The following is a 41,676-nucleotide window of genomic DNA, read 5'->3' on the forward strand; positions in this document are numbered from 1 at the left end:
AGTTTACATAGGTATCTGCTGGCTTACCTGTGATTTCACAATGTGCAATTGGGGCTAAATCTTTTGGGTTCACGGGAACCACTAAGCGATCGTCGAACACAAAACATTTACCTTCAAAATGTGCTCCTTCTTCCTCTTTGGCATAGTTTAGAATTCCCCCATGAAGCTGATTCACATCATCCCAGCCCTTATCCTTCATGAGTACCGAAAACTTTTCACACCGGATTCCGCCTGTGCAGTACATCAGTACTTTTTTGTCTTTGGGGATATTTGCTTCATCTAACCATTGTGGGAAATCATAGAAGTTTTCTAAGTCGGGTTTGAGTGCTCCCTTAAAGTGCCCAATCTTAGACTCATAATTGTTACGCACATCAATCATTACGTAATCCTCGCCCGACTCCATTACGTTTCTCCACTCTGCGGGAGATAAGTGATTTCCACCCTCTTTAGGATCTACCCCATCTACATGAAGGGCCACGATTTCTTCCCTTACTTTGCAAATCAATTTGGCAAAAGGAATATAATCGGCTTCGTCACTTTTAAATTCTGTGTCTTCAAAACCAGGGAGGGAACGAAGATGATCTTTATACTGCTGTATTTGTTCCTTTGTGCCACCTGCGGTACCATTTATACCCTCTGAGGAAACATAAATTCTTCCTTTGAGTCCAAGTTCTTTACAGAATTTTTTGTGCTGCTTGGCAAATTTTTCTGGTTCGCTTACTGGAGAAAAATTGTAATATAGGATGACTTCGTACATCTTATCTTCAAATGATTTTAGCTGATACTATTATCTTTGCTAGTCAGTTTTCTTGTAGGGGGCAAATTTACGAAATATCCTTATTAAATAATGTACAGTTCTACTATGCGGCTTTCATCACTATTCTCATTACTCAGTATATTTTTACTGTGCTTTACGGTAGCTGATATAAAAGCTCAACATGGCCATTCACATGATATTCGCAGTATTTTGGCCAACCATCAGAAAGGCAAACTCAATTCCAACACAGCATATCAACAGCTAGTGGATGTCTTTGAAGACGGCTCACTTCATAAGTGTGCTACTCCCTTAACCGCATTCTATTCAAAACATAAATTAGGCATTTCTGAACCCGCACCATTTTCAATGGATCAGAAAAGGCGCTCACCCACAAAAGTGTACATCACCCCGTCTGATAAATTTGAAATATCCTACGACACCACCGGGGTAAATGCTGTTCCCTTAGCTGATGATGATTTCTCAGGCGTACCCGATTATGTTGAAGCCGTTGGCGAAGCCGCTGATTCTTCCTACCGCCACTTGGTACAAAGGCTGGGTTATGCAGACCCAATACCCATTGGCTTTAGGTACGAAGTATCCTTTAGAGATTTGGGGTTTTATGGATTTACCGCACCATCCAATAACCCGGTTGGGCCAAGTACTTATATAGTTCTAGAAAACGATTTTGTTGGTTTTCCCGACAATGATGATCCTGATGGTATCCAGGCTGGGGCTATCAAAGTAACCATGGCGCATGAGTTTAAACACGCTATTCAATATGTTCAAAACAATTGGAATGGTGATTCGGATCGATGGGCAGAAATGGATGCTACGCTTGTTGAAGAAACCGTGTATGATCCTGTTAATGACTACTATAATTACTTAGACGGATTTGGCAGTACTATTTTTAGTAACTCTGCAGTAACCATTGCACCTGGTTCCTATGAAGATGTAACATGGGCTTTATACTTTGAAGAAAAATACGGAACTGACTTTTGGCCTGCCGCTTGGAATCGCATTGAAACTAGCTTATTCGAAGTCCCCTTATTAACGGCTGTGGAGCAAGAACTTGAAAGTCGCTCTTTATCCTATAATCAGAGTTTAAGTGAGCTTTATCTATGGCATCTAGGTGCCGGGGCAAACAGTGTACCCTCGTTTGGTTTCGACGAACGCTTAGCTTACCCCGAAGCCAGAATTCGGAGCCGACTCACTCAACTAAACGACACATTATCTTCTGCGAATTCACTTGGTAGTTTATCCGCTCATTTTTATGAAATTGATTTAGCCGATGAGCGAAATGGCGATGTAGTTATTCAAACTACTTACACCATGCCAAATATTGAGACTGCATTCATTGTTTATTTGAACAATGGAACATCAACCCAGTTTATTGGTGAGGCCAATGAATCGGGCACTACAACTTTTACCACAAGTATTCCTTGGAAAGAAGTCGAGTCTATATTTGTGTCCATCACAAACAGCCATGCTGAGCAAGACATTGCGTATCGATACCGATTTACATCTGATATCCCAAAAGAAATAGGGCTTGCGCAAAATTATCCGAACCCGTTCAACCCGTCAACAACCATCCCTGTTGATATACCCAGAGACCAGAAAGTGAGATTGAGTATATATGACTACACCGGAAGGCTTATCGCCGTGTTATTGGACGGTAATATTGAAGCGGGGGCTTATCAAATTCCTTTTGATGCTTACAATCTAGCATCGGGTGTGTACTTATACCGTTTGGTAACCGAAGAAGGCACGCTGTACAATAAAATGACCTTGATTAAATAAGTTTCAGAGCCTTTAGGTCTTCAATAGGCTCTTCGAAACTGCAACTTCCATAGGAAATTACAGCCAGCATACGGAGCATTTTTACTTCGAGATTTGGAGCCGCTAGATCTCTCCAACTAAAATAAGAATCGGTAAAATGGAAGGCTTTGGGGTCTTCTTCATTCAAGATATCCATGAGCTCTTTTTCCGAGAGGTCTTGAGTATAACTCAAGATCGAACCCCCAAATACATTGATAAATCCATGCATTTTTGTATCCACAGATTCATTGAAGTGTCTGATAGGATGATGGAGACCAGCCGTAAATTTAACGGGTAAGTTTTGATCTCTAGCATCCATTATTACTTTGGCCAAATAACTAGAACGCGGAAATTGATAAGCTTCTACGCCGCCACAACGTATTTTAAAGCCAGAGAATATATAATGTGGCAGTTCTTGTTCCTGAATTTTGATGTTATGAGCGGCAATTACTTTAATAACCTTTTCCGCTAGTTTGGCATCAAAATCGAAACCAGGAATTTCGAAATATACACGATGTGGTAGAGCAGGTGACTTACTCATAATTTTCACCACATAGTCGATTGCTTGAATCAGCTCAAGTTGTGTTTCTGAGTAAAGAGCATCTACCGGTAATTTCACCTCTAAGGCCGTTGCTCTAATCTTTGAAGGGGCTTTCTTATATAAGCTCGCTATTTCCTTTACCGTATCAGAAATCGTGGTTTTAAACTCACCTAAATCGGAGGTAGCAGCCCCAACAATAGAAAGTGAAACGGGAGTTTTTAACGACGAGCTTTCGTTTAGAATAGGTGCTAATTCATTTAGCTTTTGCGCGCCTAATACAAAGCTTGAAAGCATCCAAGATTCTTCACTTTGTCGATGTTCAAGATATTGACTAAATGCATCCTTTAACGATAACGATGCAGGTGGATATAAACCGGCATAGTCAATAATATCTTGTAAAAATGGTCTTAAGCTTTGTTTCACTCTGTAAATCCCAGATACTCTCTGAATATTTTCAATTTAGCAACTCCATAACGGGTAAAGACTTATTTTTAATACCTCAATAATACCTAAACCCAAGCGCCTAAACTAGTAAGTATTTCCCAACTTTTAAAGATATCATTTCAAAAGTTGGGATTATTTTACTTAACAGTTAGCAAATCTAAGGTAATTGCATCAGCAATTCTAAGCCCTTTAGATGTGAGTCGAATATTTTTGCCCAGCACTGCTTTCCCTTCTTTTTGCATACGCTCTAAATATTGGCTTTGAGCTTCCGACAAGGAATACTCGTAGTGCACTATTAGCTCCTCTAGTTGCACCCCTTTAATGGTACGAAGCCCTAGCATAATTCGCTCTTCAGCAAGTTCTTTGAGGTTCATTTCTTCCCCATCAACCGGTCGAGTCTTAAAGTCTTGTTCTAGGTACTTTTTTAAATCTGCTTCATTACTCCAACGCTTTGCCGACCTCCCATCAGTATCCCACCAAAAAGAATGCGCGCCTGGTCCCAAGCCGAGGTAATTTTCATGCTCCCAGTAATTAGAATTATGCCGCGCTTCTGAACCTTTTTTCCCGAAGTTACTTACCTCGTATCGATGAATGCCCATTTCAGATAATGCCTTTTCCACCAACTCGAAATGCTTTTCTACTTGTTCATCTTCTTGAGGTAATAATCGACCTAATGCAACTTGTTTTCCTAGGCGTGTATTTGGCTCAATGGTAAGCGAGTATGCCGAAATATGAGGTGGGTCGAATTGCTTCAGTTGCTCTAAATCTGCTTCCAGCATCTCAACAGTCTGGCCCGGATTCCCATAAATCAAATCTACCGAATACACATCAATGCCAGAGTCTTTGAGTAGATGCATGCAACGAAGGGCTTCTTCAGCAGTATGGGTTCTATTCATAAACTGAAGCAGGTTTGCATCAAAAGATTGCACCCCCATACTAACTCGATTAACCCCTACTTTCTTTAAATCAGCTAAATATTCGGCAGTTACATCATCTGGGTTTAACTCAAAAGTGACTTCTTCTGTACGTAGCTTAAAAGTGGAAGCCAAAGCATCCATGATGCGTGATACTTCGCTTGCTTCCAAGAGTGAGGGAGTTCCTCCACCAAAGTAAAGGGTGTTTACGGCTTCTTGAGTGAAAACCGAGCCTTTCTTCGACTGTATTTCCTGAATCAAGGCTTCCACGTAATTCCCTTTTTGTTGCGGCCTTGTTACGAAATAGAAATCGCAGTAGGAGCAAGCCTGCTTACAAAAAGGTACGTGAATATATATTCCACTCATTCAGCTTGGGACATCTTAATAGGATTGGTCAGCGCTAGTCTTCTGGGGTATAAAACGGGTTTTCATCATATGTATCCTTTTGTTGATACGCTCGAATGTACTTCACATAATTAGAAGCATACCCTTTGATAGAATCTATTTCTTCTTCACTCAATTTACGTACTTGCTTAGCCGGTGATCCCATATACATATACCCGCTTTCTAGGGTTTTTCCTGGAGGCACTAAAGAACCTGCTGCAATAATTACATCTTCCTCAATTACTGCTTTATCTAAAACGATCGCGTTTATTCCTACCAGCACTCGATCTTTGATGGTACAACCGTGAATCATTGCCCCGTGCCCGATAGTAACATCATTGCCAATATGGGTAGGTCCAGTTTGGTTCATCACGTGAATGCACACATTGTCTTGCACATTTGTTCGGTCTCCGATACGAATAGCGTTTACGTCACCTCGAACTGTTACATTGAACCAAACACTCGCTTCTTTGCCTAATTTGACGTCTCCAATGATGTCTGCACTTGGAGCCACAAAAGCTGTTTCGTCAAACTCTGGGCTTCTTTTCAAAAACTCGTAAATCATAACTTATCTTTCAGAACTTAAATTTTCTAGAGGGCGTAAAATAAGGCTTTATCGTACAAGGTTCGCCCATTTATAAAAAAAGGTTCCGACCAATAAGACCGGAACCTTTACAACTGGATTGAAATAGCTTTTACTTCAATCTTGCTTCTAATATGGCTTTAAAGCCATCATAGGTTCTTGGAAGGCGTTCAATTTTTTCCCCATTAATATAAATGGTAGGAGTCGAATTCACGCCTAATGAAATACCTTCTCTTTTATCCGCTAAAACAATACGGTTCATTTGTGCGGAATTCAGGTCTTGCTTAAACATCTCCATGTCTAGTTTCAGCTGCTGAGCATAACCTATAAATATACCTTGTGCATTTCCACGGCTCCATTGTTCTTGTCCTGTAAAAATCATCTCGTGCATTTCATCGAACTTGCCTTGTTTCTTTGCAGCTTCAGCCGCTCTTGCTGCTAACTCAGCAAACTGGTGCATTCTAAGTGGGAAGTTTTTGTATACCACTTTGATATCGTCGCCAAAATCTTGTTTTGCCAACTCGATAATGCCTTTGTAATATTTACAAGCTGGGCATTGGTAGTCACTAAATTTTACGATGGTGAGTTTGGGCTCTGAATCTTGAGCGAATGTAGTTCCCACTAACAGTACGCTGAACAGCAAAGTTAAAAATAATCCTCTTTTCATGTAGATAACCTATTTATTGTTGTGGAGCACTAACGGTTTACTCCATTCAAAATTTTACTTTCGCAAAATGTCGTTCCAAGATAGTAGCTATTTTTTCAATTATCACAGGAATTTGTTCGGGCGAGTTTTCTTTTCCCAATGAGATCCGAATGAACTCTCGTGCTTCATCGTCTGACCTCCCAAATGCCTTCATTGTTTGATTAGGAGCATCTTCGCCTACTTTACAGGCACTACCCGTTGAAAGGGCTAACCCCGCTTGGCTACATTCTAGCATCAAGTATTGCCCCTCAATACCACGAAAGCGCAAGCCAAGTATGTGCGGTAATTTTTGATCATTCTTTCCTTCATCTGTGAATGAAATCCCTGCTTTTGTTAGTCCCTCCAAAAGTCGCTGTCTTAGATCCGTGTACTTGATGAACTCTTCGTTTCGTTGCCCAAACAATTGCTTTGATGCGGCCGCAAATGCCGCCACAGCAGGGACATTTTCAGTTCCCGCTCGAAGTCCTTTTTCTTGAGTGGTATTCTTTATAGATGGATTAGCAGTATGCTTTTTAGACAAGAAAAAAGCACCCACCCCTTTTGGGCCGTACACTTTATGCGACGAAACCGACAACGCATCCACCCATTCGGCTTCAACTCCTATTTTGCAGAAGGTTTGAACACAATCAGAATGGAATAAAATGCCTTTTTCTGTCAGAAACATCCCAATTTCTTCTACATGTTGAATCACTCCTGTTTCAGAATTAGCATGCTGTATTGATACCAAAACAGTTTGTTCGGTAATCAGTTCTTTTATCGATTCAATAGATACCAGCCCATGCTCATCAACGGCTACTTCAGAGACCTCATAGCCTTTATCTTTTAGCGAATTCACAAAGTTTCGAACCGATGAATGTTCCGTATTTGAAATTATAACATGAGGATTTTCAACCTGCACAGAACTCAATAGCGACTGAATGGCCAATTGATTGGCTTCTGTACCCGAACCTGTGAAATAGATCTCATCTGATTCACAATGCAGCAAATTAGCAATGGTTTTACGGCTAGCATCTAAAATCTGCTTAGCTTCTGAACCGATATCATGTAAACTACTTGGGTTACCAAAATAATGTTGAGAAACGTTTACATACACCTCTAAAGCTGTTTTACTTATAGGTGTTGTAGCCGCATGGTCGAGATAAATCATTAATCGTTCTTTTATAAGAAATCGTGTATCTTTACGGTCTTTAAAATAGCCAAAATATTAGGGCTTTTATAGCCATGATAACGATTCACCTGAAAGAAATTATAGCTCGTGCGCTTCAAGAAGACCTTGGCATGGGCGACCTTACATCTACCTCTATTTTCACTCCTGCACAGAAAGCCAAAGGTACTTTTTCTGCAAAAGCTGAGGGTGTTTTAGCAGGCTTAGATGCATTAAATATTGCCTATCAATTTTTCGATGAACACACCAAGGTTCATCTATTAAAATCGGATGGAGACCACGTTAAACAAGGCGAAGTAATTGCGGAAGTTGAAGGCACCGTTTCTACTCTTCTTAGTGCCGAACGTGTAATTCTGAATATCACTCAACATTTAAGTGGAATTGCTACTTCAACAGCCGAAGTTGTGAAGTTGTTGGACGATGAAAGCATTAAAGTTACCGACACTCGAAAAACACTTCCGGGGCTCCGAGCAGTACAAAAGTATGCCGTAAAATGTGGGGGCGGACAAAACCATCGCTTCCGTTTAGATGATGGCGTTATGATTAAAGATAACCACATCAAAGCAGCTGGCAGTATCACCAAAGCAATTGAGTTAGTTCGTTCGAACATTGGGCATATGGTGAAAATTGAAGTTGAGACTGAGCGCATTGATCAGGTACTGGAAGCGGTTGAAGCACAGGCTGATGTAATCATGCTCGACAATCGAACTCCATCAGAAGTAAAAGAATTAGCACAATTGATACCTGATTCGATTACCATCGAAGTATCAGGAGGAATTACCCCGGATAATATCGCATCTTACAACGGATGCGGAGCAAACGTAATTTCACTAGGGTGGCTTACCCATTCGGTAAAAGCATTAGATATAAGTTTTAATTTGATCACCAAATAGATCCCCATGGATGTTTTAGACATTTTAGAGATTGAATCGGAAGTTTCATTACCAAAACGGTATAGCGAACTTTCTACCCAAGAAATGGAAGCACGAATTCGTGAAATCAAAGAGAAGTTTGGTGATCGATTGTTCCTTCCAGGGCATCATTATCAGAAAGACGAAGTCATTCAATTTGCGGATGCTCGTGGCGACTCATTAAAGCTGGCTCAGATTTGTGCTTCAATGGATAAGGCAGAATTTATCGCTTTTTGCGGGGTTCACTTCATGGCCGAAACCGCTGATATGCTTACTCGCCCCGATCAAAAAGTTATCTTACCTGATATGCGTGCGGGTTGCTCTATGGCCGACATGGCAGATATTGAGCAAACGGAACGTGGTTGGACCAAAATGCAGGAGATTTGGGGAGATACCATTCTTCCTCTTACTTATGTGAATAGTACCGCCGCCATCAAATCATTTGTAGGCAAACACGGTGGTGCTTGCGTGACCTCAGGTAATGCGAAGAAAATGCTTGAATGGGCCTTCACTCAAAATGAGCGCATTTTATTTTTACCCGACCAACATTTAGGCCGTAACACTGCTTTTGATATTGGTGTACAGCTACACGAAATGGCTGTTTACGCCCCTCTCACCAATAGCTTCGAATACACGGGTAATTTCGAGGATGTAAAAGTAATTCTTTGGAAAGGGCACTGCTCCGTTCACGAAAAATTCAATATTAATCATATTGAAAACCTTCGAAAAAATAAGCCTGAAACGAAAATCATTGTACATCCAGAATGTACGTATGATGTAGTACAAGCTTCCGATTATGCCGGCTCAACTAATTACATCATTGAGATGCTTGAAGCTGCAGAACCCGGTTCAAAGTGGGCTATTGGTACTGAAATGAACTTAGTTAACCGTTTAGCCAGCGAACATCCGGATAAAGAGATTGAATCTCTAAACCCGTTTATGTGCCCCTGCTTAACCATGAATCGCATTGATCTAGCTCATCTGCTTTGGAGTTTAGAAAAGTTGGAAGAAGGCGAAGTGGTGAATCAAATCAAAGTTCCTGATGAAGTTGCCAATTATGCCGTTCTTTCTTTAGAGCGCATGTTAGAACGCAGCTAACCAAACTAAATAGCTCCATTTTATTCTGAACGATAGCTACTCTAATCAAGTTATATAAACGAACAATCGTTTAACATTAAACTAATTTTAGTAATGAGCTATTTAGAAAGAATACAAGATATTTATACACACATCGGACAGGGTAAGGCAATGGATGCTTTTGAAAAGTACTACCATTCTAACTGCGACATGATTTTAGAAGACGGCACTAAAGTTGAAGGTAAAGATGCTAATCGCGAGCGTGAGATTGAATTTTTCTCAAGTGTGGAAGAGTTTCATGGCCTTGATATAAAAGCTATCAACTCAAACGAAGACGATGCTACTACTGCCGTTGAATGTGTAATGGACGTGACATTTAAAGGCGGTGATAGAATGCAAATTCAACAAGTGGCCACCCAACAATGGGAAGACGGTCATATTGTGAAAGAGCGTTTTTACGGCACTCAATGAGCCTAATATCTCCCTCTCTCCCAAAGCCTCGTTTCAATTGAAGCGAGGCTTTTTTTATTGCCTGCAATTCCCGTTTTTTGAACATGCAGAAAATCACATTCCTCCTCTCACTATTTTTACTTATTGGTTGTAGCCAAAATGAACCCATCCAACCAACTTCCCCTACAAATGGAGTAGAGCTTGTAATTCTGGGTGTTGCCCAAGATGCAGGATTTCCTCAAGCCGGTTGCGTGAAAGAGCAGTGTGAAAAATATTGGGAGGGCTCTGTAGAAAAAAGACATGTAGTGAGTCTTGGGCTTATTGATCATGACACCAATCAGACTTGGATTTTTGAAGCTACTCCGGATTTCCCAACTCAACTGCACAACCTACAGGGCATGGCTCCCAAAGCTGAACTCTCAGGTCTTTTTCTAACGCATGCTCATATCGGACATTACACTGGGCTTATGCATTTAGGCCGAGAAGCTATGGGAGGGCAAGGAGTACCTGTATATGCTATGCCACAAATGGGGAACTACCTAAGCAATAATGGTCCGTGGAGCCAGCTAGTGGAACTAGGAAACATACAGCTCCATCCAATTATTGCGGATAGTGCTGTTCAACTAACCCCTAATATTTTGGTTACTCCATTTCGAGTTCCCCACAGAGATGAATTCTCAGAAACCGTGGGTTATACTATTTCAACTCCCCACAAGAACGTGCTCTTTATCCCCGATATCGACAAATGGGAAAAATGGGAGCGCTCAATTGCTGAAGAGATAAATAAGGTGGACCTCGCTTTAGTGGACGCTACGTTTTACGATGGCGATGAACTCCCAAATCGAAATATGAGTGAGATTCCTCATCCGTTCGTTGTTGAAAGCATGGATCTATTTGATGCACTTCCTGATTCAGAGCGCGAAAAAGTGATGTTTATTCACTTTAATCATACCAACCCACTTTTGTTGAATACCCCTCAAAAGCAAAAGGTGATCAACAAAGGGTATCGTGTAGCTGAAGAAATGCTTCGGATTAAACTGTAGCACTGCAGGCTCGATTACCATAATTGCCGCGCTTGCAGTATTATAGCTTCACTTGGTGTAACTCTTCGCTCTATAATTACACCCTCATTTATCTATTTAAAAAAACACGCTAACTACACAATGTTACTATGAAATTACGTCTATTTAAAAGCCTCGTAGTGCTTTTCATTATTTCGACCTCGGTTCAAGCCCAGAATTATTTTCCAGGGAAATGGGGCGACTGGGAGAAAAAGTCTCCGGCTGAATTAGGATTGAATGCATCCAAAATTCAAGAAGCTATTCAGTTCGCTAAAGACAATGAAAGTACCAACCCACGAAGTATGGAAGAGAACCATTATGGTACTTTTGGCCGTGAGCCATTTGGATACGGTATCGGACCATTTAAAGACCGAGGACCTCAAACAGGAATCATCATCAAAGATGGATATATCATAGCTGAATGGGGAGAACCATTTAGAGTAGATATGACCCACAGTGTTACCAAAAGTTTCCTTACTTACAACGTTGGTATTGCCTATGATCGCGGCCTTATTCGGGATGTAAACGACAAAGTAGGGCCTTATATGGCTCCTGTTTTACCCATGACTTGGGATGATAATCGAAACCATGCTGACCACTATGGCTCCCCAAAAGTGTTGGACTTATTTGCTGGAGAACACAACAGCAAGATTACTTGGAACCATTTACTTCGCCAAACTAGCGACTGGCAAGGAACGCTTTGGGGTAAACCCGATTGGGCCGACAGACCAGACCGAGACCGAACTACTTGGACAACTAGAGAACGCCATGAACCTGGCTCGGTATATGAGTACAATGATGTTCGTGTAAACTTATTAGCATTGGCTGCTATGAACGTGCTTAGAGAGCCGCTTCCAAAGGTATTGAGGGAAACTATCATGGATAAGATTGGAGCATCCCCTACATGGAGATGGCAAGGTTATGAAAACTCATGGGTTGTAATTGATGGACAACAAATGCAAGCTGTTAGCGGTGGAGGCCATTGGGGTGGAGGCATGTTTATCTCTGCACGAGATCAAGCTCGGTTCGGCTTACTTACACTACACAATGGAAACTGGAAGGGTGAACAACTTGTGTCGGAAGCTTGGAATAAAATGGCCCAAACGCCTACTGAAGCCCAAACTGATTATGGCTTTATGAATTGGTTTTTAAATACCGACAAAAAACGCTTACCAAGTGCTCCAGAAAACTCCTTCTTTCATTTAGGATCAGGCACTAACATGGTTTATGTAGACCAAGAAAATGATTTAGTGATTGTAGCGCGATGGATTAAAACCTCTGCGATGGATGGAATAGTAAAGCGTGTACTTGAATCGATGAACTAGCATAACAGCACATAAAATATGTACCATAAAAAAAGCCCAGTATTGCTACTGGGCTTTTTCTTTAATTACTATTTAACCAATTGGATTAGTATCCAGGGTTTGGTTGAATATTCGGATTTGCATCCTGCTCGTTAGCTGGAATTGGAAGTACAAATCGATCATTTGGGTATGATACGCTACAAGCGGCTGGTATAGTAGACGTACACTGAGTACGAACCATATCCTGCTTTTTACGCATTAAGTCCCAAAGTCTTTGACCTTCGTATGCTAGCTCGATTCTACGCTCAAGAGCAATCTCATCTCTTAATGCCTGACCTGTAGCTACCACCGGTGCTTGACCTGGCTCACCACGTTGGCGAATAGTCGTCACATCACTTTGAGCAATGGCATTCTTAGATGGATTGGTATCCGCTTGCATAGCTGCTGCTTCTGCACGAATCAAGTACAGCTCTGATAAACGAATTACGATCGTGTTATCTAAACCTGTTGTGCTTGGATATTTGTTGAGGCGGAATGGCGCATAATCACCAGATAAGTTTCCATCAACAATAAACAATTGCTGACGAACATCTCCAGCTGGGATTAGAGAATATAGATCGTCAGATGGAAGGTAATCACCATATCCACTTTCGATGTACATTCTACCTAAGGCATCCGAGCCACGGTTATCCGATTCTGTCATTGAAATCTCAAAGATAGATTCTGCGTCAAAATCATCGCTCCAAGAAGCCACATAGTTTGCATTACTTACAAGCTGGTATGGTCCGTTCTCAATTACGTCATCAGCCATTGCTTCTGCATTTGCCCAATCTTCTTGATAAAGATATACACGAGCTAATAATGCTTTAGCAGCCCATGAAGAAAGAGTAGCAGTGTTACCATTTCTTGTTGTTGGTTGCATTAAGCCAATCGAAGTGGTCAAGTCGCTAATCACTTGATTGTACACTTCTGCAACCGTATTACGTACAGGCTCACTCTCTTCATCCGTTTCAAGTACAATCGGTACACCTAAATGACTTGCGTCGGTTGTATAGGTATAATGCTGACCGTATAAACGAACTAAGTCAAAGTACATCTGACCTCTTAAGGCATGAGCCTCACCAATAAGTTGGTTGTATTCGTCATCAAGCGATGCCGCAATGTCTGGCTTAGGTGCATTGATAATTGCATTTACCGCACTAATACCGGAATAGATGGTTGCCCACATACCCTCGGTAATAAAGTGCTCTTCAAAAGCTACGTATTCCGCATACTCTTTAGCACGGTTGGCTTGAGAGTTCTGCTTTACATCATCTGCCATTACATCAGGTACAAGTACAAAGTACCGCCCATAGTAGTTTGAAGATGAAAGGATGTTGTATGCTCCTGTTATCGCCGCTTCATAATCTTGAAGGGTTAATAATGCTTCCTCGTTAGAAACCGATTGCTGTGGATTTATTTCTAAAAACCCATCTGAACAGCCGACTCCAACGACAATAAGTGCTAATAGTGTTATATATATTCTTCTAAAATTCATTGTAATAAACCTTTAGTTTGTATTAGAATTAAAATCCAATATCGATACCGAATGTGATGGATTTAATTGCAGGTGTTACACTATTCGCTACACCGTTTATGTTTTGCTCTGGATCAATGTATAGATCTGAGTCGCGCGTAAACGTAAATAGGTTGGTACCTCTGGTGTATACTCGTAATGACTTTAAGCCAAACGGGTTAATTACATCGTTTTCAAAGTTATATCCTACCGTTACATTTCTTAGACGGATGTATGATCCATCATGTAACCATCGTGATGAGTTTCCTACGTTACTACCATTATTACCACCCCATCTATGCATTGGGAATTTGGCATCGGTTTTTCCTGGTAACCATCTGTTCTCGTAAGCATACTTAGATGTACTACGTGGAGTTAAAGCTCCATCACCATGGATGAATCGCTCCTGTGAAGCATATAAGTAGTTACCCCATGAGTAAGAGAATTGAGCATCAAAGGTGATGTTCTTATAGAATACAGAAGTGTTAAATCCACCGTAATGATCAGGAGTAGCAGACTTGCCTACAAAGTAACGCTCTGCATTACTGATACTATTTGTAGTAGCCGTTTCCGTTTCATCAGTATACCATAGTGGGTCACCATTGGTTTGATCAACTCCAGCCCATCCGTATAGATAATAAGACTGGTAATCTCTACCTACTTCTCTACGCTTACTGCCAGAGTTGTAAGGCTCATCTAACTTAGTAATCTCATTCTTTAGGAAAGTGGTGTTAAATCCAATATCCCAAACTAAATCCTGAGTGTTCATTACATTCACATTCAGAGTTAACTCAAAACCTTTGTTTTCAAGCTCACCTGCGTTTCTTGTAATATTTGAGAATCCTGTAGTTCTGGATAATGGAACATTCAATAGAAGGTCAGTAGAGGTCTTAACAAAATACTCGGCCGTACCTGTTACTCGATCCATTACACCAAATTCCATTGCCACGTTAAAGTTCTGCTGCTTCTCCCAAGTTAGGCCTGGGTTAGCGATCTGAACTGGAGCACCACCTGGGCTACCGTCGTAATCACGACCATATCCGTAAAGTCCACGTGAAGGGAAGTTACCAATGGCTGCGTTACCAGTAGTACCAATAGAAGATCTAAGCTTTAATACATCGATAATCTCATTGTTCTTTAAGAACTCTTCTTGATGCATCGACCAGCCTATACCTACAGAGTAGAACGTACCCCATCTGTTTTCACTACCGAATCTTGAAGAACCATCACGTCTCAAACTACCTTGTAGGAAATACTTACCGTCATAATCGTAGATTAAACGAGTAAACATCGAAGCGAAGGTATATTCCGATTTCGTAGCTGAAGCAGAGTACGCTTCTGCAGCACTAGATAAAGTTCGAAGCGTTAAGTTCGGGAAGTTTTGACCGTAACCAGTAAAACTTTTCGACTCAGACTTCTGTGCCTCATAACCTAGTAATGCTTCTAGATTGTGCACCTCATCGAAGTTACCGATGTAGTTTAACGTTTGAGTACCTGTCCAACTTTGATTTGTGATCTCACTTTCCTGAGCATATCCACCTACGTTTCTACCATCACCGTAGCGTGGGTTCTTGTACTGAGACTCACCAACTTTAATAATATCAATATTCCATTTAGAACTAAATATTAGGTTATCCATTAAACGTACATTGGCATTCACGTTATTCGTGATTCTATACGTTTCTGTATTTCTTAAGTCATCACCACTTAAGGCACCTACAGGGTTGTTACCACCCATTGGGAAATAGTTTTTATGGGATGCATTGTATAAACCTGTTTCATCCTTAATTGGAATTAGCGGAGAAAGTAGGAAGGCGTTATACAGTGGGTTCGCCCATGCAGAACCATCCGTCATACCGTTTTGATCTGTTTTCGAAATCAATAATTTGTTCGAAAGATCTACTCGGTTATTCAATTTCACATCCACATTTGCGCGTGAAGCTAAACGATCGAAGTCAGTACCAATAACATGACTTTCCTGATCAAAGAAGTTTGTAGACACATAATATTTAACCGCATCCGTACCACCAGAAACACTTAAATCATACGATTGGTTTACACCGGTTCTTGTAAGCTCGTCTAACCAATCTGTATTTGTTGGCTGACCTGTAGTCGGATCTGTTAACTGCTCGAAACGGTCATCAAATCTCTGCTGAGCTTGAGCCTGTGTTTCTCCACGGTTTGTGTAACCTTCTAAAAATAAGGTAGTGTACTCATCAGCATTCAGTGGTTCTAACAGTGAATTGGAAGCTACTGAGTTGAAACCTACTTGCGACTTTAAGCTAATTACTGGAGCGCCTGATTTACCGCTCTTCGTTGTAATTAAAACTACCCCGTTTGCACCACGAGAACCATAAATAGCCGTTGAAGCTGCATCTTTAAGAATGGTTACGCTTTCAATATCATTTGGGTTAAGCGCTGCCATAACATTCGTACTACGGCCACCATTACTGTTCAAGTTAGATACACTACCTGAAGTCATGATTACGCCATCCACTACATATAATGGAGAACTAGAAGCGGTGATTGAACCGATACCCCGTACACGAATTTGTGTATTGGCACCAGGTGCACCATCCGCCGAAATCAATTGTACACCCGCAATATTACCTTGCAGTGAACTTTCGAAAGAAGATGATGGAACCTGTTCGATTTTTCCAGCATCAATAGATGCAATAGAACCCGTTACTGCTTCCCTTCTTTGAAGACCGTAACCTACTACTACAAGTTCGTCTAACTGTTGTAGATCTTCCTCTAGTTGTACATTAATTGTTGATTGACCGTTAACTGGAACTTCAAGGCGTTTATATCCTACAAAACTGAAGACCAGTATATCATCGTTTTCGACATCTATACTATAGGTACCATCAATCTCTGTAAAAACTCCTCTGAATTCTCCTTTAACTTGAATGTTAACCCCTGCGAGAGGCTCATTAGTTGTCTTATCGACAACCGTACCGGTAACAATGGCTGCTGTACCATCCCCCGAAATAGTTTCTGCACTTAAATTGCTTGATAAGCCAAAGAATACGAGTCCTGCGACCAGTATTAATTTCTTTGCACCCTTCAAACCTTTAAGTAAATAGATAAAAGTATTCATATATATCATATTTGATTAAGGTTTAGGCCATTAATTGAATATTAATAACCGCTATCTGATTCACCATTCCCTAGATTTAGTGATCTCTCAATATGATATAAATAAACCTAAATTTTAAATTTTTTTACCTTGCCATAACAACTAATTTATGTGCAGCTTTTTCTCCCTTTATATAATGGTATAAGTAGCGCCTTATATAAATATATAAATCAGATTTAAGGCATCGTTTTTCTATAATCACTCGTAGGTATTTAAACGCCTAAATCTATTTTGTTTTAACAGGTTTGCAGCTGCTGCTTGAGCGTATTCTTCAGCGGAACAGTCGTATTGAATCTTCAAGTTACCCGATAAATCTATATCTAAGATTGCACTCGAAGCATCTGTAGTTCCCACTAAAACAGATCCATTTAAATCGGGGGTGCCTCTTCCAGTAAAGTCGAACGCATTTTCGAAAATGATGAGACCATTGAACTCAAAATTTCCGGCTACACTTAACTCTCCTTCGTAAGCCAATTCACCGCCTGAACGTATAATCATAATTCCATAGCCCGTGTCTATACCACCCGTTAATTTTGCATAATTTTCTACAAAAAATACGCCCGGGTCATCTATACTTCCTAAACTCCCTTTATAATTACCCGATATCTTTTTTGAGCCTGGCATTGCCGCTAAACGTGCTATAAGTTCATCTACTGGTGAATAGGAGATGTCTGAATTTACTTCGATGCTACTAGCTCCACCAAGTATTGACGTAATTTTGGAACCCGCACCTAACAACACTTTACTCTCAGAAAGACTATTAGGTACTGTAATGGCTGGTTTATCGCTGCATGTGCCCGACTTATCATTTCCTCTTATAGTTGCACTACCACCTAGCCCAAACGTAAATCTATCTGTAGCAATAGATAATGCCGCCTCAAAATCTGGTACGAAGTGTAATTTAGTTTTCGCAAAGAGGCTGATTACTTCCGCTTCTTCTTTTAAATATTCTGCTTTTGAAACTACTTTTATGGTATCAGGGGCATTTACTCCTGCACCTACGCCTATTGTTGTATAATAAAGGCTTGTGTTTGCTCCATCACGGGTTGACACCCAGGGATTTGCTTGTGTAGGCTGCCAATCAGGATCTTCGTTAATCTTTTCCATAGCCAATTGAATAGTTGTGAAAGCCACATTCATAGCATGATTTTCGCTGGCATATTCAGCTGTATCAGCTACTAGCTGAACTTTGTTATCTGAAAGGTTTAATTGTACCATTCCAAAAATAAAGAGTGCACCAACACTCAATATTAGCATTGCATTACCCATAATAATCAGTTTAAGTTGTTCTTCAGGTTTCTTGGGCTAAATCTTTTATTCCACATGGTGATTAGATATGAGCCTTCTTTATCCGTTCTAGTTTTCACCTTCTCATCACTTTCTATTTTAAGAGTTACTCCAATTTGTACGACCTTGGCTCTATCGTCATTACTTAATGGGATAGCTAAAGAGGTAGTGCTACCTAGAGAATCATAGTAAGCGAATTCAAATAGCGTGACTCCTGTTTTGATTTCAGTAAGCTCGCTATCAACTGTTCTAGTAAGAACTTTGTCGTTTGGATTTACAGTTTCATTAATGCCAGTAGATGTGAATTCCCACGTGATGGTTTCAATACTTCCATCACTACTATTGTCGACATTACTATAGAAGACCAATTTTTTATCATCCCCATACACGATGGCAGTATCAATACTCAAGTTGAAATCGTAACCTATCTTCGGCAGATCAAAGGTTACTAACTCTTGTACATCATACTTCTGTGATTGCCTAAATTGAGACAGTACAACCTCGGTAGAATTTTGACTCACGCCTATGTTCATAAAGCCCAACATAAGTATCAAAATTCCAGAAATAATAAAGGATGTGATCAGTCCAATATTCATATCATTCTGCGTAATAGCTTCTTATATAACTAAAGTAATAGGGCTTCAATGTTGTAGTGTTTTGAAATCTCACCAAGTCATTCGTAATTGTAATCTGAATCTCTTTAAGTGTGGTTTTTGCATTCGTTTGAATACCTGTAGTCTTGTCTATATACACCACTTCAATACTTACATTGAAATCACTCAACGTTGTTGAAACTATACCACTCCAACCGTCTAAGTCATCAAAATCATCAAAGGTTACTTTATCTGCTGTTTCTGCTAAGTCACGGCCGATATCTGAGAACCCTGCTGGGATGTCAACTGGTACAAAACCCGTTACCGTAGCTTCATCAAAGGCTAATAGCCTAGATTCTTCAATTATTTCTTGAGATATAGCTGCAATTTCACTTTCGAATTCGTTCTCTACTAGAAGCATGGAGTTTGCATTCATTTTCCTATTCGCTGATTGCACTAATAAAGACACAAGTACCATCGCCCCTATAACTTGTAATACATTTGAAAAGTCGCTCATAACTGCCAGATTTAATTTTCTTTTATTTATAGATATTATCGGCAATTATTAAGATTTCTTAATCTTTTTTTCTTCTCTAAAGTCCTGTTTTTTAACATAAAAAAAGGCCCTCGCTTTATCAGCGAAGGCCTTCGTACTCCTTAAGCGTTTAAAATCATTCAAACGTACTTAGTCTCTTATATTTGTTCTCTTTTAACAGATTTGCCGCAGCAATTTTAGCGTGGTCTTGAGCCGAACAATCATACTGAATATCTAATCCGCCTCCTAAATACATATCCAGTAAACTGCTACCGCCTACAGAACCAACAATTACTGAACCATTTACACTTGGAGTGTTAAAGCCATTGAAATCCAAGGCGTCTTCGAATACTACCAAGCCATTAAATTCTAAGCTTGTACTTACTGAAGTTGAGCCACTGTAATTCAATTCGCCACCCGAGCGAATAATCATGATGCCATATCCTGAAGTAACACCACTGGTAACATTAGCATAGTTATCTACAAAAAATACACCAGGGTTTGCTGCAGTTCCAAAATTACCGTTATAGGTTCCATTTACATTCACTACACCGGGCTTTCCTTCAAGGTTTGCTACTAATGAAGCCGTTGCATCATAGGAGATACTCGGATCAATTTGAATTTGAGTAACCGTACTTAAAATATTGATGATGTTTAGCCCTGCACCTAACACTACTTTTGTAGAAGAAACGAGATCTTTAACAATCACTCCAGGTTTGTCGGTACATACACCACTAGCATCATTGCCACGGATTGTTGAACCGCCTAACAAGTTAAACTTAAATTTATTGGTTGTAAGTGAAAGCGCTGAATTAAACTCAGGTACTATATCCAATGGAGTGCGCGTATAAGTACTTACTAAGTTTGCCGATTCACCTTTATATAATGCGCTTGAATACACACGAACGGTATCCGCATCTAGTGGCGTAGCGCCCATTCCTAAATTTTCGTAATACACCGTTACATCTACATCATCAATAGTGGTAGTCCATGGTGATGCTTCTGTAGCTGACCAATTTTCATCTTTACCGAGCTCTTCCATACCTAACTGCAAACCGTTGTATGCCGCATTCTTAATATGGTTTTCGTACGCGTAATCAGCTGTTGCTTCGTTTACACTTTTCTTTTGTCCTAATAATCCTAACTGTATAGATCCGAAAATTACAGTAGCACCGCTCGCAACAATTAATATTCCTCTTCCTAACATAGTGCTTACCCGTTTCCTTTTAAGTTTCTTGGTGTAAATCTCTTAACCCAAGCTGATTTCACAAACTTTTCGCCTGTGTTTTGTGAGTACTGAATGCTTTCTGCACTTTCAAGTACTAGCACTACTTCTATCTGCTTTACATTATCCATATCAGCACTAGAAAGCGGAGTAGTTAGGGGGGTAGTTCCACCCAATTTATCATAGTAATTCAGAGTAAAAGTGGTGATCCCTAAAGAGATGTTTGTTGTAGTACCGCCAACCGTTCTCACTAATTTGTAATCGTTTGGGTTATCGGTTGAAACATCGGCTTCGTTTGTTAACTCCCACGTTACCAGTTCAACAGAACCGTCTGCACTGTTATCGATATTGCTGTAGTATGCGATACTCTTCTCATCCGCATAAGCAATAAGTGTATCTAATGAATTATCGCTGGTATAGCCAATTTTTGGAAGGTCATGGCTTAAAACTTCTGAAAGTTCAATTTTTTGTTCTTGCTTGATGGATGACAGTGTAATGTCTTGTGAGTTGTAGTTTACTCCTCTGTTCATCATTCCGATGGTTAATAAAACCATTCCTGACACTATGCTTCCGCTGATTAAATTCAAATTCATCTCTGTACCTATTATTAGTTTGCGTAGTAGCTTCTGATGTAGCTGTAGTTATAAGTCTTGATCGTCTCTTGATCTTGTTCTCTCAAGGTATTGCTGCTGATGGTAATGTCCATTCTTTTGATGGTGCTTTTTGATACCGTAGGAGCTTGAGTAGTAGAGTTGATGTACGTGATATTCACTGATACTTCAAAGTCACCATGAATGGTAGTTACGGTTCCGTTCCAGTCGTCGTAGTCATCGAAATCATCGAACTCAGAACGATCTGTTGTGCTTTCGCCTGAATCCGTACCTAGCAGTGAAAAGTCAAAAGGAATATTTACTGGGAGAGCGCCTTCCGTTTCAGCTTCGTCGAATGGTAATGCTCTTGATTCTTCCATGATGTCTTGAGCGATTGCTGTAACAGCTGTCTCATATTCGCCTTCAACAATCATTCTTTTATTTAGAAAACTCGTTTTGTTAGCATTCGTTACTAAAACTGATACTAACATCATTGCGCCGATAACTTGAATTATGTTTGAGTAGTCGTTCATCTCTTTATACCTCTTGTGCCTCTCTGGGGCTGTACCTTGTTATTTTTGAAACATTAGAATTTCTTAATGTTTTATCGACCACAATTTAAGAACTCTGAAGAGATATCATAACATTTTTTTACAAATGATTTGCATAACAATATTAAATACTTAACTCGATTTCACTCACCTTGCCAAAATTTATTTATTAGAAAACTCTAATGTTTGAGAGTGAAAACATCTAATCCTTTTAAAAGCTATTATTCATCATGGAATACAAAGCAGTACTTATAGGCGCAACAGGTTTAGTAGGGCAACACCTTCTAGATTACTTATTGCAGCACCCCAGTTATTCTTCTGTTTTAGTGATGCATCGCCGAACAACCGGGGTAACCCATCCAAAGTTGAAAGAAGAGATCATAAACTTTGACGAACCTGAGCTGTGGAAGCATCTCGTTTCGGGCGATCATCTTTACTCGGCTTTAGGCACTACTATAAAAGCAGCCGGCAGCAAAGAAGCTCAGTACAAAGTAGATGTACATTATCCAATCGTGGTTGCCCAAGTAGCAAAAGCAAATGGCATCACTCATCACGCGCTGGTTTCATCCATCGGTGCCAATGCTAAGTCCAATTCATTTTACCCTCGCATAAAAGGCGAGCTAGAAGACATGGTGATGGCCTTAGGCTTCGAAAGCTGTTCCATTTTTAGACCTTCATTTTTAGTGGGCGATCGCGATGAGTTTCGATTGGGTGAAAAAATAGGAATCCCTATTGCTCAAGTACTTTGTAAATTACCTGGCTTAAAAGCCTACCATCCTGTTCAGGCATCAAAGGTGGCACAGGTGATGGTTGACATCACCGCAAGCTCTAGTAAGCATGAACCACGAATTTTAGAGTCTAAAGAAATTAGATCATTCAGCACCTGACCTTTAGCATTCTTTGATACAGATGCCCTTCAATTTTTTGTATCATTGTTAACCAATGTTCGAATCTAGAGTAACTGCCATGCCATCCATCGATTTTAAAATTACTCCCGCATTTATCGCCATCTTCATCTCTGTGTTCGTACTACAAGTATCTTGCACAAACATTGATACGAAAGAGCGGCCTCCACTACTCCCAAGTTGGACTGATCGAACCACTCCTTTACCCGAAGAAATAATTTCCAACCCTAGGCTAAGTTCTTATTTACCGGTGTATTCAGAAATCTATAGTAACAATGAACACCGCACGCATGCTTTAACAGCAACCATCAGTATTCGTAACATTAACAAAAGCGACACTATTTGGGTTGATGAAGCCAATTACTTCAACACTCAAGGTGAACTGATCCGAGCATACATCCAACAACCGGTTTACCTTGCACCTTTAGAAACTGTAGAAATCGTTATTGCTGAAGATGACCTATCAGGCGGATCTGGTTCAAATTTCCTTTTCTCTTGGGTTGATCAAACACCAACTATTCAGCCCCCATTTATACAAGCCGTAATGATATCCACCTCTGGTCAACAGGGCATTTCTTTTGTAACAGAAGGCATTCCAGTTCAATAACACCTCCACATGGTTCATGAAATTTCATCTGAACAGATTACAGTTCAAATTCAACATTCCGGTATTGAGCTATCTTCAATCCAATCAAAGAAGACGGGAATGGAATATATGTGGCAGTCCGACCCTGAGGTGTGGGGAAGTTCAGCGCCTGTATTGTTCCCTATAATAGGTGCGCTAAAGAATAACTCGTACTTACTTGATGGGGAGACCTATAGCATGCCAAAACATGGAATAGTTCGTGGCAATCCAAACCATGAAGTGATAGAGGCGCTACCTCATCAAATCACACTTAATCTTGAAGCGTCGGATGAAACGCTCCAGCAGTTTCCATTTCGTTTTTCATTCATTACCCGCTTTAGTGTTAAAGGGCATACCCTCACCGTTTCCCATCGAGTTGAAAATACAGGAAACCAAACATTGCCCTTTACTTTAGGAGCTCATCCCGCTTTTCGTTGCCCACTTCATAATGGAGATTCCTATTCAGACTATGCACTCTTATTTGAACATGCAGAAACCTTAGATCGCCATTTGATTGATATCCCAACTGGGTTAATAAGTGATTCTAAGGAACGAGTACTCAGTAATGAATCTCGATTACCACTTACTCATGATCTATTCGATCGTGATGCTCTCGTTTTTAAAAACACGAAGTCTAAGCGGGTGACTTTGTCCCATATCACACGAGGCAAACAACTAAGCATTCAATTCCCATCCTTTCCACATCTGGGTATATGGGCTAAACCCAATGGGGATTTCATCTGTATTGAACCCTGGTTTGGAACCGCTGACCCTGTAGATCACAATGGGGAATTCATTCAAAAAGATGGAATGCAGTTCTTAGCTCCGGGCGGAAATTTTGAAGCTTCCTACTCCATTTCGGTTCATGAATAACCCCACATGAGGAAGGTCTTGACAAGCTGATTGAAATAATTACCTTACCGAGTAACATTTTCAACTAATCAGTTATCATGAAATTGACGTTTTTCAGTCTGCTTTTTCTCATAGCAGTGCCCGCTGTTTTTGCTCAATCGTCCAATCACCAACAAATTATCGATCAAAAAGCATCTGAGCTTGAAGAGCAAGTGATTGAATGGCGCCGACATTTCCACAAAAACCCTGAGTTATCGAATCGAGAATTTGAAACGGCTAAGACCATTGCTGCCCATTTACGGAAGTTAGGCATGGAAGTACAAACCGAAGTAGCTCACACCGGTGTGGTTGGCATATTAAAGGGTGGTAAAGACGGACCTACCGTAGCCTTACGTGCCGACATCGATGCCTTGCCCGTTACGGAACGCACCGACCTTCCATTTAAATCGACCGTTATTAGTGAATACCAAGGCAAAGAAGTGGGCGTAATGCATGCCTGTGGGCATGATACTCATATCGCTATTTTAATGGGTGTTGCTCAAATCCTAACAGATATGAAAGACGAGCTAGCCGGCACTGTTAAATTTATTTTTCAACCAGCTGAAGAAGGGGCTCCTGTTGGAGAAGAGGGTGGTGCTGAGTTAATGATTAAAGAAGGGGTGCTTAAAAACCCAGATGTAGATGCCATTTTTGGTTTACATATATGGGATAGTACGCCAGCCGGTGTTATCGAATACCGCCCGCAAGGCATTATGGCGAGTGTAAACAGTTTCAAGTTGGTGGTTGAAGGTAAACAAGCTCATGGTTCCACTCCGTGGAAAGGAGTAGACCCTATTGTTACAGCGGCTCAAATCATCAACAATGCCCAAACCATTGTGAGCCGTAATATGCCCCTCACAAAACAAGCAGCCGTAGTTTCTTTTGGTGTTATTGAAGGCGGAGTACGACATAACATCATCCCTGAACGCATTGAAATGGAAGGAACCATCCGTGCATTGGATGAAGACATGCGTCAGCTCATCTTTAAACGATTAGAAGAAATAGTTGAGCATACGGCTGCAAGCAATGGCGCTACTGCCCAACTCACCATAAACAAAGGCTACCCAATTACTTATAATGATCCTCAGCTTACTCAACAGATGCTTCCTACTTTAGAACGAGTAGCAGGCTCTGACAAGGTGAACCTTATGGATGCTGTTACAGGCGCTGAAGACTTCTCCTTTTTTCAAGAAAAAATACCCGGCTTATATTTATTTCTAGGTGGTAAACCCGAAGGTGTTACCCCGGCCGGACATCATACTCCAGATTTTATTATTGACGAATCAGCCATGCTACTAGGGGTTCGAGCTATGGCTACCCTTACACTCGATTACATGTACTCAAACCAATAGGACACACCATGAAACCATTAACTCGATTTTTCACCCTTAGCCTTTTCGTACTACTAAGTACGAGCCTAGTTTCTGCTCAAGACCTCGATGAACGCATTCAAAAAGCAGAAGCAGTTATCGCCGAATATGCCAAAGCCCAAAATGTGCCTGGCATGTCCATTTCCATTTACAAGGGCAACAAAATGGTGCTAAGCAAAGGCTACGGATATGCCGATGTAACCGCTAAGAAACCTGTAGACCCTGCCACTACTTTATTTAGAATTGGGAGTGTATCGAAAACATTAACCGCTGCAGGAATGGGGGTTTTAATTCAAAGTGGTGAACTAGATCCCAAAGAAGAAATTCATACCTATGTACCCGACTTCCCAAAAAAGAAATACCCCATGACGGTACAACAAGTAGCCGGCCATATCGCAGGAATTCGGCATTATAGAGGCGATGAGTTTATGAGTGCCAAGTCGTACCCAACGGTGACTGAAGGGCTCGATATTTTCAAAGACGACCCTCTATTATTTGAACCACAGACTAGTTATCAATATTCCAGTTATGGCTGGAACTTGATCAGTGCTGTGATGGAAGGGGCCTCTGGGGAAGAGTTCCTTAACTTTATGGAACATCGAGTGTTTGGAGCCTTAGGCATGGACAACACTCTTGCTGAATGGGCAAATAAAGAACTCCCTAACAAAACGAAATTCTATGTTTATAGAGACGGCAAGAATATAGAAGCTCCCTTTGTTGATAACAGCTATAAATGGGCCGGTGGTGGTTTCATTGGTACTACCGAAGACCTCGTTACTTTTGGAGTAGCGCACTTTGATTATGATTACTTAAATGAAGAAACCCACTCTGTGTTAATGACTCCGCAATACATGACTGATGGCAAAAGCACCAACTATGGCATGGGATGGAGAACCTACACGGATAATCAGAATCGTGTATGGCTCGGGCACTCAGGCGGCTCTGTAGGAGGTAGCACCATGTTTCTTATCAATAAAAAAGAAAAGATGGTTATTGCCTATACAATCAATCGTTCGAGTGTTAACTTTGACAACCTTCATTTTAAACTCGCTGATATATTTCTCAATTAATGATTTACCCCACTTCTTGGACGCACTATGAATTACTCGACTTTGGCAATGGGCGTAAACTAGAGCAATTTGGCTCGGTGATTATTGACCGACCCGAACCTGCGGCAACCCAAGCCAAAGCACATCCCAATGAGTGGGGAAAAGCAGACATCCGATTTTCAGAGAAGAAAGGCCAAAAAGGAGAATGGGATAAAACCATCAACGACTGGGAAATCAGCTATCCCTTTGGAGCTATTGATCTAAAGTTTAAACTCAGCCAAGGGTCCTTTAAGCACCCAGGTGTTTTTCCAGAGCAAGCCGTGAATTGGAATTTTATCGCAGATCGATGTACACAATTTCAGGGGCAAGGAGTAGAGCCTCGCATCTTAAACCTATTTGCATACACCGGAGGAGCGAGTGTAGCTGGATCGCTATCGGGTGCACAAGTAACTCATGTTGATTCCTCTAAAAGCGTAGTTAACTGGGCACGAGAGAATGCAGAGCTAAACCACATTCAAAACATTCGATGGATTGTGGAAGACGCGCGTAAATTTGTAGATAAATGCATTCGAAGAGGCGACACCTACCATGGTATCATCATGGACCCTCCTATTTTTGGAATGGTTCCAAAGGGGAAGGCATGGAAGTTAAATAAAGATTTAGCACCCCTTATTGAGAAGGTGATGCAAATTCTTGATACGCGGCATCGGTTCTTCATCATGAACACCTACTCCCCTCAATTGCCTCTGGATGCATTAATCAAGTTATTAGGCGGCATTGAAGACTTCCCCAAACAGTATGAACACACCACTTTGGGGCTTCAATCTAAGCACCAACAGTTTTTACCCCTTGGCAACCTCATTCGGTTCTAATCCAAACTTTGGGGCATAAAAAAAGCGGCCATGTAGCCGCTTTCATACTTTTTAATCGCTTATTGGTCTTTTTTGATCTTTCGAATTTTAATATGAGCATTGCCATCTTCGCGCTCTACTTCTATTTCTTCATTTTCTTTGAGCTGAATATCTACCGTATTCTTTCCTTTTGATTTATGCACTCGTATTTCTTGAATGGCATCGGGATTGAGAAAGTCTAAAGTAGATTTATCTCCCGAAAAGTTCTCTACCCGAATCTCAACTTGCTTTTTTCCGTCTTCGGTATGAATAATTTCAGCTTTGCCGGTAATATTACTGTTCTTTTGAAGCATCTCGTTGATCTTGGCAACCATCACTTCATCCGAAACCTTATTGCCCTTATGTAGATTAAACTTAGATAAAGCTGCCTCATATAATGGCAGTTCTACTTCCTCTTCAATGGGCAACAGTTCTAACTTCTGAAAGCTAAGGTGTTTTTGGAGTGATGCCATTTTTGCTTCTGCAGCGGCACGATCGGCTTCTGGCAATAGCATTACAAGTTCGGCATTTCGTACGGTATTCCCCTCTGTGTCTTCCGTTACCGTTACATTCAGGTGCACCTCTGAGTTCATATCCAATTCAGCGGCTTCAAGGCCCTGCTTCATTTTAGGACTAAATTCTGTAGTAACGCCTTTAATCATATAGCCGATTTCTTGTTCTTGCTCCACAGGTATGGAACAGGCAACAAGTACTAGCCCTGTAATAAGAATGCTTGCGGCAACTTTATATAATGGTCTCATCTTTCTCGGTGTTTTGGATTTATGATCTAACCACTGACTTAAGTTATGAAGTGAACGAGAGTGGTCTACACTCTTGAGTTCATTAAATGGATTGGAAAGGCTCATAATATCATCCAATAGATTTGATTTCGTGTATAACTTTAGAAGTCTCATGGTATAAATCACTCGTTTCTAATTTAGGGTTAGACTCAGCAATTCTACTGCTAGGGGTTGCTTCGTCCATAGCTACCATGATTTCTTTTAGCTTGGTTCGTGTTCGGCTCAACCTTGATTTAATAGCGCTTTCGCTGCTTTCGTTTTGCATCTCCTTTATCTCTTTGATAGAGAAACCTCCAATCTCGAACAGTAAAATAGCTGATCGCTCTTTTTCTGATAGTTGAGATAGTGCTGTTAGAAGTTGGGTATTATTGGAAAAGGTATCCTCTTCATATACCACAAACTTAGCATCAGCTTCGGCTGGGTCAAAAGAAACAAAACGCTTCCAAAATGGAGCTCGAACGCTGTCATAAAAACAGCGCGTTATGATCTGAAATAACCAACTTCTAAAACGAGCGGGATCCCGAAGAGTGTCGCTTTTTTCGTAGGCCTTTAACAAGGCTTGTTGAATCACATCTTCGGCTTCAGCTTTATCCGACCCCATGCATAATGCGCCGCAATAGTTCACGGCATCGTTATAATGAGGCGTTAGTAATTGAATAAATTCAGATTTCGTCACAGAACCTACTTAAGAATTCATGTTTGAGTGTGCACACACCCATAAGACACCGTTGATCATCAAAAAGTCGCAGGATTTTTTACCTATAGTCACTCGAACTCTTAATCTAATTTTATTTTCTCTTAAACCTAATATTCACTAGGTTGTTTTTTCAAAATTCTTACTAAGCACTATTTATATGAAAAAACTTTTCTCTCTTGCTCTATTGATCGTTTTCACATCAGTAACTGCATTCACTCAAGTATCTTTAAAATATGATCTTAAAGAGGGGACTTCTTACGATACCAAATCGGAAATGAACCAAAAGATTTCCCAAACAATCATGGGTCAAACTCAAGAAATTAGCAATCTTCAAGGTGCTGGCGTTAACATGACCGTATTATCGGTGAACGATGGTTCGTATGAAGTTAAGCTTACTTACACAAGCATGCGTATTTACCAGCCAATGGCTCAAGTAGATTATGATTCTGAAAAGCCGTCTTCTTCACCTAACCCAATGACCAAATCTTTTGATGCTGTAATTGGCGAGGGCTTTACATTCACACTTACTGAAAAGGGTGAAGTATCCAACATCCAAGGCATCGACGCTATGCTTGATAACATGGCTACCAAGATGGAAATCACCGACCAAGCACAACTTCAAGCTCTTAAAGCTCAGCTGTCTAGCCAGTACAACGATGAAAGTGCTTTAGCTCAAGTTCAGCAGTCGATTATGAAATTCCCAGCAAACGCTGTTTCTATTGGCGACACTTGGAGTGAAGACGAATCTATTCAGGCACCGCTTCCGATGAAAATCCTCACTTCGTATGAAGTTGCAGCTTTGAACGCTGAAACGATCACTATTAATGTTTCTTCAGAAGTATTTACTGAAGGTGAAGAAATGAATATGGGTGGCGCTACTATGACTCCAGATCTTAGCGGTATTCAGTCTGGTACTCTTACGGTTGATCGTGCTACAGGCTTAGTGTTATCATCTACTATGGATCAAATGATTTCTGGTGCTATGATGATGACTTCGCCACAAGAGATGGAAATCCCAATGGAGATTTCAGGTGAAGTAACGGTAAGTGGTACGATTAACTAATCGAATCCAGCCTTCACTTTATTTAGATATTCAAAGCGAGCTCATTCAGCTCGCTTTTTTTATATACGCTCTGTAAATACGCCAGAACTTGAAACAGCATATAAATCATCTAGATGTTCTTGTCGAATTAAATCGGAATCAAGATTAAGCTCTTTCTTTAACTGATGATTGCGTTCTGGCCCTAGTGCAAAGAAGATCTTCAACTGCTCTAGCTCGTTCATAAAGTAGCTTCTCGAGAACTTATCTGTGAAATCCATAGACTCTGCTAATCGCTCAAAATCATGGATAAGAAGTCCTGATGAACCCGAAAGCAGCTGATGCACCAACATCCATTGGCCCTCTTTCATTGCCACGCTGAAGCGCATAGGTGTTAACCGGTTCAACAGTTGAGCCGGTAAGTAATAAGGACTTTTGATCTTTGCATCGGCCAAGTATAAGAACCTGAGTAAAGCACCCAAACCTTTTCGAACACGACCATGCCCTTTAAAACATCCATACACATTGGAGTAATCGTCTAGCACTCGCATCGACAACCTGAACTCACGCTTATAGCCCTTTCGTCCCGATGAGATGTAGTAGTAGGTCTCTGTTTTCTTATTCGCGTGATTGTAAGGTGGGCGTAAAGAGCGAATCAATAGATTTTCAAGTAGAACGGCATCGGTTTCCGTTTTACAAACCTCATAGCCAATACGAGCTACTTGAGCTACCAAACTTTGTACTTTTTTGGACTTCGAATACCGGTAGGAAGTAACTCGTTTATATAAATCCTTTGCTTTGCCAATGTACAACACCTCGTCGCGGGCATTGTACATGGTGTACACGCCGGGATCGTGAGGAGGAATCTCTTTCATCGCGTTATTAACACGCTCTTTCTGAGTTTCCGCTATTGGCTGGAAAAGGTCTAGAGTCACCGTTCTAATTTATTTTGCTAACAGATTGCTATGCTGCAAAAATAAGAGATGTGTACACTAAACCTAAAATTCTTTATTAAAGAATCCTTTTTAGACGGATGCTTCTTGTTGTTCTTCCAGTACTTTCGTTAGTGCTTGTTCAAATGCTTCCACGGGCTGAGCCCCAGATAGCGCATATTTATCATTGATGATAAAAAACGGTACGCCTTGAATTCCATAGCGCTGTGCTAGTAGGATGTCATCTTGCACTTCCTGGGCATGCACTTTCCCCTCCACCACTTCTTTGGCTCTGTCTGTATCAATACCAACTTCTTCAGCTAAGGAAATCAGTATGGCTTCCTCACTGATGTTCTGTCCCTTCACAAAATATGCTTCAAATAAAAGATCCTTGAGCTCTGTCTGTTTCCCTAGACCTTTAGCTTCGTGTAATAGCAAATGCGCTTTAAGGGTATTGGTTGGCTGAAGTGCATCCATATCAAACTCTAGGCCCACTTTCTCACCCATCTGAACCATGTTGTCGTTCATGTTATGAGCCCATTCCAAATCATGGCCATACTTCTGGGCTAACAATTCATAAATGGACTTATCCGTACTTTCGGCTGCATTCGGGTCTAGTTGAAAACTCATCCATTCCACATCCATTTGTAAGTCTTTCGACACTTTTTCAGCGGCGATTTCTAAATGTTTCTTACCGATGTAACAAAATGGGCAGGCGATATCGGACCAAATCTTGATGTTCATATACGTATGGGGATTTAATGCTAAAATTCATTCTGAAGATAGCAGTATGCACAACCAAGGTCAGAGTGTAATATTCTATGCTAGCTATAGACATTAGTGAACAAAAAAAGCCTCGCTTATAAAACGAGGCTTTCAATTTTAAGATCTATTCTGACTTATCACTGAACGGTAAAGTCTACATAGTACACCGTTTCACCCCAAATTAGGTTTAATCGACCCCCATTTGGTCCTTCTTCTACCGTAATGGTGAAGTCTTCGGTGTTATCACTTTTCGTCATCACCGTCATGGGTACACGGCCTAAGTCACGGGACTCGTCATAGGTTCTTCCGTTCTGCCCCGTTTGCTTATTGATGATTAAAGTACCTCCATCGGCTTCTGGAATAGTGAATAGAGTATATTCAGCCGCAGGAACCGTTAATGAACCGATTTTTAAATCTTTTGAAGTTTTAAAATGTGTAGCTCGGTTCGCTCCTGTTCTCCAGCGTTGCCCAAATGGTACAATGCCTCCAAACAAATCACGTCCACGACGTTTTGGTGAACCGTAGGATACTTCAAACTCAGCATGGCCTACCGTAAATGTCTCTGTTACAGCTCCGGATAAGGCTCCAAACGGGCTACCGTTTTTATCCGCTTCGGCAAAACGTTTTGCAACCGCATCTATGTCAACTTCATCTGTTCGGCTAACCACCAGTTTACGGGTAGTTAAACCTGCATCAAGCTCCATGATGTCGCCCTCTGCATTCACATCTACGCCCATAACTCCACGCGAAGGATGGCGGATAGTCATAGAATCAGAAGCTATTTTCGCAATCACAAAAGTTGAAGCTCTAGAGCCTGTAATTAAACGTTGATTGATGCTATCGGCATCCACTTCCGCGGCATAGTTGAATGCCAGCTCGAAAGGCCAATGCACCATATCTATAAAAGGAAGAATCCCTGGTTCATACGGCGTCATCAAATCGCGATAGGTACCATCGTTCGTTAATACTTTGGTAATTAAGCTGTCTCCCTCTCGAGCATAGGACCTACTGATTTCAGAACTACCATTAAAGCCTTCTTCAAGGGGATGATTACGAACGGTGTATGTGTCGATCCCACCTGTGTCATCCAAGATCAGCTCATAGGAGCTTAATCGGGTTCGTGGACTTCTTAGTACTACTTGTGCCGAAACACGATTCCCTATTTTTTCAAACTTCTCAACCGCAAGGGTATCATTCCCTAACAGCGTTATAAACCCGGCCTCATTATTGGGCGCCTCAACGGGTCCACAGGCGATAGCAAGCATGCTTACAGAAAGCACGCCTAATATTGATTTCATTCTCATACAACCTCCATCATTGATTGAATTATATCTTTATTTGATCTCGTCTAACATCTTGAGACGTGTTGCCTCAAACTCATCCCCCGCTTTCCATTTCTGTAGTTGATCTGAGTTTAGTGCTCTATAACCCACTTCAAAAAACAACTGAGTGTCTTTTGCGGCACCACTTAGATCCCAATATTCATTTATCTCATCATTTACTGAATGATAATTCGCAGCCGACACGCTATCTACAGTCTCTGCATATCCCTCTGACTTATTCACAAACTCTTCTCCCGGATTTGGGAAGATGGCTGGAATTCCCACCTTAGCCATATTAAAGTGATCAGAACGATAGAAGATACCTTGTTCAGGATTCGCATCAGGTTTAACCGTGCGTCCTCTTTCTTCAGCTACTTCTACCACTAAATCAGCAAGGCTATTTCGGCCATAACCCACAATCACTAAATCGGAGGTTTCTCCATATACATTCATTCCGTCGAGGTTAATATTCCCCGTTACTTTACCGGGATGAACGGTAGGATTTTGCCCCCAATACTGAGAACCCAAAAGTCCTACTTCCTCAGCTCCTACAACCACAGCAAGAACACTTCGCTTTAAATCACCTTGCACGCTTTTGTAAGCCTTCATCAAGTTCAGCACAGCACTCACGCCCGCAGCATTATCGGATGCGCCGTTATTAATATCATCACCATCAATAGGGTTTGTGATTCCTAAATGATCGTGGTGTGCAGTAAGCACTAAATACTCATCCTTCAATTCAGCATCTGAACCTTCAATTTTGGCAATTACATTCTTCGCGCTGATATCTCGGTATTCAGCATCTACCTTCACTGAAAGGCGCACATTCGCAAGAGGTACAGGTTCGAAATCTGGACTATCCGCAGCCTCAAGCATATCGTCAACATTTAAACCCGCGTGATTAAATAGTGCTTCACTCGCCTCGTAAGTCAACCAGCCATTCATTTCAGTAGCGCCCATATCTGCACCTTCATCACCCTTCACATAAAAACGCTCACGGCTCCATCCATTGGAAACTACATTCCAACCATAGCCTGCCGTTGGAGTGGTGTGAATGATAATGGCTCCAAGGGCCCCCATTTCTTTCGCCTTTTCATACTTGTAGGTGTAACGACCGTAGAACAATCGTGCATTGCCTCCAAATAGATTCGGATCATATTCAGGGTCATTATTCTTGATCACAATAATTTTTCCCTTCACATCCATGCCTTTGAAATCATCCCAATTTTCTTCGGGTGCTTGGATACCGTATCCAACATATACCAACTCAGCATTTTGAATGTCAACGCCTTCGCTTTGGTTGGCGGGCCATGCTACAAAATCCTCAAAGAAGGTGAAATCACTCAACTGGCGGTTGTTTGAAACACGACGCACACTCATTGTGTGGTTCATTGTTTTTTGGCCTAACAGTGGGAAAGCCTGTACATAGCTGCCATCTTCAACGCCCGAAGTGGCGCCCATGGCTTTAAATTGCTCCACCAAATAATCCACCGTCATTTGCTCGCCTTCGGTTCCGGTGGCACGGCCCATGTAATCGTCGGAGGCCAGAACCTCAATATGTTCCTTTAAACTCTCTTTAGTGATGGATTTCGCCACCTCATCTTTATTCGTAGATGTGCATGAAATAAAAACAGTACCTATTAAAGTAAGTGCAAAAAGCTTTTTCATTCGTCCTCAGGTTTTTTATTCTTTGTAGAGTCCGATTATAAACAGAAATCAACAGATTTGAGAATTTAAAGCTACATTCTTTATTCTTTTTACCAATTCAAGCTATTATGTCAAACTTTTCTGGACGAACAGTACTAATTACAGGTGCCGCTAGCGGAATTGGGCTCCTTATGGGTAAACTATCCCTAAAGCGTGGTGCTAAGCGCCTTGTGATGTGGGACATCGACCAAGAAGCGCTTCAAGCCACAGGCGATGAGCTACTGAATGCGGGCTACGAAGTTACTACCCAAGTGGTGGATGTTCGCAGTATCGATCAAATTGAACAAGCCCATTCAGAACTGCTAAATAGCCACATTCACGTCGACATCCTCATCAATAACGCTGGAGTGATTGTGGGGAAAGCCTTCGCCAAACATACTATTGCCGATATCAACAAAACGATGGAAGTAAATGCATTAGCACTGATGTATGTCACCCATACCTTCCTTCCCGATATGCAAGATCGAAATTCTGGCCATATTGTTAACATTGCCTCTGCCGCTGGACTCACTCCCAATCCTGGCATGACGGTTTATGCCGCAAGTAAATGGGCGGCGGTAGGCTGGTCTGATTCACTTCGCATTGAATTGGAAAAAACACATCCACGCATCAAAGTTTTAACGGTGATGCCCAGCTACATCAATACCGGTATGTTTGAGGGCGTAACTCCTCCTTTATTTGTACCGTTGTTAGACCCAGAGAAAATTTCTGTTAAGATTTTAGACGCTATAGAGAAGGATAAAATTCAACTGAAGGCACCGTTCATGGTTAAGACATCGCTGATTTTTCGAGGGCTACTCCCCCAACGTGCCTTCGACTTCATCGCGGGCAAGATATTCAAGGTGTATTCCTCTATGGACAACTTCAAAGGGCGTAACCATTCATGACAGCGATCGATCAATTACCCGATTATCTAGCCAAACAAAAAACGTACTTCAGCACTGGAGAAACCAAAAGTGTAGCCTTTCGCATTCGTCAACTGCGCTTACTGCGGGAGTTACTTCAAGATCACGAATCGGACTTAATTGAAGCGGTTCACAAAGACTTTAAAAAACCGGCTTTTGAAACTTATGCCACAGAGCTAGGCCTAATTTTTAATGATATAGGCTATGCCATTAAGAACTTGGATCAGTGGGCGAAACCGAAATCGGTGCCTTCGCCCATCGTGAACTTTCCTTCCAAGAATTTCATCATTACGGAACCCTATGGCTGTGCCCTTATCATTGCCCCTTGGAACTATCCATTGCTACTCAGCCTGCAACCCTTGGTAGGTGCCTTAGCCGCGGGTAACACCATCATTTTAAAACCTTCTGAACTCACACCACATACCTCTGAGTTATTGGCTTCCCTATTTTCAAAGTACTTCCAAGAAGAATATATCCGTGTAGTTTTGGGAGCTGCCGAGACCTCCAAGGCACTAGTTGAACTCGATTTCGACTACATCTTTTTTACTGGAAGTAACCGTGTGGGTAAGTCTATTATGCGTACGGCCGCAGAGCGCATCACCCCACTAACACTTGAACTAGGTGGGAAAAGTCCGTGCATCGTGGATGAAACGGCTAACCTCGAAATCTCTGCGAAGCGCATTGCTTGGGGGAAATTCATCAATGCCGGGCAAACCTGCGTGGCCCCCGATTACCTGCTGATTCAACCTTCTATAAAAAAGGAGTTTCTTGGATACCTCAAGGATAGCATTGAGCAGCTTTATGGTGCTAATCCTGAAGAAAGTGAAGACTATCCGCGCATCATCAACCAAGCACACTTTGAACGCTTGAGCAACCTTCTAGATGCTGGAACCACGGTTGCTGGTGGGCAGACCAATGCCGAAACTCTTTATATTGCCCCTACTGTAATTGATGACGTGACTAAAGACGACCCCGTGATGCAGGAGGAGATTTTTGGGCCTATTCTTCCTGTACTTGAATTCAATACCTTAGAAGAATGCGTAGAAATCATACATCGCCATCCACGTCCTTTGGCTCTATACCTGTTCTCGAATACACAGTCTTTTGAAGACGCTATCTTAGAGCGCATTTCATTTGGAGGCGGAGCCATTAACGACACCATCACGCAGATGGGCAACCATCACCTTAGCTTTGGTGGAGTAGGTGCGAGTGGCTTTGGGTCCTACCATGGCAAAGCGAGTTTTGATACTTTCTCTCACCAAAAAAGCGTGATGAAGAAACCTTTTTGGCCCGATGTGCCCCTGCGTTACGCACCCTATGATGGTAAACTTGGAATCGTAAAAAAAATATTGAAATAAGATATGTCTCAGACCTTTCGTGCCCTTTGGGTTCAAGAAAATGACGATCAAAGCTATAAACAGAGCATCCAAGACATCCCTTTGGAGCAGTTGCCCAACCATGAGGTGCTCATCCAAGTCCATTACTCATCCCTGAATTACAAAGACGGTCTTTCTGCTTCTGGGAATAAAGGAGTGACTCGTTCATACCCCTTCATCCCTGGCATCGACGCCTCGGGCGTGGTGATGGAAGACTCTTCAGGAAACTTCCAACAAGGAGACCAAGTACTTGTTACCGGCTACGACTTAGGAATGAACACCTTTGGTGGTTTTGGGGAATACATTCGAGTACCCGCTTCATGGGTAGTGCCTTTACCTGAGCCGTTGAACCTAGAACAAGCTATGGTGGTGGGAACTGCGGGTTACACAGCCGCTTACGGTGTACTCCGTTTAGAACGAGAACTAGTTACGCCCAACAGTGGACCTGTACTTGTAACGGGAGCAACGGGAGGTGTAGGAAGTATGGCGGTTTATTTCTTAGCTCAAAAAGGATTTGAGGTGATTGCCGCTACTGGAAAGCTAGAACAATCTGACTTACTGAAACAGTTAGGGGCGCATAAAGTGATTCACAGAGACGAAGTATATCCCGAAAAACAAAAACTGTTGAACACGGGTCTTTATGCCGGAGCTATTGAAACGGTTGGAGGGAAGATGTTGGAAGCGCTAATTCCTCAAATGATGCCTGATGGGGCTATTGCCTGTTGTGGGAACATCTTAGGACATGAACTACACTCGAATGTGTATCCATTCATCTTACGAGGGTTGAGTTTGTTAGGCATCGATTCGGGCATCACAAAAATGCCATTGCGACTTACTTTATGGGATCGAATTGCCGAATCCGCATCGGGTTTCCCGAACAAGGCTGTACGTCTCGTTTCCTTAGAGCAAATGCCTGACGAAATAGACCGCATCCTGAATGGTAAGCAAATAGGACGCGTAGTGTTAAAACACGAGTTTTAAGAATAGCTACATTAACGAGCGCCCTTAGGCTGCATAAGTCGTTAATTCATCCGCTACTCTCGAGGCCTCGCTCATTGCAATGCGTAGTTGCTCTAGATTAATGGGCTTGCATAATATTTCTAAGTTATCAAGCCCCTCCGAGTCTTCCACAAGGTCAACACTGCTGTACCCAGATAATAATAATACAGGAGTATTGATGTTTTTACGCCTCATGTGAGCCACAACATCCAATCCGTTCATATCACGCATCAGGTTTTGGTCGCTCACTACCACATCGGGTTTAAGTTCTTCGATTTTCTTTAAGCCGTCTTCACCGCTAATTGCAGTACCAAGCACTTTATAACCCAGACTTGTTAACATGCGCTCTTCCACAACCGAGAGTAGCATATCGTCTTCTAATAAAACTACCGTTTTCATAATTCAAAAAATTAATGGTTAATCACTCCGCCCTTCCAGAGGTCTCTGAGGTTATCGGTCGAATATTAAAATTTCTTAATCTTTTTTTAAAACTTTTCGTTCACTTTTTTTGAAGCATTTAAAAACAAGAGGATAGGCGGGGCAGAAAATGGGTGCGAAATCATATCTTCATACTAATCAATGGGGGTTACAAGCTAAACATCAGTAGCTCCAGCTTCGCTAATAGCGAGGTAATTTCATTCATTTACCCATCTCCCCAACCAAGACGTCATCCTGAACAGCGGAACGCCAGCTGGCGGACAGGATCTTAAATTGGCTATTGTTGCGAGAAAGGAGACCTTTGGAGCGAAGAGAAAGAATAAGTGATATTTATATATGCCTTAAAGTGATGACACTTTTGGCTTGGCCTCCCGTTCTGCAACGGGACAGGCGCCAGTGCCCAAAAAGTCAATAAGATTCCAAACTCCTCCCATCGGATACTGGATTCAGCGTTGATATAAATGGATACCGATGGTTCGTCAGACAGGGAATCTTAGGTTATTCTTTCCTTTGCGAGGTATGTTGGAACAGTTCGGCGACTCCTGCTCAATTCCAACGCCGGAGATAGTTGGAGGTGTTTAGTTATTTCACGGGCACATACCTACATCTTTAGATATCTCCCTTCGGTCGATATGACAAAGAAATAGAAACCACCTGTTTTGTCACTTCGAGTGAACACGAGAAGTCTAGAGATCGAAAACAACGCAGCTACTTAACTTATAAATCTGACCAAACAAAATAGCTGTCATCTACAATCCTGAGTAGGAAAGGATGTGATGAGGTTGAAGGGTGCTAACACGAAGGATCTCAAATGAACGCACTGCCCAAAGCTAGTTCAGGGTTTGAGACCCTTCGCAACCGATTGCCCTCGTTCCCAACGTCCTCGTTGGAAATGCCTTCTAGAAGCTCCAGCTTCACTAATAGCGAGGCACCCCTACCCAAACACCCACCAACATCGTCATCCTAAGCGGAGCGAAGGATCTTAGGGGATAGGAGTTTGAGAATTTTATCCGCTGAAGTGATTTATACCAAGGGTCATGGGATTGTTGTTCACAGCATTAAATAGATTGTCAACCTCGTGCTATTATCCCGCAAGATCCTTCTCCACCTGTCGGCGGAGCAGGATGACCCATTAATTTTAGGTGGAATCATGTAATAAACTGTGTCGCTTCGAGAGTAAGTGCTATATCAAAGACCATCTACTGGGCTTTTTATATAGCTGCCTCCTTTATTCATTACATGAGTATATATCATCGTTGTTTTTAAATTTTTGTGGCCTAAAAGCTCTTGAACTGTGCGGATATCGTATCCACTTTGTAGTAAATGTGTAGCAAATGAATGTCGAAATGTATGTGCAGAAACTTTTTTATTTAAACCTGCTTTTTCTGCTGCTTTTTTAATCTGTCTGTTTATGATTGAGGCTGAAATATGGTAACGGTGTAACTTTTTTGACCTTGGGTCTTTTGCTAAACTTTTTGATGGGAATACATATTGCCATCTTAGTTGACCACTTTCCCCAGGGTATTTTTGCTCTAAGGCATAAGGGAGTAAGGTTTTTCCCATGCCATTTTTTAAATCTAATTGATGTAATAGCGTCACTTTTTGTATTTGTTTCTTTAAACCTGACACACAAATTTGTGGAAGTAGAGTGACGCGATCTCTATTTCCTTTACCTGATCTTACCCAAATCTGATTGTAGTCAAAGTCGATATCTTGAACACGTAATCTTAAGCACTCTGATATACGTAAGCCAGAACCATATAATATATTACAGATCAATTGGTGGGATTGAGTAATGTGTTGTAATACTGCTCTTACTTCTGAAGTAGAAAGAACTACAGGTAAAGTTAATGCGGGTTTAGCTCTTGTCAGCTCATCTAATAATAATTCTGAATGCTTTAAAACCTGTTTATATAAAAAAACCAAAGCGGAAAGCGCCTGATTTTGGGTAGAAGAGGCTACATTCTTTTGATTTGCTAAATAGTTTAAAAATTCTTCAACGTTTTTGTTAGAAAGATCATTGGGGTGGCGTGTACCATGAAAACGAATAAAACGGACGATCCATGAAATGTAACTTTGTTCTGTTCTATAGCTATAGTTACGGCGTCGAATTTCTTGGCGCACCTTATTTAATAGAATAGACTTACTCATTAGTACTTGGTTTAAATGATTAAATTAGTACCTTAGTAAGTACGGTGAGTGAGTTAATCCTTACAAAGTTTTTGGATTTATTCGTGCATTTGTGTTTTTGTTTTAGTTCTGAATACATCCAAACAAACTTATTTAAGTGATATTAGAAAGGTATTTTGGATGTATTCGTGCAAAACCCAAATACGCACCGTGTCGATAATATTATGTTATGCTACTTAACTAAAAATAAATGCTAAAACTCATACTTGGTTTAATTGCCACAATTATCGGGGTAGCTATTATTTTAAAAACCTATATGAACTGGCGAAAACACAATTCCGGTTTTAGAGAATCAAAAAAAGCTAGTCCAACTAGTGATCACAGTTTTGTAGGTTTAGAGCGTGGTTATATTTTTGGTGCTTTTTTATTGATTTCTGGCCTTTATTTTGTTGTTGGTTTCTTTCAGTAAACACACTCAGTAGCATAACAAGCGCATCAATGGGACGCTGCCCGAATCCTTCCTTCTGCTCTTGCAGTTAAGTAATTATTTCTGCTACTTCTGGTTAAACCAATCCGCAGCGCCCATTATGCGCTGGGTCGTTATGTGGCTTTAAAACTGATGAAAATTTGGCTAAAAATAGCATCGTTGATTGGAGCAGCTTTAGTTGGTGGTCTTGCTGTATTTTTATTAATCGTCACATATTTAAACTTCGCTCTTCTTCTGCTATTTGACGGGAATGAATTTTTGGTTCAATTTTTTAATCTATTCATTTTCTTTTTAGTCACATTTTTAGTTTTCAAAAAATTAGATAAACTCCTTCAACAAAAATTTTCTACTAATCAAAACAAATCAGCCACATAACAAGCGTTTCAAGCGGACTCGGACTGTGGTCGGGACTTTAATAAATTAAACCAGACTCGCCGCTTAAACGCGGGGTCGTTATACAACCTTGATCTATGAATAAATATCAGGTCATGCTTAGAGGTGAAAACTTCTTACTCGATTTTGTTGATAAGGAAAAAAAGTGTGGTTTCTTTACCACCATTTGGGTTGAGGCGAAAGATTATGAAGAAGCTGAGCTAAATGCAGTTGCTAAAGTAAAAGTAGAAAAAGATTTAAGAACAGGGCTTCTTAATAAACCTGAAGATTCACCAATGATTTATTTAGAAAAAATTCGTCAATTAGAATCAGGAGAAAAGTTACAAGAAAATGGTGGTAGAACCTTTTTTATTGAAACTGACGATAAAG

41 protein-coding genes (1 of these 41 cut by a window edge) are annotated in these 41,676 nt (G+C 41.1%); 19 read left to right on the top strand and 22 right to left on the bottom strand.

Annotated features, from left to right (window positions below; genetic code table 11):
- Positions 1-757, bottom strand: partial view of an oxygen-dependent tRNA uridine(34) hydroxylase TrhO gene (trhO, locus tag B155_RS0111145; protein ID WP_018128348.1) — the 5' portion only. The gene continues 215 nt to the left of window position 1, outside the view; only the first 757 of its 972 coding nucleotides appear in the window; its start codon is at positions 755-757; the stop codon falls past the left edge of the window.
- A 105-nt stretch (positions 758-862) separates the two neighbouring features.
- Here trhO and B155_RS13680 point away from each other — a divergent pair, with 105 nt between their 5' ends.
- Complete coding sequence (locus tag B155_RS13680; protein ID WP_018128349.1) at positions 863-2,554, top strand: MXAN_6640 family putative metalloprotease; 1,692 nt, start codon at positions 863-865, stop codon at positions 2,552-2,554.
- On the opposite strand, the gene B155_RS0111155 is transcribed toward B155_RS13680, so the two are convergent.
- From B155_RS0111155 to B155_RS0111175, 5 genes are all read right to left on the bottom strand, one after another.
- Complete coding sequence (locus B155_RS0111155) at positions 2,547-3,536, bottom strand: hypothetical protein (protein WP_018128350.1); 990 nt, start codon at positions 3,534-3,536, stop codon at positions 2,547-2,549. The genes B155_RS13680 and B155_RS0111155 overlap by 8 nt on opposite strands.
- 158 nt (positions 3,537-3,694) lie before the next feature.
- Positions 3,695-4,837, bottom strand: a complete 1,143-nt coding sequence (gene hemW / locus B155_RS0111160) for a radical SAM family heme chaperone HemW (protein ID WP_026167329.1) — start codon at positions 4,835-4,837, stop codon at positions 3,695-3,697.
- 34 nt (positions 4,838-4,871) lie between these two features.
- Positions 4,872-5,420, bottom strand: a complete 549-nt coding sequence (locus tag B155_RS0111165; protein WP_018128352.1) for a gamma carbonic anhydrase family protein — start codon at positions 5,418-5,420, stop codon at positions 4,872-4,874.
- Positions 5,421-5,550: 130 nt separating this feature from the next.
- Positions 5,551-6,105, bottom strand: a complete 555-nt coding sequence (locus tag B155_RS0111170; protein WP_018128353.1) for a DsbA family protein — start codon at positions 6,103-6,105, stop codon at positions 5,551-5,553.
- 46 nt (positions 6,106-6,151) lie between these two features.
- A complete protein-coding gene (locus B155_RS0111175) occupies positions 6,152-7,291 on the bottom strand; it encodes an IscS subfamily cysteine desulfurase (protein WP_018128354.1) in 1,140 nt (379 codons plus the stop codon).
- A gap of 74 nt (positions 7,292-7,365) precedes the next feature.
- On the opposite strand from B155_RS0111175, the gene nadC reads away from it, so the two are divergent.
- The 5 genes from nadC to B155_RS0111200 all read left to right on the top strand — a co-directional run bounded on the left by nadC (position 7,366) and on the right by B155_RS0111200 (position 12,133).
- Positions 7,366-8,202, top strand: a complete 837-nt coding sequence (gene nadC, locus B155_RS0111180) for a carboxylating nicotinate-nucleotide diphosphorylase (protein WP_018128355.1) — start codon at positions 7,366-7,368, stop codon at positions 8,200-8,202.
- 6 nt (positions 8,203-8,208) lie between these two features.
- On the top strand, positions 8,209-9,318 hold the full coding sequence (nadA, locus tag B155_RS0111185) for a quinolinate synthase NadA (protein WP_018128356.1): 1,110 nt from the start codon (positions 8,209-8,211) through the stop codon (positions 9,316-9,318).
- A gap of 93 nt (positions 9,319-9,411) precedes the next feature.
- On the top strand, positions 9,412-9,768 hold the full coding sequence (locus tag B155_RS0111190; protein ID WP_018128357.1) for a SnoaL-like domain-containing protein: 357 nt from the start codon (positions 9,412-9,414) through the stop codon (positions 9,766-9,768).
- 83 nt (positions 9,769-9,851) lie between these two features.
- Complete coding sequence (locus tag B155_RS0111195) at positions 9,852-10,790, top strand: MBL fold metallo-hydrolase (RefSeq protein WP_018128358.1); 939 nt, start codon at positions 9,852-9,854, stop codon at positions 10,788-10,790.
- Positions 10,791-10,918: 128 nt separating this feature from the next.
- Positions 10,919-12,133, top strand: coding sequence for a serine hydrolase domain-containing protein (locus B155_RS0111200; protein WP_018128359.1), 1,215 nt, complete (start codon positions 10,919-10,921; stop codon positions 12,131-12,133).
- A gap of 85 nt (positions 12,134-12,218) precedes the next feature.
- Here the strand turns inward: B155_RS0111200 and B155_RS0111205 are convergent, their stop codons facing one another.
- The 8 genes from B155_RS0111205 to B155_RS0111245 all read right to left on the bottom strand — a co-directional run bounded on the left by B155_RS0111205 (position 12,219) and on the right by B155_RS0111245 (position 21,569).
- Positions 12,219-13,649, bottom strand: coding sequence for a RagB/SusD family nutrient uptake outer membrane protein (locus B155_RS0111205; RefSeq protein WP_018128360.1), 1,431 nt, complete (start codon positions 13,647-13,649; stop codon positions 12,219-12,221).
- A gap of 28 nt (positions 13,650-13,677) precedes the next feature.
- Positions 13,678-16,767, bottom strand: a complete 3,090-nt coding sequence (locus B155_RS0111210; RefSeq protein ID WP_018128361.1) for a SusC/RagA family TonB-linked outer membrane protein — start codon at positions 16,765-16,767, stop codon at positions 13,678-13,680.
- Positions 16,768-17,004: 237 nt separating this feature from the next.
- Positions 17,005-18,075: a hypothetical protein gene (locus tag B155_RS0111215; RefSeq protein WP_018128362.1), complete on the bottom strand. Its 1,071-nt coding sequence runs from the start codon at positions 18,073-18,075 to the stop codon at positions 17,005-17,007.
- 5 nt (positions 18,076-18,080) lie between these two features.
- Positions 18,081-18,689: a hypothetical protein gene (locus B155_RS0111220; protein ID WP_018128363.1), complete on the bottom strand. Its 609-nt coding sequence runs from the start codon at positions 18,687-18,689 to the stop codon at positions 18,081-18,083.
- A 1-nt stretch (position 18,690) separates the two neighbouring features.
- Positions 18,691-19,203 carry a vWA domain-containing protein gene (locus B155_RS0111225; protein ID WP_018128364.1) on the bottom strand — a complete coding sequence of 171 codons (513 nt, stop codon included), beginning with the start codon at positions 19,201-19,203 and terminating at the stop codon, positions 18,691-18,693.
- A 154-nt stretch (positions 19,204-19,357) separates the two neighbouring features.
- Positions 19,358-20,428: a hypothetical protein gene (locus tag B155_RS0111235; RefSeq protein WP_018128365.1), complete on the bottom strand. Its 1,071-nt coding sequence runs from the start codon at positions 20,426-20,428 to the stop codon at positions 19,358-19,360.
- Positions 20,429-20,433: 5 nt separating this feature from the next.
- Complete coding sequence (locus tag B155_RS0111240) at positions 20,434-21,033, bottom strand: hypothetical protein (protein ID WP_157464849.1); 600 nt, start codon at positions 21,031-21,033, stop codon at positions 20,434-20,436.
- Between the two features lie 20 nt (positions 21,034-21,053).
- Positions 21,054-21,569 carry a hypothetical protein gene (locus B155_RS0111245; RefSeq protein ID WP_026167331.1) on the bottom strand — a complete coding sequence of 172 codons (516 nt, stop codon included), beginning with the start codon at positions 21,567-21,569 and terminating at the stop codon, positions 21,054-21,056.
- Between the two features lie 248 nt (positions 21,570-21,817).
- On the opposite strand from B155_RS0111245, the gene B155_RS0111250 reads away from it, so the two are divergent.
- The 6 genes from B155_RS0111250 to B155_RS13405 all read left to right on the top strand — a co-directional run bounded on the left by B155_RS0111250 (position 21,818) and on the right by B155_RS13405 (position 27,299).
- Positions 21,818-22,474: an NAD-dependent epimerase/dehydratase family protein gene (locus B155_RS0111250; RefSeq protein WP_018128368.1), complete on the top strand. Its 657-nt coding sequence runs from the start codon at positions 21,818-21,820 to the stop codon at positions 22,472-22,474.
- Positions 22,475-22,529: 55 nt separating this feature from the next.
- Positions 22,530-23,099, top strand: coding sequence for a DUF3124 domain-containing protein (locus B155_RS0111255; RefSeq protein WP_018128369.1), 570 nt, complete (start codon positions 22,530-22,532; stop codon positions 23,097-23,099).
- Positions 23,100-23,108: 9 nt separating this feature from the next.
- Complete coding sequence (locus tag B155_RS0111260) at positions 23,109-23,990, top strand: aldose 1-epimerase family protein (RefSeq protein WP_018128370.1); 882 nt, start codon at positions 23,109-23,111, stop codon at positions 23,988-23,990.
- Positions 23,991-24,067: 77 nt separating this feature from the next.
- Complete coding sequence (locus B155_RS0111265) at positions 24,068-25,360, top strand: amidohydrolase (protein ID WP_018128371.1); 1,293 nt, start codon at positions 24,068-24,070, stop codon at positions 25,358-25,360.
- Positions 25,361-25,368: 8 nt separating this feature from the next.
- On the top strand, positions 25,369-26,448 hold the full coding sequence (locus B155_RS13400) for a serine hydrolase domain-containing protein (RefSeq protein ID WP_018128372.1): 1,080 nt from the start codon (positions 25,369-25,371) through the stop codon (positions 26,446-26,448).
- The gene (locus B155_RS13405; RefSeq protein ID WP_018128373.1) at positions 26,448-27,299 is read left to right on the top strand and encodes a class I SAM-dependent methyltransferase; all 852 of its coding nucleotides are present in this window, start codon (positions 26,448-26,450) and stop codon (positions 27,297-27,299) included. The genes B155_RS13400 and B155_RS13405 overlap by 1 nt, the downstream gene beginning before the upstream one ends.
- Before the next feature lie 59 nt (positions 27,300-27,358).
- Here the strand turns inward: B155_RS13405 and B155_RS0111280 are convergent, their stop codons facing one another.
- Together B155_RS0111280 and B155_RS0111285 are read right to left on the bottom strand one after the other, a co-directional pair.
- Entirely contained in the window at positions 27,359-28,231 is an 873-nt protein-coding gene (locus tag B155_RS0111280; protein ID WP_169331300.1) for a hypothetical protein, read from the bottom strand.
- Positions 28,188-28,793, bottom strand: a complete 606-nt coding sequence (locus B155_RS0111285) for an RNA polymerase sigma factor (protein ID WP_071594822.1) — start codon at positions 28,791-28,793, stop codon at positions 28,188-28,190. The genes B155_RS0111280 and B155_RS0111285 overlap by 44 nt, the downstream gene beginning before the upstream one ends.
- Positions 28,794-28,971: 178 nt before the next feature.
- Here B155_RS0111285 and B155_RS0111290 point away from each other — a divergent pair, with 178 nt between their 5' ends.
- Complete coding sequence (locus tag B155_RS0111290) at positions 28,972-29,877, top strand: DUF6263 family protein (protein WP_018128376.1); 906 nt, start codon at positions 28,972-28,974, stop codon at positions 29,875-29,877.
- 59 nt (positions 29,878-29,936) lie between these two features.
- On the opposite strand, the gene B155_RS0111295 is transcribed toward B155_RS0111290, so the two are convergent.
- The 4 genes from B155_RS0111295 to B155_RS0111310 all read right to left on the bottom strand — a co-directional run bounded on the left by B155_RS0111295 (position 29,937) and on the right by B155_RS0111310 (position 34,540).
- The gene (locus B155_RS0111295; protein ID WP_018128377.1) at positions 29,937-30,788 is read right to left on the bottom strand and encodes a GIY-YIG nuclease family protein; all 852 of its coding nucleotides are present in this window, start codon (positions 30,786-30,788) and stop codon (positions 29,937-29,939) included.
- A gap of 90 nt (positions 30,789-30,878) precedes the next feature.
- Complete coding sequence (locus tag B155_RS0111300) at positions 30,879-31,529, bottom strand: DsbA family oxidoreductase (RefSeq protein ID WP_018128378.1); 651 nt, start codon at positions 31,527-31,529, stop codon at positions 30,879-30,881.
- A 158-nt stretch (positions 31,530-31,687) separates the two neighbouring features.
- The gene (locus B155_RS0111305; RefSeq protein ID WP_157464851.1) at positions 31,688-32,848 is read right to left on the bottom strand and encodes a DUF2911 domain-containing protein; all 1,161 of its coding nucleotides are present in this window, start codon (positions 32,846-32,848) and stop codon (positions 31,688-31,690) included.
- 36 nt (positions 32,849-32,884) lie between these two features.
- A complete protein-coding gene (locus B155_RS0111310) occupies positions 32,885-34,540 on the bottom strand; it encodes a M28 family peptidase (protein WP_018128380.1) in 1,656 nt (551 codons plus the stop codon).
- Positions 34,541-34,647: 107 nt separating this feature from the next.
- Here B155_RS0111310 and B155_RS0111315 point away from each other — a divergent pair, with 107 nt between their 5' ends.
- The 3 genes from B155_RS0111315 to B155_RS0111325 are packed head-to-tail and all read left to right on the top strand — an operon-like array spanning position 34,648 to position 37,841.
- Positions 34,648-35,466, top strand: a complete 819-nt coding sequence (locus tag B155_RS0111315) for an SDR family oxidoreductase (protein WP_018128381.1) — start codon at positions 34,648-34,650, stop codon at positions 35,464-35,466.
- Positions 35,463-36,842 (top strand): aldehyde dehydrogenase, encoded by a 1,380-nt coding sequence (locus tag B155_RS0111320; protein ID WP_018128382.1) that lies wholly within the window; start codon positions 35,463-35,465, stop codon positions 36,840-36,842. The genes B155_RS0111315 and B155_RS0111320 overlap by 4 nt, the downstream gene beginning before the upstream one ends.
- Before the next feature lie 3 nt (positions 36,843-36,845).
- Complete coding sequence (locus tag B155_RS0111325; protein WP_018128383.1) at positions 36,846-37,841, top strand: YhdH/YhfP family quinone oxidoreductase; 996 nt, start codon at positions 36,846-36,848, stop codon at positions 37,839-37,841.
- A gap of 24 nt (positions 37,842-37,865) precedes the next feature.
- On the opposite strand, the gene B155_RS0111330 is transcribed toward B155_RS0111325, so the two are convergent.
- Entirely contained in the window at positions 37,866-38,258 is a 393-nt protein-coding gene (locus B155_RS0111330) for a response regulator (RefSeq protein ID WP_018128384.1), read from the bottom strand.
- 1,227 nt (positions 38,259-39,485) lie between these two features.
- Positions 39,486-40,448 carry an integron integrase gene (locus tag B155_RS0111335; RefSeq protein ID WP_018128385.1) on the bottom strand — a complete coding sequence of 321 codons (963 nt, stop codon included), beginning with the start codon at positions 40,446-40,448 and terminating at the stop codon, positions 39,486-39,488.
- Between the two features lie 229 nt (positions 40,449-40,677).
- Here B155_RS0111335 and B155_RS0111340 point away from each other — a divergent pair, with 229 nt between their 5' ends.
- The 3 genes from B155_RS0111340 to B155_RS0111350 all read left to right on the top strand — a co-directional run.
- The gene (locus tag B155_RS0111340) at positions 40,678-40,896 is read left to right on the top strand and encodes a hypothetical protein (RefSeq protein WP_018128386.1); all 219 of its coding nucleotides are present in this window, start codon (positions 40,678-40,680) and stop codon (positions 40,894-40,896) included.
- Between the two features lie 135 nt (positions 40,897-41,031).
- Positions 41,032-41,289, top strand: coding sequence for a hypothetical protein (locus B155_RS0111345; protein ID WP_157464852.1), 258 nt, complete (start codon positions 41,032-41,034; stop codon positions 41,287-41,289).
- 95 nt (positions 41,290-41,384) lie between these two features.
- Positions 41,385-41,676: hypothetical protein (locus tag B155_RS0111350; protein ID WP_157464853.1), on the top strand; the 292-nt coding region annotated here is incomplete at its 3' end.

The organism is Balneola vulgaris DSM 17893 (assembly GCF_000375465.1).
GTDB lineage: Bacteria > Bacteroidota > Rhodothermia > Balneolales > Balneolaceae > Balneola > Balneola vulgaris.

What these genes read in the sequence shown, in the direction of transcription:
- B155_RS0111340 (WP_018128386.1), top strand. Translation starts at nt 40,678, where the DNA reads ATGCTAAAACTCATACTTGGTTTAATTGCCACAATTATCGGGGTAGCT.
- B155_RS0111335 (WP_018128385.1), bottom strand. Translation starts at nt 40,448, where the DNA reads ATGAGTAAGTCTATTCTATTAAATAAGGTGCGCCAAGAAATTCGACGC.
- nadC (WP_018128355.1), top strand. Translation starts at nt 7,366, where the DNA reads ATGATAACGATTCACCTGAAAGAAATTATAGCTCGTGCGCTTCAAGAA.
- B155_RS0111255 (WP_018128369.1), top strand. Translation starts at nt 22,530, where the DNA reads ATGTTCGAATCTAGAGTAACTGCCATGCCATCCATCGATTTTAAAATT.
- B155_RS13400 (WP_018128372.1), top strand. Translation starts at nt 25,369, where the DNA reads ATGAAACCATTAACTCGATTTTTCACCCTTAGCCTTTTCGTACTACTA.
- B155_RS0111175 (WP_018128354.1), bottom strand. Translation starts at nt 7,291, where the DNA reads ATGATTTATCTCGACCATGCGGCTACAACACCTATAAGTAAAACAGCT.
- B155_RS0111200 (WP_018128359.1), top strand. Translation starts at nt 10,919, where the DNA reads ATGAAATTACGTCTATTTAAAAGCCTCGTAGTGCTTTTCATTATTTCG.
- hemW (WP_026167329.1), bottom strand. Translation starts at nt 4,837, where the DNA reads ATGAGTGGAATATATATTCACGTACCTTTTTGTAAGCAGGCTTGCTCC.
- B155_RS0111225 (WP_018128364.1), bottom strand. Translation starts at nt 19,203, where the DNA reads ATGAGCGACTTTTCAAATGTATTACAAGTTATAGGGGCGATGGTACTT.
- B155_RS0111245 (WP_026167331.1), bottom strand. Translation starts at nt 21,569, where the DNA reads ATGAACGACTACTCAAACATAATTCAAGTTATCGGCGCAATGATGTTA.
- B155_RS0111190 (WP_018128357.1), top strand. Translation starts at nt 9,412, where the DNA reads ATGAGCTATTTAGAAAGAATACAAGATATTTATACACACATCGGACAG.
- B155_RS0111215 (WP_018128362.1), bottom strand. Translation starts at nt 18,075, where the DNA reads ATGGGTAATGCAATGCTAATATTGAGTGTTGGTGCACTCTTTATTTTT.
- B155_RS0111310 (WP_018128380.1), bottom strand. Translation starts at nt 34,540, where the DNA reads ATGAAAAAGCTTTTTGCACTTACTTTAATAGGTACTGTTTTTATTTCA.
- B155_RS0111260 (WP_018128370.1), top strand. Translation starts at nt 23,109, where the DNA reads ATGGTTCATGAAATTTCATCTGAACAGATTACAGTTCAAATTCAACAT.
- B155_RS0111265 (WP_018128371.1), top strand. Translation starts at nt 24,068, where the DNA reads ATGAAATTGACGTTTTTCAGTCTGCTTTTTCTCATAGCAGTGCCCGCT.
- B155_RS0111235 (WP_018128365.1), bottom strand. Translation starts at nt 20,428, where the DNA reads ATGTTAGGAAGAGGAATATTAATTGTTGCGAGCGGTGCTACTGTAATT.
- B155_RS0111170 (WP_018128353.1), bottom strand. Translation starts at nt 6,105, where the DNA reads ATGAAAAGAGGATTATTTTTAACTTTGCTGTTCAGCGTACTGTTAGTG.
- nadA (WP_018128356.1), top strand. Translation starts at nt 8,209, where the DNA reads ATGGATGTTTTAGACATTTTAGAGATTGAATCGGAAGTTTCATTACCA.
- B155_RS0111300 (WP_018128378.1), bottom strand. Translation starts at nt 31,529, where the DNA reads ATGAACATCAAGATTTGGTCCGATATCGCCTGCCCATTTTGTTACATC.
- B155_RS0111220 (WP_018128363.1), bottom strand. Translation starts at nt 18,689, where the DNA reads ATGAATATTGGACTGATCACATCCTTTATTATTTCTGGAATTTTGATA.
- B155_RS0111165 (WP_018128352.1), bottom strand. Translation starts at nt 5,420, where the DNA reads ATGATTTACGAGTTTTTGAAAAGAAGCCCAGAGTTTGACGAAACAGCT.
- B155_RS0111320 (WP_018128382.1), top strand. Translation starts at nt 35,463, where the DNA reads ATGACAGCGATCGATCAATTACCCGATTATCTAGCCAAACAAAAAACG.
- B155_RS0111205 (WP_018128360.1), bottom strand. Translation starts at nt 13,649, where the DNA reads ATGAATTTTAGAAGAATATATATAACACTATTAGCACTTATTGTCGTT.
- B155_RS0111325 (WP_018128383.1), top strand. Translation starts at nt 36,846, where the DNA reads ATGTCTCAGACCTTTCGTGCCCTTTGGGTTCAAGAAAATGACGATCAA.
- B155_RS0111305 (WP_157464851.1), bottom strand. Translation starts at nt 32,848, where the DNA reads ATGAAATCAATATTAGGCGTGCTTTCTGTAAGCATGCTTGCTATCGCC.
- B155_RS0111280 (WP_169331300.1), bottom strand. Translation starts at nt 28,231, where the DNA reads ATGAGACTTCTAAAGTTATACACGAAATCAAATCTATTGGATGATATT.
- B155_RS0111250 (WP_018128368.1), top strand. Translation starts at nt 21,818, where the DNA reads ATGGAATACAAAGCAGTACTTATAGGCGCAACAGGTTTAGTAGGGCAA.
- B155_RS0111290 (WP_018128376.1), top strand. Translation starts at nt 28,972, where the DNA reads ATGAAAAAACTTTTCTCTCTTGCTCTATTGATCGTTTTCACATCAGTA.
- B155_RS13405 (WP_018128373.1), top strand. Translation starts at nt 26,448, where the DNA reads ATGATTTACCCCACTTCTTGGACGCACTATGAATTACTCGACTTTGGC.
- B155_RS0111195 (WP_018128358.1), top strand. Translation starts at nt 9,852, where the DNA reads ATGCAGAAAATCACATTCCTCCTCTCACTATTTTTACTTATTGGTTGT.
- B155_RS13680 (WP_018128349.1), top strand. Translation starts at nt 863, where the DNA reads ATGCGGCTTTCATCACTATTCTCATTACTCAGTATATTTTTACTGTGC.
- B155_RS0111330 (WP_018128384.1), bottom strand. Translation starts at nt 38,258, where the DNA reads ATGAAAACGGTAGTTTTATTAGAAGACGATATGCTACTCTCGGTTGTG.
- B155_RS0111210 (WP_018128361.1), bottom strand. Translation starts at nt 16,767, where the DNA reads ATGAATACTTTTATCTATTTACTTAAAGGTTTGAAGGGTGCAAAGAAA.
- B155_RS0111315 (WP_018128381.1), top strand. Translation starts at nt 34,648, where the DNA reads ATGTCAAACTTTTCTGGACGAACAGTACTAATTACAGGTGCCGCTAGC.